This is a genomic window from Mycetocola sp. 2940 (assembly GCF_040548835.1).
Classification (GTDB): Bacteria; Actinomycetota; Actinomycetes; order Actinomycetales; family Microbacteriaceae; genus Mycetocola_A.
The window spans coordinates 1-56,560 of sequence record NZ_JBEPSK010000013.1; the positions used below are offsets into that span (position 1 = coordinate 1).

Here is a 56,560-nt window from a genome sequence, read left to right on the forward strand (position 1 = left end):
GCAAGCTGGAGTTCATCGTTCGACTTGCATGTGTTAAGCACGCCGCCAGCGTTCGTCCTGAGCCAGGATCAAACTCTCCGTAAATGTTTAATTGCCGGGCCACCGAAGCGGCCGGCACATTAGTTGCAGCACCCCACCGGAATAGGTGAAAGCACTGCGAGTTTGAAACTGACAGAACAAATCATTACTGACTTGCTTTGTTGTTTAAATGTTTTCCAAAGGAATCCAACAACCCAACCAGAAAAGGTTGAATCGCCGGGTTTTTGGCATTTGACATTGTGCACGCTGTTGAGTTCTCAAGGATCGGATGCTCCTGCTTTTCACCCTTCCGGGCTGCTCCGCAGGGCAACTTCTCTAGCCTAGCACCGATTTTCCCTCGTGTTGTACACGCTCCCGGACCGAAGTCCGAGTCTCGAGTACGAGAGAAATCCTGTGAAAGGATAACCCCACAAAAACCGGAATCCGAATAATTCGGGGGGCTTTTTTGTGTGGGGGTTGGTCCCGCATGAGGCCGGCTAGCTGTTCCGCTTGCCGCACCTTTGGGGTGACGAGTAGTTACTTTACGCACATCCCGGATGCCTCGCAAATTGCTCTTGCAGGCCGGGCGTGTCGCGCCGTTCTCAGCCGGTGAAGACGCCGGCGAGAGTCTTCTTGCCGCGGCGAAGGACCGCCACTCCCCCGGCCAGCATGCTCTCCAGCACGGCGGAATCATCGGCGACCTTGACGTTGTTGAGGTACACCCCGCCCTGGGCAATGGCGCGGCGTGCTTCGCCGAGGCTCGAGGTGAGCCCCGTCTCAACCAGCAGCTGGGTGATCAGGATGCCAGGAGCCGCGGTCGTGTTCGGAAGTTCGCGAAGTGCGGCAGCGAGGGTCTCGGCGTTGAGGCTCTCCAGTTCCCCCTGCCCGAACAGCGCGGCAGACGCGGCGATCGCGGCATCCGTCGCTTCGGCGCCGTGCACCAGGGCGGTGACTTCCCAGGCCAGGCGCTTCTGAGCTTCACGGCGGAATGGCTCGGTGGCGACTGCCTGTTCGAGCTGCTCGATTTCGGCGCGGGTGAGGAAGGTGAAGATCTTCAGCCGCGCGATGACGTCTGCGTCGTCGGAGTTGAGCCAGAACTGGTAGAACGCGTACGGGCTCGTCAGCGTGGGGTCGAGCCAGACGGCGTTGCCCTCGCTCTTGCCGAACTTGGACCCGTCGGAGTTGGTGATGAGCGGCGTGCCGATCGCGTGCGCACTGACCCCCTCCGCTTTGTGGATGAGGTCGGTTCCACTCGTGAGGTTGCCCCACTGGTCGCTTCCCCCGGTCTGGAGTACGCAGTCGTAGGTGCGGTACAGCTCGAGGAAGTCCATTCCCTGCAGGATCTGGTAGCTGAACTCGGTGTAGCTGATGCCGGCATCCGAATTGAGGCGTGCGCTGACGGCATCCTTCTTGAGCATCGTGCCGACACGGAAGTACTTGCCGACGTCGCGGAGAAAGTCGATGGCCGACAGCGGGGCCGTCCAGTCCAGGTTGTTGACGAGGCGGGCGGCGTTGTCGCCCTCGAAGTCGAGGAATCGCGAGACCTGGGCCTGCAGGTACCCCACCCACTCTTTCACCGTGTCGGGAGTGTTGAGGGTTCGCTCAGCGGTCGGGCGTGGGTCGCCGATGAGCCCGGTCGAGCCGCCGACGAGCCCGAGCGGCTTGTGGCCGGCCAGCTGGATGCGACGCAGGAGCAGGAGTTGCACAAGGTTTCCCAGGTGCAGACTCGGGGCGGTCGGGTCGAATCCGCAGTAGTAGGTGATGGGCGGCCCGGACAGCAGGGTCTTCAGCGCGGCTGCGTCTGTGGACACGTGGACGAGGCCGCGCCAGACGATTTCCTCCCAGACATCCTCGAACGACGGGTCATTGGACTGGGACTGGAGTGAGGGCTGCGACACGCAAGCTACAGTACCAGCGCGTTCCCGGTGGCCCGCGTGGAGGATGTGAGCCTGTGACCTCACCCTTGACCGTGTTTAGGTTATTACCTAATATCGAGTGAGTTAGGTCTCAAGCCTAAACATTGGAGGTCCCGTGTTTGTCATCACCGCTGACCAGGTCGATAGCCGAAACCAGCCCGACCGGGCGGCATCCGTTCTCGAGGACCTGAACGGCCCCAACGGTCCGACCCTGCTGCTTCCGGCGGATCGCACAGCCGGGGACGAAGTCCAGATCCTCCCCGCCAGCGCCGAGGACACCCTCGCCATCGTGCTTGAACTCACCCGGGAGGATGCATGGAGCGTTGGCGTCGGCATCGGTCCGGCGCGGCTCCCGCTCCCCCGGGCCACCCGCGAGGCGACGGGTGAAGCCTTTTTCGCCGCACGGGATGCCGTGACGCGGGCGAAGAAGTCGCAGACCCGTTTCGCACTCAGCCGGGCCGGTGACGACACCGGCGACGGCCTCCGCGGAGTCGACGTTGAAGCGCTGATCTCGCTGCTGCTCGTCCTGCGCGAACGACGCACCGACGGCGGCTGGGAGCTCTACGACCTGCTCACGACCGGACTGACCCAGTCGGAGTCGGCGGAGCGGCTCGGGATCACCGCCGGCGCGGCCAGTCTGCGGGCCAGGGCCGCGGGCATCCGTGTCGAACGGGCGTCGTCGGAGGCCCTTGTTAGGCTACTCGACACGGTCAATCGTTCCGCAGACCCGGCCGGATCCGGGAGCACCGGTGGCGCCCGGCCGAGCTGAGTCGGCCGTTCGTCGATGCGGCGCCGACGCAGCCCCGACTAGCCCCGACTACGCACTGAGGAGACGATAGTGAGCCCGATCACCGGTGCCCTCCCGATCACCCTGTACTGGGTGGCGGTGGTACTGCTCGCGGTCGGATGCCTCGCGACCATCGGCATCGCCCACTGGCGCAAGAAAAACCGGATCATTGCGATCGCGGCGGCGCTGCTCGCGGTCGACCTGGTGCTCGTCGGCATTCCCTCACCGGAGTCGCCCGTCGGCGTCAGCATCGCCCTCGCGGTTCTGGCGATGGCGATCGCCGTGCTCGGCGGCGGTATCGCCTCGAACTATGTGCTCAAGCTTTCGACCCGGGGTCTCGTCCGGCCCGGTCTGTTCGGCGGCATCATCGTGACCGAGCCGGACCGCGTCGGTGGCACACTGCGGGCGAACGCCGGCGAGCAGCACGAGGTACTGCGCGGCGGGCGAACGATCGGCTTCCTCGAACGGTTCGCTGTCGCCGGCACCCTCATCGCCGGGTTCCCCGAAGCCATCGCGGTGATCATCGCCATCAAGGGTGTCGGCCGGTTCACCGAGCTCGCTGCCGCTGAAGCCCGCGAACGCTTCATCATCGGCACCTTCACGAGCCTGACCTGGGCCGCGTCGAGTGCGGCGCTGTTCCACTTCGCGATGCTCTGAGGCGGGCCTCCCCCCGCGTCTCGGGTGGCGGCATCCAATCGTTTACGACTTCGAGGGACGCAAACTGCTGTTATTCAGGAGCGTTTTGCGTCCCTCGAATGGCTGGGAAGAGGCCGGTGCCGCAAAACCGTTGGTCTCACGCCCGATCTGCCACATTTTGTCGTTGCAGGGCTCGAATTGCCGAACTTTGCCGCCCGAACACTTCGGGAGCAACAATTCGTGGCGATTCACAGCCCGGGTGTGAGGCGCGACTGACCGAGATGGCAGTAATGGCTCCAAGGGCTCCTGCTTTTAGGGCCACTACTGCAATCTCGATTGGGTCAGTGGGCGCTCAGGCCTTCGGATGCTTCTTGTAGGGCGACACCGAGGGCTCGCCCGGGATCCAGAATCGCCAGGGCAGCTCCGCTCCCCCGAACAGCCCCGTCCGTGGGCCCGTTCGGTGGTCGACGGATGCCGCGCTCCGCTCCAGCGAGAACGGCGGGGCGAACAGGTCGCTCCCGTCGTCGGTGAGGGCGATCCCGAGCGCAACGGTCAGCCGGGCCGGACCCTGGGCGAGATCCTTGTCTGACCGCGAGGTCGTCCGGCGGGCGCGAGCAAGCTCGACTCCCTCCACGATCTCGCCCGCCCGGATCAGAACCCCGGATGCCACTCCGTCCGGCGAGCAGACCATGTTGGCGCAGACATGCATCCCGTAGGTGAAATAGCAGTAGAGGTGCCCGGCCTCACCGAACATGCTCGCGTTACGTTGCGTCTTGCCCCGGAACGCATGCGATCCGGGGTCGATGCCTTGCCCGACATACGCTTCGACTTCGGTGATGCGCACAGCGACCGTTCCGGCATCCGTCTCGTGACGGAAGATGGTGCCGAGCAATTCCGGGGCGACCTCGAGCGACGGTCGCTCGAAAAACGCACGGTCGAGCACGGCGAATCAGGCGCGCAGAGCCAGGGACAGCAGCCGCACGCGTTCGGTCAGCGCCAGGCGCTGCTCGGCGACCCGGTCGGGTGCCGTCCCGCCGGCGCCGGTGCGCGAGCTGATCGAGCCGGCGACCGTGAGAACGTCCCGAACGGCGGGGGTGAGGTGCGGCGACAGGCGCGCGAGGTCCTCATCCGACGGCTCGTGCAGCTCGAGGCCGCGATCCTCGCAGAACTGCACGAGTTCACCTGAAATCTCGTGGGCATCCCGGAAGGCGACGCCCTGCTTGACCAGCCACTCGGCCACGTCGGTGGCGAGCGAGAACCCCTGTGGCGCGAGTTGTGCCATCCGGTCGGTGTTGAAACGCAGGGTGGCGACCATCCCGGTGAACGCCGGCAGCAGCACTTCGAGCTGTTCGACGGTGTCGAAAACGGGCTCTTTGTCTTCCTGCAGGTCGCGGTTATACGCGAGCGGCAGTCCCTTGAGCGTCGCCAGGAGCCCGCTGAGGTTGCCGATCAGCCGGCCGGACTTGCCGCGGGCAAGCTCGGCGATGTCAGGGTTCTTCTTCTGCGGCATGATGCTCGACCCGGTCGAATAGCCGTCGTCGAGGGTGACGAAGTCGAATTCCCGCGTGTTCCAGATGATGATTTCCTCGGCGAAACGCGACAGGTTGATGCCGATCAGCGCCGTCACGAACGCGAACTCAGCGACGACGTCGCGACTGGCGGTCGCGTCGATCGAGTTCTCGGTCGGCCGGTCGAGTCCCAGTTCGGATGCCACGAGCTGCGGGTCGAGTCCCAGCGAGCTTCCGGCGAGCGCACCGGACCCATACGGGGATGTCGACGCGCGTTTCGTCCAGTCGGCGAGCCGCTCGAGGTCGCGGACGAGCGGCCACGCGTGCGCCATCAGGTGGTGGGCGAGCAGAACGGGCTGGGCGTGCTGCAGGTGGGTGCGGCCCGGCATCGGAGCGTCGCCGTGTGCTTCGGCCTGCGAGGCAATCGCGTCGATGAGCTGAACGACCATGTGCCCGATCAACCGGGAGTGGTCGAGCAGATAAAGCCGCACGAGCGTGGCGATCTGGTCGTTGCGGCTGCGCCCGGCGCGAAGCTTGCCGCCGAGCTCGGGGCCGGCACGCTCGATCAGCTCCCGCTCGAGCGCCGAGTGCACGTCTTCATCGGACTCGGCAGCGGTGATGACACCGGATGCCACGTCGTCGTGCAGACGGTGCAGCGCGTCGAGCATCGCCTCGAGTTCCGTCTCGGTGAGGTACCCGGCGGCCGCAAGCGCTTTGGCGTGGGCCCGGGAGCCGGCGATGTCGTATGCCGCCAGCTGCCAGTCGAAATGCGTCGACTTGCTCAGGCGGAGAAGTTCGGGTGACGGCCCGCTGGCGAAGCGGCCGCCCCAGAGAGCTCCAGCTTCGCCGGCTCGATTCTGCGAGTCGTCACCCGACATCGTCTACTCCTGGCCTGCGTCGCGGCGAGCCGAGATCTTGCTCGGCAGCGACCACAGCTCGATGAAGCCCTTCGCCAGCGACTGGTCGAACGTGTCGCCCGTGTCGTAGGTGGCGAGGTTGAAGTCGTACAGGCTCGAGTCGCTCCTGCGGCCGGTCACGACGGCGGTACCGGCGTGGAGCTTGAGGCGGATGTCACCGGACACGTGCTTCTGGGTCTCGTCGATGAACACGTCGAGAGCCTTCTTGAGTCCGGAGAACCAGAGGCCGTCGTAGACGAGCTCTGCCCACTTCGACTCGACGGTGCGCTTGTAGCGGGCGAGGTCGCGCTCGATGGTCATGTTCTCGAGCTCTTCGTGCGCGGTGATGAGCGCGATGCCCGCGGGCGACTCGTAGACCTCACGGCTCTTGATGCCGATGAGGCGGTCCTCGACGATGTCGATGCGGCCGACGCCCTGGTCACCGGCGATGCGGTTCATCAGCTCGACGGCTTCAAGCGGCGTGATCGCGTTGCCGTCATATGCGACCGGAATACCCTGGTCGAAGGTGATGACGACCTCGGTCGGAGCGCCGGCGTCGGCCGGGTTCTTCGAGTAGGTGTAGAGGTCTTCGATCGGCGCGTTCCACGGGTCCTCGAGGAACCCGGTCTCGACGGCGCGACCCCAGACGTTCTGGTCGATCGAGTACGGGCTCTTCTTCGACTGCGCGATGGGCAGGTTGTGCTGCTCCGCGTAGATGATGGCCTTGTCGCGGGTCAGCGCGAGGTCACGAACCGGAGCGATGCTCGTCAGCTCGGGAGCGAGTGCGGCGACCGCCGCCTCAAACCGAACCTGGTCGTTGCCCTTGCCCGTGCAACCGTGCGCGACGCTGTTCGCGCCGAGTTCGCGTGCGGTCGACGCGAGGTACTTCGCGATCAGCGGGCGGCTCAGCGCGGAGACGAGCGGGTACCGCTTCTGGTACAGCGCGTTGGCCTTGAGCGCAGGCATGAGGTAGTCGTTGGCGAACTCGTCACGGGCGTCGACAACGACCGATTCGACAGCGCCGCAGTCGAGCGCACGCTGCCGGATGACCTCCATGTCCTCGCCCTCCTGGCCGACGTCGATCGCGAGCGCGACGACCTCTTTGCCTGTGGCATCCTTCAGCCAGCCGATTCCCACCGAGGTATCGAGACCGCCCGAGTATGCGAGTACGACGCGTTCCGCCATGAAGTTCTTCTCCTTGATTGCTTGTTCTTAAGTGTAGTGAAAGGGGGATGTGCCGAATCGCGCTAGGCGCGTTCGAGCAGCCAGGTGAGCAGTGCCTTCTGGGCGTGGAGGCGGTTCTCCGCCTCGTCCCAGACGATCGACTGGGGTCCGTCGATGACGTCGGCCGTGACCTCGAAGCCACGGTCGGCCGGGAGGCAGTGCATGAACAGGGCATCGTCGTGCGCCAATTCCATCATCGCCGCGTCGACCCGGTACGGGCCCAGCACCGCGACGCGTGCCGCTTTCTCCTCTTCCTTGCCCATCGACACCCAGGTGTCGGTGACGAGGATGTCGCTGGCGATCGCCGCCTCGCGCGCGTCGGTGAACAGGGCCACCGACCCGCCGGTGGTCTCGGCGATGGCTGTGGCATCGGCGACCACGGCGGGGCTCGGGCTGAAGCCCCTGGGTGAGGCGATCCGCACGTTCATGCCGGCAATCGCCCCCGCGAGCAGGTACGACTGGGCCATGTTGCACGCACCGTCGCCGACGAACGTCAGGGTGAGCCCGGCCAGCGCGCCCTTGTGCTCACGAATGGTAAGCAGATCGGCGAGCAACTGGCACGGGTGGAAGTCGTCGGAGAGGGCGTTGACGACGGGAACGGTCGTACCCTGCGCCATCTCCTCGAGCCCCGCCTGGCCGTAGGTGCGCCAGACGATGGCGGCGACCTGGCGTTCGAGCACCCGGGCGGTGTCAGCCGCGGTCTCCTTGCCGCCGAGCTGGCTTGAGGCCGTGGAGATGATCAGCGGCACACCGCCGAGGTCGGCGATGCCGACCGCGAACGAGACCCGGGTCCGCGTCGAGGACTTGTCGAAGATGACGGCGACCGTCTGCGGGCCCTCCAGGGGGCGACGGCCGAAGCGGTCCTTCTTCATCTCGATCGCCAGGTCGAGGATCTCGGACTGCTCGGCCGGGCTGAGGTCGTCGTCGCGCAGGAAGTGTCTGGTCACGGTGTTCCTTCGTTCGGGATGCCTGCGGCGACGGTTCCGAGCGCAGCCCGGAACCGCTCGTCGAAGAGGCGCAGCTCGTCGTCGCCGACGATGAGCGGCGGGGCGAGGCGGATGGTGGTCGGGTTCGGGGCGTTGATGATCAGTCCCGCCGAGAGGGCGGCGCGGACGAGCTCGTTCGCCACCGGTTCGGCAAGCCCGATACCGAGAAGGAGCCCGCGGCCCCGCACTTCAGTGACAAGCGGCGAACCGATGCCGAGCACAAGGCTCCGGATTTGCTCGCCGCGCACCCTCGCGTTCTCGACCAGCCCGGCGTGCTCGATCTCGCCGAGGACGGCGTTGGCCGTTGCCGTGCCGAGAGGGTTGCCGCTGAAGGTACTTCCGTGCGCGCCCGGTGTGAACAGGTCGGATGCCGCGCCGAAGGTGACGAGGGCGCCGATCGGGAAACCGCCGCCCATCCCCTTCGCGAGGGTGAGCGCATCCGGGACGATTCCGTCGCGCTGGAACGCGAACCAGGTGCCGGTGCGCCCGGCGCCGGTCTGGACCTCGTCGAGGAGAAGCAGCGCGCCGTGCTGCTCAGTGAGTTCGCGCGCCCGGGCCAGGTAACCCTCGGGCAACTCGACGACACCCGATTCGCCCTGGATCGGTTCGACGATCAGGGCGGCAACGGTGTCGTCGATCTCTGCTTCAAGCGCATCGATCGTGGCGTCGATGTGGGTGACGCCGCCGGGGAGCGGGAAGAACGGGGTCTGGATCGCGGGTTTGCCGGTGAGCGCGAGCGCGCCCATCGTGCGGCCGTGGAACGATCCGTTCAACGCGAGAATCCGGGTGCGGGTGCCTCCGCTGTTGTTGAGGCGGGCCAGCTTGAACGCCGCCTCGTTCGCCTCAGCTCCCGAGTTGGAGAAGTAGACGCGCCCGTGCTCGCCCGCTCCGGTGAGGCGTTTGAGCCGCGCGGCCAGTTCGAGCTGCGGCGGGGTGACGAAGTAGTTCGACACGTGGATGAGCTCAGCAGCCTGGCTGCTGATCGCGTCGACCATGGCCGGGTGGGCGTGGCCGAGCGCGTTGACGGCGATGCCGCCGAGGAAGTCGAGGTATTCGGTGCCGTCGGCGTCCCAGACGAGACACCCTGAGCCGCGCACGAGGAGCGCCTGCGGCGCACCGAAGACCTGCATCATGTCGGCGTTCGCCGCATCGTTCCAGTCGGTCATGACTCGTCCTCTACTACCTGGGTGCCGACGCCCTGCTGGGTGAACACCTCGAGCAGGATGGAATGCTCCAGCCGCCCGTCGATGATGGCCGCGTTGAAGACGCCGCCATCGACAGCCTCGAGGCACGCGGTCATTTTGGGGATCATGCCCGACTCGAGCGAGGGCAGCAGTTCGCGCAGTTCGTTCGCGGTGATGACGGAGACGAGGGACTCGCGGTTCGGCCAGTCGCTGTACAGACCGGCCACGTCGGTGAGGATGAGGAATTTGTCGGCCTTCAGGGCGACGGCGAGGGCGGATGCCGCGGCGTCCGCGTTCACGTTGAGGACCTGCCCGGGCACATCGCCGTCCGGGGCGATCGACGAGATGACCGGGATGAGGCCGGCCTCGATCGCGGCGTGGACGGCATGCGGGTCGACCGCGACGACGTCGCCGACGAGGCCCAGGTCGAGGGTTACGCCGTCGACCTCGGCACCGCGCTTACGGCCCGTGAACAGAGACGAGTCCTCGCCGCTCAGCCCGATCGCGAAGTCGCCGTGCTGGTTGATGGCGTCGACCAGTTCGGCGTTCACTTCGCCGCGGAGCACGTCGCGGACGACGGTCATGGTCTCAGGCGTGGTGACGCGGTAGCCGCCGCGGAATTCGCTGGCGATGCCGAGTTCCTTGAGGCGGGCGGAGATCTGCGGGCCTCCGCCGTGTACGACGACGGGTTTCAGGCCTGCATGGCGGAGGAACACCATGTCTTCGGCGAAGGCGCGGGTGAGTTCCGGGCTGACCATGGCGTTGCCGCCGAACTTCACGACGGCGATGGCCCCGTGGTAGCGCTGCAGCCAGGGCAGCGCCTCGATGAGGACGGATGCCTTCGCGATCGCGTCGGCGGTGGATGCTGGGAGAACGGTAGCCATCGTCTAGCTCGAGTACGCGCTGTTCTCATGCACGTAATCGTGCGTGAGGTCGTTGGTGAGGATGGTGGCGAACTGCTGGCCCTCGTGGAGGTCGATGAGAACGTGCACAGCGCGTTCGGTCAGGTCGACCAGGTCGCGGGGCTGGTCGGGGGCGCCGGCGGAGCAGACCCGGATGCCGTTCATGCTCACGTCAACCGCGTACGGGTCGAACGGTGCCCTGGTGGTTCCGATTGCGGCGAGCACCCGTCCCCAGTTGGGGTCGTTGCCGAACACCGCCGCCTTGAACAGGTTGTTCCGGGCGACCGAGCGGCCCACTTCGACGGCGTCGTCTTCGGTGACCGCTCCGACGACCTCGATGGTGATGTCGTGGGCGGCGCCTTCGGCGTCCCCCTGGAGCTGGCGGGCCAAATCCAGGCAGATCTCGCGCAACCCGGCAGCGAATTCGTCGGCGTTCGGTTTGACGCCGGAGGCACCGGAGGCGAGCAGCGACACCTGGTCGTTCGTCGACATGCAGCCGTCGGAGTCGAGCCGGTCGAAGCTGATCCGCGTCGCGGCACGAAGGGCGCGGTCGAGCTGGTCGGAGGCGAGGCTGGCGTCGGTCGTGATCACGACGAGCATGGTCGCGAGTCCGGGTGCGAGCATCCCGGCACCCTTCGCCATGCCGCCGATGGTCCAGCCTTTACCCTCGAATACGGCCGTCTTGGGGTGGCTGTCTGTGGTGAGGATCGCTTCGGCGGCATCCGTTCCGCCGTCGGCGCTGAGGGCCGCGGCCGCTGCGGCGACGCCGGGGAGGAGCTTGCCGGTGTCGAGTTGTTCGCCGATCAGGCCGGTGGAGCAGACGAGCACATCCCCTGCTGAGACGTTCAGCGCGGTTGCAACCGCCTCGGCCGTGGCGTGGGTGGCCTGGAATCCCTGCGGCCCGGTGAAGCAGTTCGCGCCGCCCGAATTGAGCACGATGGCGCTGACCGTGCCGTCGTCGATGACCTGCTGCGACCAGAGAATCGGGTTCGCCTTCGACCGGTTGCTGGTGAAGACGGCGGCGGAGGAATGCCGGGGGCCGCGGTTCACGACGAGCGCGAGGTCCTTGCCGCCCGAGGCCTTCAGGCCGATCTCGATGCCCGCCGCTTCGAAACCCTGAGCTGATGTGACGGTCATGGTGCGACTCCGTTCACCGGAAGACCGGTCGATTCCTCGAGCCCGAGGGCGAGATTGGCTGATTGGATGGCGGCACCGGCGGTGCCCTTGGCGAGGTTGTCGACGGCGGTGACGATGACGACCCGGCCGGCGGCCTCATCGACGGCGAGCCCCATCAGCATCGAATTCGAGCCGAGCACATCGGCGGTGCGCGGGAACTCGCCTGCCGGCAGCAGCTGCACGAAGGTCTCGTCGCCGTACGCGTCCTGCCAGGCCGCGCGGACAGCATCCGCAGTCGTGCCCGGCACGATGCGGGCTGTTGAGGTGGCGAGGATGCCCCGTGACATCGGGACGATAACCGGGGTGAATGAGATGCTCACGTCTCCGGCGCCCGCACCCCGAAGCGCCTGGGCGATCTCAGGGATGTGCCGGTGGGTCCCGCCGACGGCGTAGGGGTTGGCCGAGCCGAGGATCTCGGAGGCGAGAAGGTTGGTTTTGAGCGCCTTGCCTGCCCCGGACGGGCCGACGGCGAGGACGCTGACGAGGTCTGTGGACTCGATCACGCCCGCAGCGATGCCAGGGGCGAGCGACAGGGCGACGGTGCTGGCATTGCATCCCGGCGCGGCGATGCGGGTCGCGCCGACGAGCCAGTCGCGCTGTTTGGCGCCCGCGACGATCAGTTCGGGCACGCCGTAGGCCCAGGCGCCGAAGTAGTCGCCTCCGTAGAACGACGCCCAGTCGGATTCGCTCGTCAGCCGGTGGTCGGCCCCGCAGTCGACGACGAGAGTGTTCTCGGCGAGCTGGGCGGTCACCTCGCCAGACTTGCCGTGCGGCAGAGCCAGGAAGACGACGTCGTGGCCGGCGAGGTTCTCGGGCGTGGTGTCGACGAGGGTGAGGTGGGTGAGGGAACGCAGGTGCGGCTGAACGGATGCCAGCGGCTGGCCCGCGTTGGAATGTGCGGTCACCGTGCGGATGTCGAAGTCGGGGTGCGCCGCAAGCAATCGCAGCAGCTCTCCCCCGGCGTAACCGGATGCACCAGCTACGGCTACAGAAAAGGACATGGCTCTACCTTATTGAGGAAACGATGGATGGGTTCTCGGCGGCGCCTGTCGGAATCGTGCATCGCACGGGTCGCCTGGCGTCGCCTATCGTCGCTCGGAGGTACGGCGTCGACGCAGGGCGCACGGGGTGAAACCCTGTGCGGAAACGCTGCTGTCGGAGATGGCCATAGTCCGACTGTAGCCGCTTGCCCGTGGCATCCGCGAATCGAGGCCGTTACAACCGATCCACACCGGTGACGGTGACGACCGCGAACCCCTGCTCGTCGGATTCGGCGAGGTCGATGGTTGCGCTGATACCCCAGTCGTGGTCGCCGGCCGGGTCGTCGAGGATCTGGCGTGCCGTCCACACCGGGCCGCTCTCGTCGAGAATCAGCAGCGCGGAGCTGCGCGCGTCGGGGCCGGTGAGGATCTGGTCGTACTCCTCGAAGTATCCGTCGAGGGAGTCGGCCCAGCGGTCGGCGTCGAACCCGGCCGCCGAATCGAGTTCGCCGAGGGCGTCGTAGTCCTCGAGCGCCGCGAGCTGCACCCGGCGGAACAGCTCGTTGCGGACGAGGATGCGGAACGCCCGGGGGTTCCCGGTGAGACGCTTCGGGGCAGGCGGCACGATCTCGTGGGCGTGCTCCGCGTGCTTCTGCGCGTCGGGGTGGCTGAGCTCCTCCCACTCGTCGAGCAGGCTCGAGTCGACCTGGCGCACGAGTTCGCCGAGCCATTCGATCAGGTCGAGGAGATCTTCGGTCTTCACATCGTCGGGGATGGTCTGGCGGGCGGCGCGGTAGGCGTCGGACAGGTAGCGGAGGACGACGCCTTCGGAGCGGGCGAGCTTGTAGAAGGCGATGAATTCGCCGAACGACATGGCGCGTTCGTACATGTCGCGCACGATCGACTTCGGGTTGAGTTCGAAGTCGCGGATCCAGGGCTGGGCGGCGCTGTAGGTCTCGAAGGTGACGGTGAGAAGCTCTTCGAGCGGTTTCGGGTGGGTGATCTGCTCGAGCAGTTCCATCCGCTCGTCGTACTCGATGCCGTCGGACTTCATTGCGGCGACAGCTTCGCCCCGGGCGAGGAACTGCTGCTGGCTGAGAACGGCGCGCGGGTTGTCGAGCGTGGCTTCGACGATGGAGATCATGTCGAGGGCGTAGCCGGGGTCTTCGGGGTCGAGGAGGTCGAAGGCGGCGAGCGCGAACGGCGACAGCGGCTGATTGAGCGCGAAGTTCGGCTGCAGGTCGACGGTGAGCCGGATGGTGCCGTCGGCGGACTGTTCGACGATGCCGGATTCGCGCAGGGTGCGGTAGATCCCGAGGGCGCGCCGGGCGAGTTCGAGTTGGCGGTTCCACGGTTCGTGGTTGTCGAAGACCAGGTCGTGCACGTGCCTGTAGACGTCTCCCCCGCGCCCGATCACGTTGATGAGCATTGCCGAGGTGATCTGCATGCTCGAGGTGAGTGTCTCCGGTTCCGCGGCGACGATGCGCTGGAACGACGGCTCACCCCACGAGACGAAGCCGTCCGGCGCCTTTTTGCGGATGATCTTGCGCTTCTTCTTCGGGTCGTCGCCGGCCTTCTTGATGGCGTTCAGGTTCTCGGTTTCATGCTCGGGCGCCTGCACGACTACTGTGCCGGCGGTGTCGAACCCGGCCCGGCCGGCGCGGCCGGCGATCTGGTGGAACTCACGCGCCTTGAGCTGGCGCATCTTCGTGCCGTCGTACTTGGTCAGGGCGGTGAACAGCACGGTGCGGATCGGCACGTTGATGCCGACGCCGAGGGTGTCGGTGCCGCAGATGACCCGGAGCATCCCGCGCTGGGCGAGCTGCTCGACCAGCCGGCGGTATTTCGGCAGCATGCCGGCGTGGTGCACGCCGATGCCGGCACGGATCAGTCGCGACAGGGTCTTACCGAAACTCGTCGTGAAGCGGAATTCCCCGATCAGCTCTGCGATGGCATCCCGTTGTTCCCGGGTCGCCACCTTCATGCTCGACATCGACTGGGCGCGCTCCATCGCGGCGGCCTGCGAGAAGTGCACGACGTAGACCGGCGCCTGCCCGGTGGTGAGGAGTTCGTCGACGCTCTCGTGGATCGGCGTCGTCTCGTAGTAGAAGTTCAGCGGGACGGGGCGTTCGACGCCGGTGACGAGCGCGGTGTCGCGGCCGGTGCGCCTGGACAGGTCTTCGGCGAGCGCCGTCACGTCGCCGAGGGTCGCCGACAGCAGGATGAACTGCACCCGGGGCAGGGTGAGCAGCGGAACCTGCCAGGCCCACCCGCGCTCGGGGTCGGCGTAGAAGTGGAACTCGTCCATGACGACCTGGTCGACCTCGGTGTCTTCTCCGTTGCGGAGCGCGAGGTTGGCGAGGATCTCCGCCGTGCAACAGATGATCGGCGCGTCGGCATTCACCGAGGAGTCGCCGGTCATCATGCCGACGTTCTCGGCGCCGAAGATGTCGACGAGGGCGAAGAACTTCTCGCTGACGAGGGCCTTGATCGGGGCGGTGTAGAAGCTGCGTTTGCCGGCGACGAGGGCGGCGTAGTGTGCCCCGACGGCGACAAGTGATTTGCCCGTGCCTGTCGGGGTGCTGAGGATCAGGTTCTGCCCCGACACGATTTCGATGATCGCCTCGTCCTGCGCCGGGTACATCCGCAAGCCGGTGGACGTGACCCACTCGGAGAACGCGTCGTAGACGGCATCCGGTTCGGGGGTCTCGCCGATTCGATCGCGGAGGGCATTCGGGTCGAGCTTCGGCTGGGCTGTCATGGTCCTTCGATCATGCCACCCCGTGGTGGCCTTGGCTTCACTCCGCTTCCGCCAGCGGGGTGCCTCACACCCCCGCTCGCTTGAAGGAGCGAAGCGACTGAAGCGAAGGGGCTCTCAGCAACCCTTGGCTTCGGTCCGTTCCAGCCAGCGGCCGTGGGTCAGCGCTTCACCGTCGGGTCCGGGAACGCCGTCTCGATTGTGAGCGCGTTCTTGCGGCGCACCCGCATCCAGATGAAGAACCCGACGAGGGTGAAGCCGCCGTAGAACAGGTACAGCACCGCGGAGGCGTAGTACCCGGCGCTGATCAGCAACGGCACGCCGACGATGTCGACGGCGATCCAGATCAGCCAGAACTCGACCCAGCCCTTTGCCATGCCGTAGGTGGCGAGGAGGGAGCCCATGAAGATCCAGGCATCCGCCCATACCGGTTCGAACGAGCCGAGGGCGCGGAAGATCGGGATGAGCACGAGGGTTCCCCCGAACAATGCGAGCAGAAGGAAAAGCCGCTCCTTGTTCGACGCCCAGTGCGGTGTGACCGCCGTGTGCGTTGCGGAGTTTCGGCTCTGCGACCACTGCACCCAGCCGTAGATCGACACAATGATGAACATCACCTGCCGACCCGCCTGCCCGAGCAGGTTCACCGGGTTCGGGGTGCCGAACACAGCGCCGAGGAACACCGTGAGCAAGAGCACGTTGCCGACGATGCCGACCGGCCACGCCCACACCTTACGGCGCATGCCGCCGACGGCGCTCGCCATGCCGAAGAGGTTGCCGATCACCTCACGCCAGAGGATCGTCTGGCCGGCGATCACCAGTTGCGCGTCAAACAGCCACTCGATCGGATTCATGCTGCCATCCTTCCACCTCAGCCACACAGGCTTCGGGCATACGACCTCCGGTAGAATCGCCCGAATGACCGCCGCCACATCCGAACCCGCTTTCCTCGGCGGCGGGATCGACCCCACCGAACTTGAGACCACCCTCCGCGTCCTCGCCTCGATGAACACGCTCGACGAGGAACACCCGGACTACATCACCGTCCGCCGTGCCACCGCCGCGATGTTCAAAGCCGTCAAGCGCACGCGCCGGCGTGAGTTGCGCGACGTCGTCGCCAACGCCGACAAGGCGGTCATCGCTGCCACCGCCACCGGGGCATCCGACCGGATCGACGACGAGACCCGCGGCATCCCGCTCGCGACGACGATTGAGGCGCCGACGGCTGGGGAGCTGCTGAAGCCGCGCAACTGCTACATCTGCAAGCAGCCGTACACACTCGTCGATGCGTTCTACCACCAGCTCTGCCCGGACTGCGCCCGGTTCAGCCACGGCAAGCGCGACGCCCGGACCGACCTCAGCGGCAAGCGCGCGCTGCTCACCGGCGGCCGCGCGAAGATCGGCATGTACATCGCCCTCCGACTGCTGCGCGACGGTGCGCACACCACGATCACGACGCGGTTCCCGCGGGATGCCGTGCGCCGTTTCGCGTCACTCCCCGACTCTGCGGACTGGCTGCACCGGCTGCGCGTCGTGGGCATCGACCTTCGTGACCCCGCCCAGGTGATCGGGCTGGCCGACTCGGTCGCCGCCCAGGGTCCGCTCGACATCCTCATCAACAACGCGGCCCAGACGGTGCGGCGCTCCCCCGGTTCGTATTCGCTGCTGGCGGATGCCGAACTGCAGCCGCTGCCGGACGGCCCACTCCCCGAGATGGAGACGTTCGGCCACACCGCCGACCAGCACCCGGAGGCGTTGTCGGCATCGGTGGCGGCGCATCCGCTGCTCTCTGTTGCGTCGCTGGCCGGAACGGTCGCCGAGGCAGGTGCTCCGGCGCTGACCGCGGCGGACCTGGCAAACCTGGCCATGGCACCGGGCTCATCGTCGCTCGAGAAGCACGCCGACGGCACGGCCATCGACGCCGGCGGGCTCGTGCCCGACCTGCAGATGTCGAACAGCTGGGTGCAGAACGTCGAGCACGTCGACCCGCTCGAGATGCTCGAAGTTCAACTCTGCAACACGACGGCGCCGTTTCTGCTGATCAGCCGGCTGCGGCCGTCGATGGCGGCATCGGCCGCTCACCGCAAGTATGTGGTGAACGTGTCGGCGATGGAGGGCCAGTTCTCGCGCCGGTACAAGGGGCCCGGGCACCCGCACACGAACATGGCGAAGGCCGCGCTCAACATGCTCACCCGCACGAGCGCGGGCGAGATGCTCGAGAAGGACGGCATCCTGATGACCGCCGTCGACACCGGCTGGATCACCGACGAGCGCCCGCACCCGACCAAGGTGCGGCTGGCGGAGGAGGGCTTCCACGCCCCGCTCGACCTCGTCGACGGCGCTGCCCGGGTGTACGACCCGATCGTGCGCGGCGAGGCCGGCGAAGACCTGTACGGCTGCTTCCTCAAGGACTATCAGCCCGGCGCCTGGTGACCCACGTCCTGCGCCGGTGCGCGCATAACTCCACCTGGACACCACCGAACCGGTCCTGAACCCTTCTGCAAGGGCTCAACCCGGTGGGTCTGGCGGAGTTACGCCCAGAGCACGCACCTCAACCGTTGTGTAAAGCTCGCAGGTGAACTCCTGCGTACTCGGCGCCGGAGCTCGCAGCTGAACTCCTGCGCACTCGGCGCCGCCGAGTGCGCACAACTCCGCCAGAACGCGACCGGATCGGCCCGGAAATCCCCTGCAGGGGCTCCCGGCCGTCGGTTTGGCGGAGTTATGCGCCGATCGGTCGCGGATGCCCCCGCGCACTTCAGGAGACCCTGCACGCCCCATCCCGCGCACAGCTCCGCCTGAACAGGACCGAAACGGCCCGGAACCCCTCTGCAGGGGGGCCGGGCCGTCGGTGTGGCGGAGTTGTGCGCGGCTCAGTCGCGGATGTGCGCCCCGAAGCGCTCCGCCGCCAGCGCGGAGCCGGCGAGCTTGGCCTCTGAGGCCTCCGCCGCCGTGAGCGTGCGGTCCGGCGCCCGGAAGCGCAGCGCGAAGGTCAGGCTCTTGGTGCCGTCTCCGAGCCCGCGGTAGTCATCGACCAGGCGGATGTCCTCGAGCAGCGACCCGGCACCCTCACGGACCGCCGCGCCCACGGCAGCGGCAGGCGCGTCCACCGAGACGACGAGTGAGAGGTCCTGGGTGGCGGCGGGAAGCGTGCCGATCACCCCGGCAGTGAACGACGGGTCGGTCGACTCGAGCAGCGCATCAAGGTCGAGTTCGACGACAGCGACGACGCGCGGCAGGTCGGAGTCGAGCGCGAGCTGCGGCAGCAGTTCGCCGGCGTACCCGATCGACCGGTCGCCCACCCGCAGCTCGGCCGTGCGGCCGGGGTGCATGGCCTTGTGGCTGCCCTGCACGACGTCGATCGTGGCGCCGGTCGCGAGGCCGATCTGGGCGACGGCGGCGAGAGCATCCGCAATGCCGGACGGAACAGCACTCTGGCCCGGCTGTTTCGGCACGGCGTTGCCGAGAATGAGCACGCCGACGTGACGCGGCTGCGGCGGAATGCCCGCGTTGAGCTCCGCGAGTTGCTCGTCGCTCGGCAGGGCGACGCCGGAGGGCAGCGAAGCCTGACCGTAACTGCGGCCTGCCTCCGGGGTGAAGACAAGCCCGACCTCGAACAGCGACAGGTCGGTCAGCCCGCGGGACAGGTTGTGCTTCGCGGCCGCGATGAGCCCGGGAAGCAGCGTCGTGCGCAGGTACGGAACGGTCGCGTCGAGGGCGTTGGCGACCTTGATCGCCGGCACCTTACCCTCGACCGGAGACCCGTACAGGTTGTTGTCTGCCGCGCCGAGGAACGGGAACGCGAGGATCTCGGTCGACCCGGCTGCGGCGAGCGTGTCAGCGACGGTGCGGCGGATGCGCTGCGAGCGGGTCAGCCCGCGCCCGGCCGGTGCGACCGGGAGGACGGACGGGATCCGGTCGTAGCCCACAATGCGAGCGACCTCTTCGGCGAGGTCAGATTTGTCGGTCAGATCGGGGCGCCAGCTCGGCGGGCTGACGAGCAAGCCGCCGTCAGCGTCGGCGACGGTCGCGCCGATCTCCTCCAGCGAGTCGCGGATCTCGGCGTCGGTGTAGTCGACGCCGATCAACCCGGAGACGTACCCGCTGGGGAGCCGGATCGCGTCGGGCTCCGCGGGTTCCCCGACGACGCCGGCGACGGCATCCGCGGTTCCACCTGCGAGCGAGACCATGAGCTCGGCGACGCGCGAGGCCGAGGCGACGGCGATGCGCGGGTCGACGCCGCGCTCGAACCGGCGCGATGCCTCGCTCGGCAGCTTGTGCCTGCGGGCGGTGCGGGCGATCGACACGGGGTCGAAGTTCGCGGCCTCGATGAGAACGTTGGTGGTCGTTGCGCCCATCTCGGTGCGCGCACCGCCCATGACGCCGGCGAGGCCGATGGCCCCTGACCCGTCGGTGATGAGCAGGTCTTCGAGGTCGAGGGTGCGTTTCTGCCCGTCGAGCGTCTCGAGCGTTTCGGTCGCAACGGCACGGCGCACGACGATGCCGCCGGTGAGGGCGTCGAGGTCGTAGCCGTGGATCGGCTGGCCCAGTTCGAGCATCACGTAGTTGGTGATGTCGACCAGCAGCGAGATCGACCGGATGCCGGCGAGCTTGAGTCGCGACACCATCCACGGTGGTGTCGGACGGGTGGCGTCGACTCCCCTCACGATGCGGGTCGCGAAGACGCTGGCGCCCTGGCGGCCGCGGATCGGTGCAACGTCGTCGATAGCGACGGGATAGCCGTCGCCCACGGGCGTCTCGAGCTCGGGTCGGGTGGCGGGGTCCCGGAACGCAGCGCCGGTCGCGTGCGAGTACTCGCGGGCGACACCACGGATGGAGAAGGCGTAGCCGCGGTCGGGAGTGACGTTGATCTCGACGGCCGCGTCGTCCAGGCCGAGCAGCGCGATGGCATCCGTCCCGACTTCAGCATCGACGCCGAGCGTCGACAGGCGCAGGATGCCGTCGTGCTCGTCGCCGAGGCCGAGCTCGCGCGTGGAGGCGATCATGCCGTCGGAGACGTGGCCGTAGGTCTTGCGCGCCGCGATCGGGAACGGGCCGGGCAGCACGGCGCCGGGCAGGGTCACGACGACTTTGTCGCCGACGAAGAAGTTGTCGGCACCGCAGACGACCCCGTGGATGGCCGGGCCGCCGTCGGCGGCGAGTTCACCGTCGGGCGCGACGCGGACCTGGCACCAGCGGATGGTCTTGCCGTTCGACTGCGGTTCCTCGACGAACTCGAGCACCTCGCCGACGACGACGGGGCCGGTCACGTCGAAGGTGTGCACGTCTTCTTCTTCGAGCCCGACCTTCACCAGGGCGGCGTGGACGTCCTCGGTCGTGGATCCCGGTGCGAGATCAACGTATTCGGCGAGCCAACTCAGGGGCACCCGCATGCTAAACCACCATTCCAAACTGCTGTGAGAAGCGCACGTCGCCCTCAACCATCTCCCGCATGTCCTGGACGTCGTTGCGCAGCATCAGGCCGCGCTCGATTCCCATGCCGAAGGCGAAACCTGAATACTCGTCCGGGTCGATCCCGGCGGCGCGGAGCACGTTCGGGTTGATCATGCCGCAGCCGCCCCACTCGATCCAGCGCGGCCCGTGCTTGAACGTCGGGTGCCAGAAGTCGAGCTCGGCGCTCGGCTCCGTGAACGGGAAGTAGCTGGGGCGCAGGCGGATCTTCGCCTCGTCGCCGAAGATCGACTTCACGAAGTGGTCGAGCGTGCCCTTGAGGTGCGCCATGGTCAGGCCCTTGTCGACCGCGAGGCCTTCGAACTGCATGAACACGGGCAGGTGCGTCGCGTCGAACTCGTCGGTGCGGTACACCCGACCCGGTGCGAGAACGTAGACAGGGAGTTCCCGGTCGAGCAGCGACCTGACCTGCACCGGCGAGGTGTGCGTCCGTAGCACGAGGTGCGACTCGGGCGGGTCGATGAAGAACGTGTCCTGCATGGCCCGCGCCGGGTGGTCGGCGTCGAAGTTGAGGGCATCGAAGTTGAACCATTCACTCTCGACCTCGGGGCCTTCGGCGATCTCCCAGCCCATGCCGACGAAGATCTCGCTGACCCGGTCCTGGAGCAGGGTGAGCGGATGCCGCGCGCCGGCCCGGTAGCGACTGGCGATCGCGGTCACGTCGACCGTCTCAGCGGCGAGCTGCGCGGCGTTCTCCACCTCGACGATCTCTTGCTCGCGGGCGGCGAAGGCGGCGTTGACACGACCGCGGGCCTGGCCGACGAGCTTGCCGAGCGGAGCTTTCAGTTCTGGTGCGACAGAGCGCAGAGCACCGTTGAGCTTCGCGAGGGGCGACGACTCTCCGGTGTGCTCGGTCCGCACCTGCTTGAGGGCGGAGGAGTCGGCAGCCGCGGCTATTGCCTTGAGCGCCGCGTCGACCGCGGCGGTAACGGTGGATTCGGAAATTTCGGGAGAGTCGGACACGGGTCACAAGTCTACCGAGTGACGCAGGTGCCTTCTGCAGCGCTACTGGATGGGCGCTGCGCCCTGGTCCATCTGCTGCCCGACGAACGGCGCGGTCGATGTTTCCACCGGCTTCCCTCCACCGCCCTTGGTCGGCTTGGCGATCTTCGGGCTGCGCCGCGTGCGGATTTCGACCCATTTGGCGATACCGGCGAGGATGAGGCAGAGGAGGATGTAGATCGTTCCGAAGAGGATCGTCGCCGGGATGATCGGCGACCCGTAGGTCACCTGTGCCCCGTAGAACTTCGCGAGGTAGAGCAGTTCCTGGAAGGTGACGATGAAGCCGAGCGCGGTGTCCTTCAGGACGACCACCAGCTGCGAGATGATGACCGGCATCATGGCCCGGATCGCCTGCGGGAAGAGGATGAGCGACATGACACCGCTCTTGCGGAGCCCCAGGGCGTAGCCTGCCTCTTTCTGACCGCTGGGGAGCGACTCGACACCGGCGCGGAAGATCTCGGCGAGCACGGAGCCGTTGTAGAGCGTGAGCCCGGTGACCACGGCGACGAGTGGGGTGACGAAGGTGACACCGAGCGGCGGAAGGCCGTAATACATGATCATCATGAGGATCAGGACCGGGATGGCGCGGAACAGTTCGATGAACCAGGTCACCGGGACGCGGATCCACGCATGCTGTGACAGGCGTCCGATCGCGAGGATGAAACCGAGCACAAGGCTGAGGACGGCGGCCAGGCCGAACGCGGTGAGCGTCGCGGCCAGAGCTTCGAGCACCTTCTGCTGCACGAGCGGGAAGCCGAAGAGCCGCCACTTCTCGGCGGAGAATTGCCCGGTCTGCGCGAGCTGGTAGATGACGAAACCCAGTGCGGCGGCGATGACGAGGACGGTGAGGACACCGAGGATCAGGTGGCGGCGAATGGCGCGCGGGCCGGGGGCGTCGTACAGAACGCTGCTCATCGGAGGACCCTCCATCGACGTTCAAGATAGCGCTGGAGCCAGGACAGGAGCCCAACGAGGAGGACGAAAATCAGGGCGACCCAGAGCAGCACAACGATGGCCGGCTCGCCGCGCTCGGACAGGTTTGCCCGGATGGTTCCCGCTTCAGCGACGGAGAACCCGGCGGCGACGGTGGTGTTTTTGAGCAGCGCGATGAAGACGCTCATCATCGGCGGGATGACCGCGCGGAACGCCTGGGGCATGATCACGAGGGACATGGTGGGGCCGAATGGGAGGCCGATGGCACGGGCGGCTTCCGCCTGGCCGACGGGAACCGTGTTGAACCCGGACCGCAGCACTTCGGCGACATAGGTCGCGGTGTAGATGCTCAGGGCGATGATCGCCAGGACCGTGTAGCCAGGGTTCGGCAGGTTGAGTTTGGGGTAGCCGAACGCGAAGAAGAACATCAGCAGCGTCAGCGGGGTATTGCGGATGAGGTTGACGTAGACGGTGCCGACGCCCCGCATGATCGGCACGGGGGCGACGCGCATGGCGCCGACCACCGTGCCGATCACGAGAGCGAAGATCGCCGAGAAGAAGAACAGGATCAGCGTGTTGCGGAATCCCGAGATGAAAAGGTCGAGATTGTTGATCAGGGTATCCACCTGGGTCCCACCTTCTTCCCTGTGTCAGTTGATTGTCGAAAAATGCGGTCCCGGGGGCGGCTCTCCCGCCCCCGGATCGCGGGTTTAGTAGGCGTCGACCTCGGGCTGTTCGACGTCGGTGCCGGACAGGCCCAGGGTCTCGTCGTAGATGCCCTGCCAGACGTCGCCACCTTCGGTGAACATGTCGTTGATGAAGGCGCGGAGAGCGTCGTCACCCTTCGGCAGGCCAACACCGTAACGCTCCTCGGTGAACGGCTCACCGACGACCTTGAGGTTGTCGGGGTCCTGCGCCGCGTAACCGATGAGGATGGCCTCGTCCGTCGTGACAGCATCCACCGAGCCGTCGTTGAGGGCCTCGACGCACTGTGAGTACGTCTCGAATTCCTCAGTGTTGGTGTCGGGGTAGTTGGTCTTGATGTTCTGGATCGGGGTCGAGCCGGTCGCAGAGCAGACGGTGGTGCCTGCGAGGTCGGCTTCGCTCTTGATCTCGTCGTTGTCAGCAGCGACCAGGATGCCCTGGCCGGTGATGAAGTACGGACCGGCGAAGTCGATCTGCTCTTTGCGCTTGTCGGTGATCGAGTACGTGCCGACGTAATAGTCGATGTCGCCGTTCACGATCGCCGCTTCACGGTTGGCGCTCGGGATGGCGACGAACTCGATGTCGTCTTCGGCGAAGCCGAGGGATGCCGCGATCCACGTGGCGATCTCGATGTCGAAGCCGGTGCGCTCACCGGTTGCGGCGTCGAGGTAGCCCAGGCCGGGCTGGTCTTCCTTCACACCGACTTTGACGGTGCCACGTTCGGTCATCGCGTCGAAGGTCGGGCTGCCTTCGAGGTCAACGTCCGACGCCACCTCGAAGAGTTCGCCGCTGGTCTCCTCTTCGGCAGGCGCTTCGGCTCCGGTGTCGCCACCGCCGCCGGCACATCCGGTCAGAACGAGTGCAGCTGCAGCTGTGGCTGCGAGAAGCGTCAGTCTCTTCTTCATGTTCTTCCTTTCTCGGTGAGGGCCGGCGGGCCGGACCCTCGGTCTGCTGGTGCAGGTCTTAGTGCGAAAGCAACTTCGACAGGAAGTCCTTTGCGCGGCTACTCTTCGGCGCTGAGAAGAACTCCTCAGGCGTCGCCTCTTCAACGATTTCGCCGTCGGCCATGAAGACGACCCGGTCGGCGGCTTTGCGTGCGAAGCCCATTTCGTGGGTGACGACGACCATGGTCATGCCCTCGGACGCGAGCTGGATCATGACGTCGAGGACTTCGTTGATCATCTCGGGGTCGAGCGCGCTGGTCGGCTCGTCGAAGAGCATGACCTTGGGCTTCATCGCCAGTGCGCGCGCGATGGCGACGCGCTGCTGCTGCCCGCCGGAAAGCTGCGCGGGCATCTTGTTCGCCTGCGCTTCGACGCCCACACGTTCGAGCAGGACCATCGCGGCCTTTTCGGCCTCCGCCTTGCTCGTTCCGCGGACTTTGATCGGTCCGAGTGTGACATTCTGCAGGATGGTCTTGTGCGCGAACAGGTTGAACGACTGGAAGACCATGCCGACGTCCGCGCGAAGGGCGGCAAGCTCCTTGCCCTCTTCGGGAAGCTTCTTGCCGTCGATTCGGATCTCGCCTGAGCTGATCGTCTCCAGCCGGTTGATCGTGCGGCACAGCGTCGACTTGCCGGAACCTGACGGGCCGATGACGACGACGACCTCACCCTTCGTGACCGTGAGGTTGATGTTCTTCAGGGCCTGGAAGTCGCCGAAGTATTTCTCCACACCTTCCACGACCACGAGGGGCTCCCCCACGCCCGCGACGATCGGGTTGCTGGTCGTCTCATACCTGGCGCGCTTGCGCTGCGCGGCCGACGGTGCTTCGTGCTCGTTCGACTCCATGGAATACAACGTAGGGGACGACGTGTTTCGCGCGCATATCGCCGGAGTTGCCGTTACTGACTTGTAACCAAAAAGAGGGACGAACGTCAGGATGCGACGGAACGCTGCGCAAACGCCGATTCGTAGAGGCAGACGGATGCCGCCGTGGCGAGGTTCATGGACTCCGCGTGACCGTAGATGGGCACCGTGATCGCGGCATCCGCCAGCGGAAGCTGCTCGTCGGTCAGGCCGTGGGCTTCGTTGCCGAAGAGCCAGGCGGTCGGGCCGGAGAGGGTACCGTCGGCGCGGGCGTCGAGCAGGCTGGTGCCCTTGACGTCAGCGGCGAGGACTGTGAGCCCGGCGGCACGCGCACGGGAAAGAACGTTCGGCAGTTCGGCGCCGACCGCGATCGGCAAGTGGAACAGCGACCCGGTGGTCGAGCGGACGACCTTCGGGTTGTACAGGTCGACGGTGCGGCCGGTGAGGATGACGGCATCCGCTCCTGCGGAGTCGGCTGCACGGATGATCGTTCCGAGGTTGCCGGGGTCGCGAACCTCTTCGAGGATGGCGATGAGTTTGGGGCCGGCAGCGAAGATGTCTTTCATCGAGGTGGGGAACTGGTGGGCGACCGCGATGAACCCCTGCGGGGTCACGGTGTCGCTCATCACATTGAGCACCTCTTCGGAGACGAACTCGATCTCGACGTTGGCGGCGGCAGCCTTCTCGGCGATGTCGGTGTACCGCTCGAGCGCTGTGGGAGTGGCGAACAGCTCGACGAACAGTTGCGGCCGGAAGGCGAGGGCCTCGGCCACCGCCTGCGGGCCCTCGAGGAGGAACAGCCCCGTCTCGGCGCGTCCTGGTCGTTTGGCAAGTTTGGCAACCGCTCTGACGCGCGGGGAACGTGGGTTATCAAGCACCAGCCCAGTCTACGAGCGGGAGCGGCGAGAGCGGAGAGGCTCGCGCACGAACGCAACAACGGGCATCCCGCAAAAAGCGGAATGCCCGTTGGATGAAGCAGGAGACTACGCCGCGGCGTCAGCCTTCGGAGCCGAGGTGTCGGCCGGAAGGGCCTTCTTCGCGCTCTCGACGAGGGCGGCGAACGTGGCGGGCTCGTGAACGGCGAGTTCAGCGAGGATGCGACGGTCGACCTCGATGCCGGCAAGGCCGAGACCCTGGATGAGGCGGTTGTACGTGAGGCCGTTGGCGCGCGATGCCGCGTTGATCCGCTGGATCCAGAGGCGACGGAAGTCACCCTTCTTCTGGCGGCGGTCACGGTACGCGTAAACCATGGAGTGGGTGACCTGCTCCTTGGCCTTGCGGTACAGGCGCGAACGCTGACCGCGGTAACCCTCAGCCCGCTCAAGGATCTTCCGACGCTTCTTGTGAGCGTTTACCGCCCTTTTAACTCTTGCCATTGTCTATATTCCTAACGGGTCTGGTCTAGCGACCGAGAAGCTTCTTGATGTTCTTGGTGTCAGCCTTCGACACAAGCTGGTCGGAGTTCAGGCGACGCTTGCGCTGGCCGGACTTCACCTCGAGGTTGTGGCGCATGCCCGACTGCTGCTTCTTGATCTTGCCGGAGCCGGTGAGCTTGAATCGCTTCTTGGCGCCGGAGTGGGTCTTCTGCTTAGGCATTGTTTTCCTCCTGCTTAGCTGCCTTATCGGCAGCACGATGTGCGTTGGCCTCGGCCTTGGCCTCTGACTTGTTCTTCAGAGGGCCGATGACCATGACCATGTTTCGACCGTCAATGGTGGGAGAGGACTCAACAGTGCCCAACTCCGCCACATCTTCGGCAAATTTTTGGAGCAAGCGCACACCCTGGTCGGGGCGGGACTGCTCACGGCCGCGGAACAGGATCATTGCTTTGACCTTGTCGCCACCCTTGAGGAAGCCCTCAGCGCGCTTGACTTTGGTTTCGTAGTCGTGCTTGTCGATCTTGAGACGGAAACGGACCTCTTTGAGGATCGTGTTCGCCTGGTTGCGCCGGGCCTCCTTGGCCTTCTGCGCAGCCTCGTACTTGAACTTGCCGTAATCCATGATCTTTGCGACCGGTGGCTTGGAGTTCGGGGCAACCTCGACGAGGTCGAGGTCGGCATCCTGCGCCAAACGCAGTGCCACCTCGATTTTGACGACGCCGACCTGTTCTCCGGCGGGACCCACGAGGCGGACCTCGGGGACGCGGATACGGTCGTTTGTACGGGGATCGCTAATGCGTAACTCCTATAACTCAAATCTCGTGACCACCAACCCAGACGGATGCCTGAACCGGGCGAGAGAGGAGAAATCACACACCGCAACCGCGATGGTTAAACACCATCACAGCGGCTCGTACCCTGACTACCTCAGCATGGGAACCATGCGTCTGGCGGAGCACAACAACCCGGTAACCTTAGTGAAGCGGTCAAGCGCGGGTGGGAAATTTCCTCTTTCGTACCAGGACATAGTCCCGGAGCCGTCTTAGAGTCTAGCAGAGGTTGGCATTGAGCACTAACGAATCCCCCTACGACAACGTTGAAGACGCGGCAGCGGATGCCACACGCGACATCGCAGACGTCGGCGCCGTCGAGGTCATCACCACGACCGCGGTCCACCTGATGAGCGCAGCAGCAGTGAAGTGCGGCCTCGCCGACGACCCGTCGACGCAGCAGGACCTCGATGAGGCCCGGAAGCTCATCAACGCCCTCGCCGGCCTCATCACCGCGGGTGCTCCCGAGATCAGCGACATGCACGCCAGGAGCCTCCGCGACGGGCTGCGGTCCCTGCAGCTGGCGTTCCGCGAGGCATCCGTCATTCCGGACCCTATTGGTAAGGGGCCGGGGGAAAAATGGACGGGGCCGGTTAACTAATCCTTCTGCGCTCCGCGGCGTGCGCCGCGTCCCCGCCCGTGGACGCCCGTCCACGCCCTGGACGCGGCACACGCCGCTTCGCCTTGCTCGATGGTTCACAGCGGCTGGGAGGGCTGGGCGCCCGACCACACCCTCGGCACAATTCGCCGTCGCCCGCCTTGCTCTAAAGTCACAGCGGCTGGGAGGCTGGACGCCCGAGCCGTCGGCACGGACTTATCTGGCGCAGATGCCGGTTTTCGCGGCGGGTTTTCGACGTTCGAGTCATATCAACCGGTGTGGCGCCGCCGGGCCCGGGCTTATCTGACGCAACCGACGGTTTTCGCGGCGGGTTTTCCGCGTTCGAGTCATATCAACCGGTGTGGCGCCGCCGGGCCCGGCTTATCTGACGCAACCGACCGTTTTCCTGGCGGGTTTTCGGCGTTCGGGTCACATCAACGGGTGTGGCGCCGCCGGGCGCGGCTTATCTGACGCAACCGACCGTTTTCGCGGCGGGTTTTCGACATTCGCGTCACATGAACCGTGGTTGCGGGCGAAAACATCGCCTGTTCCGGGGCGGCCATTCAGAGTGCGGAGTCAGGCTCAGTCGGCGAGCGGGATGACGTCGAGCCGGGACCCCGGACCCACCAGGACGAGCACCCGCCGACCGGTGACTCCGTCCAGGGCACGGGCGAGGTGCTCCGCATCCGGCGCCGGGGTCGCTGCCGGTGCCACACCGACCGCTGCCGGAGCATACGAAGCGGGAGCGACCGGGAGGTTCTCGATCGGCGGAGGCACCGGAAGCGCTCCCTGGGCACGGACCCCTGGGATCCCCTCCTCGACGCCGGGCAGCGCTCCGGGGGCGACGGATGCCGCACGCCAGACGGTCACGGAAGCTCCCGTCACCGACTCGATCACCTGGATCAGAGGCGCGGGGTCATCGCCCGTGACGAGGATGACCTCACCGACGGTGCGCTGGCGGGGCGGTGGAGTGGCCGCCGCGGCATCCGCCCGGTCGCGCTGCCAGACGCTGAAGTGGTACGCGGCCACCAGGGCAGTCGCGGTGAGCAGTCCCAACGGTGCCCGGATCTGGTCGATGAGCCCGGAACCGCCCTGCAGGACGGCCTGGAACAGCTGATACCCGATGACAAGGAGGGTGATCAGGGCGACGACGGCACTGACGCCGAAGACCGCGATGAGGTAGATGCGGCGTGCGGGGGTCAGCGCTGAGGCATCCCCCGCCGACAGCGGCCGCCAGGCCAGCGTCCACGCGACACCGCCGACGATCAGGGCGCTGAGGCCACCCAGCAGCAGTGAGCGGAGCCCCTCCCCTGCCAGCGGCGTGGCCAGGATGCCGAGCGCCGAATTGACGACGACGCCGAGACCCGACGCTGCGCCCACGAGGGCGACACCGCTCGTCGCCAGCATGCTCGCCTGCCGGGTCGACGGCGACCGGCTGACCGCGACGCTCCGAGAGTACGTCCACACCACGGTTCCGACGGCGGCCGCCGCCAGACCGATGCCGAGGGGCGACAGCAGCTCGCGCAGTGGATCTGTGTTGTCGAGGAGCAGCCGTAGCACGACGTAGAGCACGATGCCGATCCCACCGAGGGTGGCGATGCTGGCCAGAAGAATGCCGAGGAGGATGAGCGCGACATTGGCCAGCCCGGTCGTGATCGAGCGCGCACCCTCGCGGTACCAGTGCCAGGCCCAGACGGATCCCCCGCCGATGGCCCATACGAGAGCCTGCAGGGTCGGGGTCCACCAGGGGCCGCCGATCGAGGGAGTCGACGTGATGTCGCGGATTGCGGCACTGAAGATGCCGTTCAACAGGGTGATCGCATTCACCGCCCCGAGCAGCAGGCCGAACGCGGCCCCGAGTACCGCCGGAACGGAAGCCAGGCGAAGCGGGCCCCTGGCGGCGGAACGCCACATCCAGCGGTGCCAGACCCACACGACGGCCCAGACCAGCCCGGTCGCGAGAGCAGACCCGTTCCAGTCGCCGGCTACCAGTTCGACGAGGAAGGCGAGGAGCCCCGTTGCCAGCGAGATCAACGCCACGATCGACATCGCCGCCACGTAGATACCCCACGCGAGCGCGCCGCGCTCGGCGGGTTCGCTCAACCGGCGCCAGAGGAACCACCAGAGCAGGGCAGCGAGCGGACCGCCGATGAGCGTGAACGCCAGTCCTTGTGCGACGAGCGAGGTGTCCGGGCCGGCCAGAAGGGGATCCATCTCGAGGATCTGGCTGAGCAGGATCTGCACGCCGGTGGCCGTGATGGCGACCAGGGCGAAAAGCAGCGTGTAGACGATGAGCCGGCGGACCGATTGCCCTGCCGAGGGGGCGGGTGCCGGAGCATACGGGGCCGAGACCGCACTCACTTGAACTCACCGTCCCGCAGGCACACGGTCAGCGACCACGGAGCCGACTCGATGACCCAGTCGCCGCCTTCACGGACAAGCCTGAAATCTTCTTCGTAGCTGTACTCGGAGCCGAACGCGCCGCCCTCGTGCGTGCTGATCTGCACCGTGACATCCGCTGACTCGTCGCGGAGATCCGAGGCGATCAAGGTGACGCGCATGTCGTCGGAAACGGTGTTGTCGACGGTTTCGCACTGTTCCTGCACGACACTGGCCAGGTAGTCAACGGCCGCGTCGTCGCCGTCGAGAACCGCCATCGAGTACCGCTGGACGACACCCTCCGGAGTCGACTCGTCCAGCAGCTCTGCCTCGCCGCGCGTGAAGACCACGAGAAGTGACACGAGAACGAGCGCCGCGATGACCGACACGAGGATGATCAGGTTCCGGCGGGCCGGGCGGCCAGAGGCAGAATCTTGCGTCATGTGGTCAGTATGGCGCACGGGTCCCCGCCCAGGCACCCCGTGATCGGGACGTCAGGAGGCTGTGGCGCGTCGGACCTGCTCGGAGTAGTACTCGAGCTGGGCGGGGAAGTAATCGTCCCACTCGGGACGCGGGACGCCGGCGCGGGACGCAACGAGCATGTCGAGGTAGTACTCCCAGCCGGGTCCGCTTGTCTCGGCGACGGCCGGGTCGGACAGGAAGTGGACGAACGTGAGCTCGGTTTGCCCGTCGTTCTCTGCCAGGCGGGCCTCGAGCAGCCATTCCTCGCCCAGGCCTGCTCCCGATACGGTGACCCGGATGACACGCGAAGGGTCGCACGCGTCGATGCGCACAGCGCTCCAGTCAGCGCCTTCTTCGAACGACATCCGCAGTTCCACGGTCTTGCCGACTCCGGCGTCACCCCGCCACGGCCCCAGCCATTCGGCGGTTCGCGTCGAATCCGTGAGACTCGCCCACACATCCGATGCGGGGGCGTCGAAGGTGCGTGTCAGTGTGAGCTCAAAGGCTCCATCGGTCCCACGAGTCACCTGTCCTGTTGGCTGCGGCATCGGCGAGTCCTTCCCTCGGGTGTCAATCGCACCACCCTACCGGGGCGAGGTCAACCGGCCAGAAGCGGCGGATTCGGCCGCCCGCCGGTTTCAGGCCGAGGCTTCGAGCTTCACGCGAAGCGAATCGACCCGCGTGGCGATCACGTCGTTCGCTGCCCAGCGCTGCGCGAGCCGGTTCAGTGTCGTGTCCAGTTCCGCGCGCGTCAGACCGTCGATGAGTTCCAGATGCACGACGACCTCGGGCCCACCGAGGCGCGCAGACGGGTCGCCGGCAGCCAGCCGCACGTTCAGCACGGCGAGTTCTGACCGCACGCTGGTCAGGAAGGCGTCGAGCACGTCGGGGTTCGCGTAGCCGGGTTGCCAGGGTTCGGACTGGGCGATCGCCCACAGCGCTGGGCGACGGATCGCGAACTCGGTCGCGCTCGTCGGGTCGAGGACGACCAAGTCGGTGTTCTCGCTTGCGGCCGCAAGCGCCACCCGGATGCCGTCGGCGGGCACCGGACGCGCCGTCGGGTTCCACGCGGACATCGCGGCGACCGACGAAAACACGGGCAGGACGTTACGCCCGTCAGGCCCTTGCACCGTGACGATCGAGAGTTCCTGCGTCTTGTCGACCTTCTGGCCGTTCGGCCCGATTCCGACGTCGCCGGCGTGCGCGACCAACGGAATCAGGAGACGTGCCGTGCGGAACGCGTCGACGACATCCGCTTCGCCGGATTCGCCGGCCGAGAAGCGCGCGAGCGCGTCGATCAGGTGCTCGGGTGCGGAGCCGTCATCGGTCGACGGGACGTGGTCTCCGAACGAGCGGCCCTCCCAGGCCTGTCCGGCGGAGTCCGCGGGGTTAGTCGGATGCGACATCCAGCGCCTCAGCCAGCGTGAACGCTCCTGCGTAGAGGGCCTTGCCGACGATTGCCCCTTCGAGGCCGAGCGGCACGAGCGAGCGCAGCGCGACGAGGTCGTCGAGGCTCGAGACACCGCCGGACGCGACCACGGGTCGGTTCGTGCGCGCCAGCACCTGACGGAGGAGGTCGAGGTTCGGTCCCTGGAGGGTGCCGTCTTTGGTGACGTCGGTGACGACGTACCGTGCGCAACCCGCCTGCTCGAGCCGGTCGATGACGGTCCACAGGTCCCCGCCCTCGCGGGTCCAGCCGCGCGCGGCGAGTGTCGTGCCCCGGACGTCGAGACCCACGGCGACAGCCTCGCCGTACTGGCCGATGACGTTGGCAGCCCACTCGGGGTTCTCCAGCGCCGCCGTGCCGAGGTTGATGCGCTTGGCGCCGGTCGCGAGGGCCGCCTCCAGCGACGCGTCATCGCGGATGCCGCCGGAAAGTTCGACCTTCACGCCACGGACCTGCTTGATCACCTTGCGAATCACGCCGGCGTTGTTCCCTCGGTCGAACGCGGCATCCAGGTCGACGAGGTGGATCCACTCGGCTCCCTGCGCTGCCCAGTCGGCGGCCGCATCGACCGGGTCACCGTAGTTGGTCTCGGTGCCGGCTTCGCCCTGGGTCAGCCGCACGGCCTTGCCGTCGGCGACGTCGACCGCAGGAAGCAGGACGAGCTTCGGGGTCGTGTTGAACTCACTCATGATTGATCCTTGATTTCGGGCGCGGCACAAGCGTGCCGCAGGGACGTACGTCAGTCTGTGGAAAGGGTGCCGACCCAGTTGCGCAGCAGCCGGATGCCGGCTTCGCCCGATTTCTCGGGGTGGAACTGGGTGGCGGACAGGGGTCCGTTCTCGACGGCGGCGACGAAGCGGGCGCCGTGCTCAGACCAGGTCACGCGGGGCGCCGGGAACGGGTGCGTCGCCTCGAGCGTCCACTGCTGCGCCGCGTAGGAGTGCACGAAGTAGAAGCGTTCCTCCCGGAGCCCGGCGAACAGAACCGAATCCTCAGGTGCGTCAACGGTGTTCCAACCCATGTGCGGGAGAACCGGGGCATCGAGTTCGGTGACAGCACCCGGCCACTCGCCGAGGCCTTCGGTGTCGATGCCGCGTTCGACGCCGTGTTCGAACAACACCTGCATGCCGACGCAGATACCGAGCACCTTGCGACCGCCGGCCAGACGCCGATCGATCACCTCCGCGCTGCGGGAGGCGTTGAGCTGCTCCATCACGGCGCTGAACGCGCCGACTCCGGGCACGACGAGTCCGTCGGCCTCCAACGCCCGGGCGCGGTCGCCGGTGAGTTCGACAGTGGCACCGGCCGCTTCGAGGGCTTTGACCGCGGAATGCACATTTCCGCTGCCGTAGTCGAGCACGACGACAGTCGGGGAGAGTCCTTTGGTCACAGCAAGCCCTTCGTCGACGGGATCCCCGTCACCTCGGGGTCGAGTGCCTTGGCCTGGCGGAACGCGCGGGCGAACGCCTTGAATTCTGCTTCGGCGATGTGGTGCGGGTCACGGCCGCCGAGCACACGGACGTGGACGGTCAGTGCCGCGTTGTAGGAGATCGCCTCGAACACGTGGCGAACCATCGACCCGGTGAAGTGGCCGCCGATGAGGTGGAATTCGAAACCAGCAGGCTCGCCGGAGTGTACGAGGTACGGCCGGCCCGAGATGTCGACGACAGCCTGGACGAGTGCCTCGTCCAGGGGAACGAGGGCGTCACCGTACCGGGAGATGCCGGACTTCGTGCCGAGGGCCTCGCGGATCGCCTGGCCGAGCGCGATGCCGATGTCTTCCACCGTGTGGTGGACATCGATGTCGGTGTCTCCCTTGGCGTGCACCGTGAGGTCGGTCAGCGAGTGCTTCGCGAATGCCGTCAGCAGGTGGTCGTAGAACGGCACCGTCGTGTGGATGTCGCTCGTGCCTGTGCCGTCGAGGTTGATCGACAGGTCGATGCTGGACTCGCTCGTTTCGCGCTGGATGCGGGCGGTCCGCTGGTCGGTGCTCATGCTTTCGAGCCTATCGCGGCCATCGCGTCGAGGAATGCGGTGGTCTCTGCTTCGGTCCCGGCGGTGACGCGCAACTGGCCGGGCAACCCGATGTCACGGATCAGGATGCCGCGCTCCAGCAGCGCCTCGAACAGTGCGTGCGGGTCGTCAACTCCCCCGAACAGCACGAAGTTGCTGTGGCTGCGATAGGTGTGGAACCCCATCTCGGTCAGGCCGGCGGTGATCCGGTCGCGCTGGATCCGGATCTCGTCGACCATGGCGAGCATTGCCGTGCTGTGCGAGAGCGCGGCGGTCGCGGCGGCCTGGGTGAGGGCGGAGAGGTGGTAGGGCAGTCGGACGAGACGGAGGGCATCCGTCACGGCGGGATCGGCGGCCAGGTAGCCGACGCGGATGCCGGCGAAGGCGAATGCCTTGCTCATGGTGCGTGAGACGAGAAGACGATCCCGCCCGGGCAGGAGCGTCAGCGCACTCGGGATGTCATGTGGCGCGAACTCGACGTACGCCTCGTCGACGACGACGATCCCGTCGGTTGCGTCGTAGACCGCTTTGATGGTGTCGAGCGCGAGCGGGGTTCCGGTCGGGTTGTTCGGCGAGCAGAGGAAGACGATGTCGGGCTTCGCCTCCGACACGGCCGCAGCGGCGGTGGCCGGCGACAACTCGTACTCGGCATCACGTTCGGCGGCGATCCAAGTCGTTCCGGTTCCCGAAGCGAGGAGGGAGTACATCGAATAGGTGGGGGCGAAGCCGAGGAGAGTGCGCCCGGGGCCGCCGAAAGCCTGCAGCACCTGCTGGAGAACCTCGTTCGAGCCGTTGGCCGCCCAGAGGTTGTCGCGGGTGAGCCCGTGCCCGAGGTAGCCGGCGAGACTGTCGCGGAGATCGCTGAACTCGCGGTCCGGGTAACGGTTGGCTCCGAGGACGGCGGAGGCAAGGGCGGTGACGATGTCACGAGCCACGACCTCGGGAATGGGGTGCGTGTTTTCGTTGACGTTGAGTGCCACGGGGACGCTCTTCTGGGGAGCCCCATAGGGCGTCTTGCCGCGAAGGTCGTCGCGGATGGGCAGGGACTCAAGGGAACTCACCCGCCAAGTTTACCGGCGGGCGACTCCCCCCGGTGCCGGGCGGTCGATGCCGGGCGGCGGTGCCGGGCGGCGGTGCCGGGCGGACGGTGCCGGGTGGGCGACGCGAAAGACGCGGCGCCGTCGGCTCAGTTGCTGGAGTACTGCTCCGGAATGGCGATTCGCTGCCCGGGTGAGACGGTCGAGCTGTCGAGTTGGTTCAGGCGCATGACGTCGGCGATGACATCACGGGGATCGGCCTCGGGCGCGATGCTCGACGCCAACTGCCAGAGCGACTGGCCGGACTCGATCGTCGCGTATTCGAACACGACAGAACTCGGGCTTGACGTCGCAACGGCGGGAAGGGCGTTCACCCCGAGCCAGGCGGCGACCGCGATCAGCGGAGCGGCGGCGAGCGACGTGAAAACGACGCGGCCACGGCGGGTGAGGCGGATGCGGCCGGTGCCCTCCGGGGCTTCTGCTGCGGCGCGCGACGCAACCACGGGCGACGGTCGCATCGCTGCCTGACGGGACGAGAGTGCCGGGCGGATCGGTGTGATGACTGCTGTGCTCATGGTGTGCCTCCTGCGTTGCTGACGGTGCTCAAGCGGTGGTTCGGAGTGTTCGTATCCGACTCCCGGCCGGGGGAGCCGGATACGAAGCTGTGTTCCGAATATATATTCGATTGTTCGAACATTCAAGTGCGTATTCGTACTTTCATGAATTCTTTTCTCGACACACTCGAACAGATGTTTGCTGCGCGGGGGTGCCGGGTCTAGAGTTCTGCTGATGGTTGATACCCAACCAGCGACCACTGACATTGGCCGGCAACGCCCGCCAGACGGGAGTGACATGACGCTCAATAAGAGAGATGCCGCTGGTACGGCTGGGTCTCCCGGCACAAAGGCCAAGCGGGTTCTCGCCGACAAGCCGACCACCCGGCGGCGCAAAAGTCTCAGCGAGAAGCAGCTGGCCATCCTCGACGTCATCCAGCGCTCCGTGAGCTCCCGCGGTTATCCGCCGAGCATGCGCGAGATCGGCGATGCCGTCGGCCTGGCATCCCTGTCGAGCGTCACCCACCAGCTCAACCAACTCGAACTGAGTGGCTACCTTCGCCGCGATCCCAACCGCCCGAGGGCCCTCGAGATCCTCATCGACCTGCCCTCGCCCTCCGCGGAGGTCGACTTCGAGAACACGACGCCGGTCGGTGACGCCGCGATGGTTCCGCTCGTCGGCCGGATCGCCGCCGGTGTGCCCATCACGGCAGACCAGCAGGTCGAGGAAGTCTTCCCTCTCCCCCGGCAGCTCGTCGGCAAGGGAGAGCTCTTCATGCTCAAGGTGTCAGGCGAGTCGATGATCGACGCCGCAATCTGCGACGGCGACTGGGTCGTCGTCCGCCAACAGCAGACGGCCGAGAACGGCGACATCGTCGCAGCGATGCTCGACGGCGAGGCCACCGTGAAGGTATTCCGCCAGCGCGACGGCCACACCTGGCTGCTCCCCCGCAACTCCAGCTTCGAGCCCATCCTCGGCGATGAAGCCGACGTGCTCGGCAAGATCGTGGCGGTCCTGCGCTCCGTCTGACGCCAGCATCAACACCGTGCTCCGGCGAAAACGGTCAAAGATCGACGCGATCCTTGACCGTTTTTGACCGAGCAACGCCGCATACAGCCGATCGCGACCGAACAGCAGCCCGGTCAGGACGTCCGGGCGAACTCCGAAACCTGGGCGGCGAGCTCCTCGGATGCCATCGCGCGCACGTGGGTGCCCTCCTCGAGGTAGTCGAGGTGGTCGACCCGTCCGCGCCGGTGCAGCATCGAGATCACATCGCCGCGGTCGTACGGCACGAGGAGGTCCAGTTCGACCGAAGGGCTCGGCAGAAGGTCGCTGAGTGCTGCCAGGATCTCCGGGATGCCCTCACCCGTGCGTGCAGAGGCGAAGATGGCGCTCGGCTCGAGGCCGCGCAGGAGCAGCCGGTCGTCTTCGTTCACGAGGTCGCTCTTGTTGAAGACGACGAGCTCGGGGATGTCGCGGGCGCCGACGTCACCGATGACGTCGCGGACGGTCATCAACTGGGCCGCGGGGTCGGGGTGCGATCCGTCGACGACGTGCACGATGACATCCGCTTCGGCGACCTCTTCGAGGGTTGACCGGAACGCTTCGACCAGCTGGTGCGGCAGGTTGCGGACGAAGCCGACCGTGTCGGAGATCGTGTACAGCCGGCCGTCGTCGGTCTGGGTGCGCCGGACCGTGGCGTCGAGCGTGGCGAACAGGGAGTTCTCGACGAGCACGCCGGCCTTGGTGATCCGGTTGAGGAGGCTCGACTTGCCGGCGTTGGTGTAGCCGGCGATGGCGACGGACGGGACCTCGAAGCGGTGGCGGTTCGCCCGTTTCGCTTCGCGTGCGGGACCGAAGCCCTTGATCTGCTTGCGGAGTTTCGACATCCGGGTGTGAATACGGCGGCGGTCGAGCTCGATCTTCGTCTCACCAGGTCCGCGCGAACCCATTCCGGCCCCGGCGCCACCGACCTGTCCACCGGCCTGGCGCGACATCGAATCACCCCAGCCGCGCAGACGCGGGAGGAGGTATTCGAGCTGCGCGAGTTCGACCTGCGCCTTGCCCTCACGGCTCTTGGCGTGCTGGCTGAAGATGTCGAGGATGACGGCGGTGCGGTCGATGACCTTCACCTTGACGACATCCTCGAGCGCGCGTCGCTGGCTTGGCGCGAGTTCGGTGTCGGCGATGACCGTGTCGGCGCCGAGCGCGGCGACGATGTCGCGGAGCTCATCGGCCTTGCCCTTGCCGAGGAACGTGCTCGGGTCTGGGTTCGGCCGCCGCTGCAGCATGCCATCGAGCACGACGGCTCCGGCCGTCTCTGCCAGGGCGGCGAGCTCGCGGATCGAGTTCTCGGCATCCTGCAGGGATCCCTGCGAGTAGATGCCGATGAGCACGACGTTCTCAATGCGCAGCTGCCGGTACTCGACCTCGGTGACGTCTTCGAGCTCGGTCGACAGGCCCGCGACGCGGCGGAGCGCCTGCCGGTCCTCGCGGTCGAGCTGCTCACCGTCGTGGCCGGCATCAGCGGTCGCGCCGAAGCCGGAATCGGTGTCGAGCGCTTCGGCCTTGCCTGAACCGAACAGGGAGTAGCCGGATGCGCGTGTCTCCGCGTTCCGAAGCACGCGCGTCACGGCGTCGTCGCCGTCGGGAAGATCTGTGGTGTCGCTTGGGGTGGTCATCAGAGTTAACCCTAACGCGTGCGGTCGAGTAACGTTCGGGTATGTCCAGCGATCACTATTTCACCGGGGTGCCCGCCACCGAACTCAAACTGCGGACCGTCACGGTGCATCTCGCCGGCGCCGACCGCGAACTGACGACGGCCAACGGCATTTTCAGCCCGGGCCGCATCGACCAGGGCACCCAGGTGCTCCTCAGCGAGACACCCCGCCCTCCCGCGACGGGGAACATCCTCGACCTCGGCTGCGGCTGGGGGCCGATCGCCTTCACGATCGCTTTCGCGTCGCCGGATGCCACGGTGTGGGCCGTCGACGTCAACGAACGGTCGCTGGAACTGGTGCGGATGAACGCTGAGAAGCTGGGGCTCACGAATGTGCGCGCTGTGCTGCCCGACCAGGTGCCAGCGGACCTCGTCTTCGATTCGATCTGGTCGAACCCGCCGATCCGGATCGGCAAGCAGGCCCTGCACGAGATGCTCGAGCACTGGCTCCCCCGGCTCTCGCCCGGCTCCGACGCCTGGCTCGTGGTGCAGAAGAACCTCGGCGCCGACAGCCTGCACCGCTGGCTGCAGGAGCAGCTCGCAGAGACCTTCGACGTGACGCGCGAGGCGATCAGCAAGGGCTACCGCGTGCTGCGCGCGAGCCGGCACAGCGACTGAGCTCAGCCCAGCTGGAGTGTTCCGGTGTAGACGAGTTCTGCGGCGCCGCTCAAGCCGACGTGCTCGCCGTCCTGGGTTGCGAACATCCGCACACCGAGGGTTCCGCCGGGCACATCGACGCGCCACTGGTTCGGCGCTGTCGGACCAGCCCAGTGCCGGGTCGCCAGCGCTGCCGCAGCGACCCCGGTTCCACAGGACAGCGTTTCCCCGCTGCCGCGTTCGTGCACCCGCATGGTGATCCGGCCGACGCCGTCGGTGACCAGCGGGTCGTGCGGCACCACGAACTCGACGTTCGCGCCGTCGATGGGCTCCGGTTCGATCCGCGGCACGTAGCTGAGGTCTGCTGATGCGAGTTCGGACTCGTCGGCGAGGGCGACGACAACGTGCGGATTGCCGACGTTGATGCCGAGCCCGGGCCGCGCCACCTTGAGTTCCTTGGCACGCACGAGAGGCTCGCCGCCGTCGAGCGCCCAGCGGCCGAGGTCGACCTGGAACCCGTTGGTGGACTTCTGCACGTCGCGCACCCCGGCGCGCGTGCCGATGGGGAGGGTATCCCCCGACTCCAGCGTCGCGAGGCCCTGGTCGAGCAGGTACCGCACGAACACCCGGATGCCGTTGCCGCACATCTCCGCGATCGATCCGTCGGCGTTGTGGTAATCCATGAACCACTCGGCGTTCTCGTCTTCAGCGAGTGACGCGGCGCCCGCGTCGAGGTTCGCTGAGCGAACAGCGCGGATGACGCCGTCTGCGCCGACTCCGAAGTGCCGATCGCAGATCGCGGTGATCTGCTCGGCGGTCAGCGGCTGGGCTCCCTCGGGGTCAGCGTAGAGGACGAAGTCGTTGCCGGTGCCTTGACCCTTGGTGAACGGGAGCGTGAATGCCATGGGCCAAGTCTACGGTTCGTCCCGGGGCACCCCCGGCACGGCGTTCGCCATCGGTGTCGGACATGCGCCACGCGGCGTAGCGCCCCAAACGCACCGAGATGCCGCACTTTGTCGCTCCGGAGCGACGTGGGCAGCACACCGTGGCGAATCGAGCCACCCGTCGAGGCCCCAGCGTCGGCGAATCGTCGATCGGGCCACCTGGGCCATGCAGCACGACGGTGAGCAACATCCCGGGCCAATCCCGTGAACGAGCATGTGGGCCCGGTCGATCGAGAAGAACGCCCGTGAACGCCCGACTCACCACACTCTGTCGTTCGCGGAGGACGTGAACGACATCCCACGGCGAATCGACACGCTGGGCCCGTTCGTCAGTTCGTGACGGATGCGACGGCAGCGTCGACGAGGTCGGGCGCGTCGTAGTCCAACCAGACGATGTCGGCGTAGCGGCGGAACCAGCTCACCTGCCTGCGCGCGTACCTCCGCGTCAACTGCTGCGTCTGCTCGATCGCCTGGGCCTCGGTCGCGGTGCCGGCGAGCTGCTGCAGTGCCTGGGCGTAACCGATCGCCCGCGATGCGGTGACTCCGTGTTCGAGCCCCTGCGGTATGAGTTCACGGACCTCGTCCAGCAGCCCGCCCCGCCACATCCCGCGGACGCGTTCGTCGAGCCGCGCGACGAGTTCCTCGCGTGGCGCTCGGAGGCCGACGATGCGGGTCCGCCGCCAGTAGACGGGTTCCTCCGGAAGCATGCCCGCGACCGGTGACCCGGTGAGCTCGGCCACCTCAAGCGCGCGCACGAGCCGGCGGGTGTTCTGCGACCCGATCCGCGACGCGATCGCGGAATCCAGGGCGGCAAGCCGGCGGTAGAGGGCACCGGCGCCCTCCGTCTCGAGTTCCGCCTCGAGCCGGGCCCGAATGGCCTTGTCGGATGCGGGGAACTGGAAGTCGTAGATCACGCTCGCGACGTAGAGGCCAGACCCTCCGACGAGGACCGGCGTGGCCCCGCGCGCGACGATGTCGTCGACGGCCGCGCGGGCATCCGCCTGATACTGGGCGACGGTGGATTCCGTCGTGACGTCGAGCACGTCGAGCAGGTGATGCGGGACGCCGCGCCGCTCGCCGGGCGGAAGTTTCGCTGTGCCGATGTCCATGCCGCGGTACAGCTGCATCGCGTCGGCGTTGATGATCTCGGCCGGGCGACCGGCTGCTGCGAGACGTTCGGCCAGATTGAGCGACAGCTCTGACTTACCGGTGCCGGTGGGGCCGATGATGCAGATCACGTCGGCCTCTGCAGGACTCAGCGCTGACCGTCCAACTGGTCGTAGATCGGAGTGGTGGCGCCCGCGACGGATGCCGGGGGGCCGACCCGCAGGGACGGAAGCCCCAGCGAGACCCGGCCGGGTGTCGCTGCAGCCGGCGCGGGGACCCCGCACGACTCAGCCTGGGCACGATCCCAGGCGTCTCCCGCGGCGGTGCGGCGGACCCGGAGCGGCTGCCCGTCGGCGGTGTCAGCGATCAGATAGAACGGCGCGGCCTGGCTGACCCGCACCGTGACGACATCGCCGGGCCGTGGGATCTCGGAGCCCTCGGGCACGTCGAAGTGCACGAGCCGTGAGTCCTCGGCGCGGCCGGACATCCGGTGTGTCGCTGCGTCTTTCTTGCCCTCGCCGACGGCGACGAGCAGCTGGACTTCGCGTCCGACGACGGCCTGGTTCTCTTCGAGGCTGATCCGGTCCTGAAGGGCGGTGAGCCGCTCATAGCGCTCCTGCACGATCGCCTTCGGGATCTGGTCGGGCATGGTCGCCGCGGGTGTGCCGGGCCGGATGGAGTACTGGAACGTGAACGCGGTCGCGAAGCGGGCGGCTTCGACGACACGCAGGGTCTCCTGGAAGTCTTCCTCGGTCTCGCCGGGGAACCCGACGATGATGTCCGTGGAGATCGCGGCGTGCGGCATCTGCGCACGCACCCGGTCGAGAATACCGAGGAACTTCTCGCTGCGGTACGACCGGCGCATGGCCTTGAGGATCCGGTCGGAACCGGACTGCAGCGGCATGTGCAGTTGCGGCATCACGTTGCCGGTCTCGGCCATGGCGTCGATCACGTCGTCGGTGAAAGCGGCCGGGTGCGGGCTGGTGAATCGGATGCGCTCGAGTCCCTGGATCTCGCCCGCGGCGCGGAGGAGTTTGCCGAAGGCCTGCCGGTCGCCGAACTCGACGCCGTAGGAGTTGACGTTCTGGCCCAGCAGGGTGACTTCGATCGCCCCGTCGTCGACGAGCGCCTGGATCTCGGCGAGGATCTCGCCTGGGCGGCGGTCCTTCTCCTTGCCGCGAAGAGCGGGGACGATGCAGAAGGTGCAGGTGTTGTTACAGCCGACCGAGATCGAGACCCAGCCACTGTAGGTGGACTCGCGCTTGGTGGGCAGGGTCGACGGGAAGGTCTCGAGCGAGTCGAGGATCTCAATCTGGGCTTCGTCGTTGTGACGGGCCCGTTCCAGCAGGCTCGGAAGCGACCCCATGTTGTGCGTGCCGAACACGACGTCGACCCAGGGCGCCTTCTCGAGGATGACGTTCTTGTCTTTCTGGGCAAGGCATCCGCCGACGGCGATCTGCATTCCCTTGTGACGCTTCTTCACGGATGCCAGATAGCCGAGGTTGCCGTAGAGCTTGTTGTCGGCGTTCTCGCGGACAGCGCAGGTGTTGATGACCACGACATCCGGCTCGACACCCACCGCTTTGACGTACCCGGCCGCGTCGAGGGACCCGCCCAGACGTTCGGAATCGTGCACGTTCATCTGGCAGCCGTAGGTGCGGACTTCGTAGGTTCGTGCTCGCCCGGACCCGTCGAGAGCCGCGGCTGACGGCGTGATGACGGTGGGCGTTTCCTGCAGCGTGCTCATGATCGTCCCAGTCTACGTTCGACCGCCCGATCCGGGCGACGGATGCTCCGGCGTGCGTCCTCCGGACGGCGGGTGCCGTCCGCTCCCAACCGACAGCAGCAGCATCCGTCGCCGGCCGCCCCCGCCACGAAGTCACCCGTTCCGGTCGAAGTCATCCGGCGCACCGGGTGCTCTTGACCGGAACGGATGACCACGCCCGTATCCAGCACACGCCGCCAGGCACACCGGACAGCACAGCATCCCGCCTGTCCCCGCAACGAAGTCACCCGTTCCGGCCGAAGTCATCCGGCGCACCGGGTGCTCTTGACCGGAACGGGTGACCACGCGCGTGTCCAAACGCGTACGCCGTCACGCACACCCGACGGCGCGGTGCGCAGCCGAAACAGAACCGGCTTGTGCCCACCACCAGAGGATGGCGGGCACAAGCCGGGTCGGGTCTCAGGTACGTTCGTGTCAGCGGAACCGCACGGTCGACGATGCCGAACTCGAACGCCCGGCAAGAAGAGGCGCGATCGCTTCGCGGACGATGTTGCCCGGGTAGCCGCGCCGGGCGAGGTAGCCGACAAGCCGACGCTCGAGCGTCTGCTTGTCGAGCCCAGTCAGCTGCGACGCACGTTTCGCCGCGATTTCGGTCGCTGCACTGAGCTCGTCACCGGAGTCGATGTCGTCGAGGACCTCGTCGATGATCTCGCGTTCGATCGACCGCCCAGACATCGCCCGGGCGACGACAGCCCTGCTCTGACCCTTGCGCTCGTACAACGCGTGTTTGAGCTGCTCGGCGAGAACGCGGTCGTCGACGTAGCCCAGATCGCGCAGGTGGTCGAGGACCGAGTTCGCCTGATGAGCGGTCAGCCCTTCGTCCATACCGAACGACAGGACCTCGGACTCGCTGAGCGCCCGCCGGGCGAGTTTCTTCACGAGTGCTGCCTCAACCGACTCGGGGTCGGGTTCAGCCACCGCCTCTACGACATCTTCCTGTGGTGTCGCCCCGGGAAGATAGGTGACCGTTGCGAGCTTGTCGCTCGGCTCGCCCTCGGGCTCGTTGGGATCGATGAATCGGACCATGCGCGACCCCTACGCTCCGCGCCGGGCGGCGAGGTCGTCGGCGGCTGCTTTGCTTGCCGCGTTCGGCTTGCCGGTCGGTGCTTTCACGTCTGCGGCTTTCTCGGGTGCGGCGACCGCTCCGCCGATGCCGAGTTTGGCCTTGATCTTGTTCTCGATCTCGTTCGCGATATCAGGGTTCGTCAGCAGGAAGTTACGGGAGTTCTCTTTGCCCTGGCCGAGCTGTTCACCGTCGTAGGTGTACCAGGAGCCCGACTTCTTCACGATGAGGTGCTCGACACCGAAGTCGATGAGGCTGCCTTCGCGGGAGATACCGATGCCGTAGAGGATGTCGAACTCGGCCTGCTTGAACGGAGGAGCCATCTTGTTCTTCACGACCTTGACGCGCGTGCGGTTTCCGACAGCATCCGTTCCGTCTTTCAGCGTCTCGATCCGGCGGATGTCGAGCCGGACCGACGCGTAGAACTTCAGCGCTTTTCCGCCGGCCGTGGTCTCGGGGCTGCCGAAGAACACACCGATCTTCTCGCGGAGCTGGTTGATGAAGATCATGGTGGTGTTGGTCTGGCTGAGCCCACCGGTGAGCTTGCGCAGCGCCTGCGACATGAGCCGCGCCTGGAGACCGACGTGGGAGTCACCCATCTCACCCTCGATCTCGGCGCGGGGCACGAGCGCGGCGACCGAGTCGATCACGATGAGGTCGATGGAACCGGAGCGGACGAGCATGTCAGCGATCTCGAGTGCCTGCTCACCGGTGTCGGGCTGGGAGACCAGCAGGGCATCGATGTCGACGCCGAGCTTCTGCGCGTAATCGGGGTCGAGGGCGTGTTCCGCGTCGATGAAGGCGGCAATACCGCCGGCCTTCTGCGCGTTGGCGATGGCGTGAAGGGTGAGCGTGGTCTTACCGGACGACTCAGGGCCATAGATCTCGACGATGCGGCCACGCGGAAGCCCTCCGACGCCGAGAGCGACGTCGAGCGCGATCGAGCCGGTGGGGATGACGGCGACAGGGGCACGCTCATCGCTGCCGAGGCGCATGACGGACCCTTTGCCGAACTGGCGATCGATCTGTGCGAGTGCGGTTTCAAGCGACTTCTCGCGGTCTGCTGGTGATGGCATGTCATGCCTCTTTCTCTGTCGATATCGGTGCGCCTGTAGGCTGTCACGCCCGGGAGTTTCCGCGCTGCGACAAGGCTGGGAGCGTCTTTCAGGAACGATGTCGACTGTATTGTGCACCCCTGACATTGGTGTCTGGGGGAGGAAATCAGTGGGCAGTTCGCACATGAAAGGCTCTTGTGAAGGAGCCTAACCCAGACCGAACAGGTGTTCGAGTAAATATCGGCGGCGTGTCGGAAACCTTCGTCCGACGCAGGAGGCCTGCTACAGCCGGGGAGGCGGCACGCCCGCCCCGTGACGCCGCTCGACGGGCACATCCGTCTCACGGCAGATGGCGAGCCAGACGGTCCGCGGGGACTCGCCGGCGGCCAGGGCCTCGTTGGGCGTGCGACCCCCCAGTTCGCGCAAGACGAGGTCGCTGGCGAGCACGCGGCCGTATGCGCCACCGAACTCGGTGGTCATGGCTGTCCTGAACTCGCTGAGTTTCACGGATCAAGCGTAACGGGCGCTGAGAACGAAAATACCCCGAAGCACTGGCGCGCTCCGGGGTATTTCGGATGGACCTTCTCGTCAGCGACTGACGAGGTTGGCGTCCAGTTCTGCGACGAATTCGTCGGGGACGGTGTCGGGGATCGGCTCGATACCTTCGAGAACCGCGAGACGGTCTCCGACTTCGCGCATGATCACGGAGATCGGCGTCTCCAACGCATCGGCGACCGAGGCGAGGATCTCACTCGATGCCTCTTTCTGCCCGCGCTCGACTTCGCTGAGGTAGCCGAGGGCCACACTCGCTTTGCTTGCAACCTGGCGAAGAGTCCGCCCTTTTTGCAGCCGGAAGTCACGAAGCACGTCGCCGATTTCTTGACGAACAAGTATCATTTGACCCCTCCTTCTCTGCCGGTCAGTCTCACCGCCGGTAAGCCTGTGGATGGCTACTTTACTACACCGATCCATGCACAAACCCTAGTGTTTCTGACTGATCTTTTCTTGTGAGTCTGTTCGGTGCAACGACGGACAGATTCCTCTTATTCCGGCGGGGTGGGAACACTTTCAACACTCAGTTCTCGCTCGTGTCAGTGCCCGTGATCGCGATGAGATAGTCGATCGCTGCCGTGACCGTGTCGCGCCGGATCGCATCCCGGCCGCCGGTCAGGTGGAGACCGAGAGAGCGGGTTCCCCCGGCGAGCGACAGCCCGAGAAAGACCGTGCCGGGCTGCGTGCCGTCCTGCGGGTCCGGGCCGGCGACGCCGGTGGTCGAGATGCCGATGTCGGCCTCCCGTCCGTCGGCCTCGAACACCCGGCGCACTCCCGCCGCCATCTGCTCCGCGACGAGCGGATGCACGGCGCCGTGTTCGGCGAGGAGACCGGCGTCGACACCGAGAACCGAGCCCTTCGCTGAGGTCGCGTAGGCGACGACTCCCCCACGGACGACAGCGGATGCCCCGGCCGGCCGGATGAGTTCGGCTGCCAGCAGTCCCCCGGTCAGCGACTCGGCCACGGCGACGGTCAGCCCACGCGCCGTGAGGTGGCGGATCAACGCGGCTGTCCGATCCGCCTCGCGCCCACCCCCGCCGCTCATGGCCGTCGAGCTGCCTTCAGTGCGGTGAGGACGTAGTCGATGCCGCTGGCGACGGTGAGGAGCACGGCGATGGTCATCAGGGCTCCGTTGACCCAGAAGATCCATTCGCCGACCAGGAGGTAGAGCGGCGCCAGGGCGAGAGAGATCGCGACGGCCTGGGCGACGGTTTTGAGTTTGCCCATCCAGGCCGCCGCAACGACGTGGTCCGTTGCGACGATCATCCGGTGCACGGTGATACCGATCTCCCGAACGAGGACGACGATCGTCACCCACCAGGGCAGTTCGCCGAGGATGGAGAGGGCGACGAGGGCGCCGCCGGTGAGGATCTTGTCGGCGATCGGGTCGAGCAGCTTGCCCAGTTCGGTGACAAGCCCGTGTTTGCGGGCGATGGCGCCGTCGATCCCGTCGGTCGCGATGGCGACGACGAACAGTCCGGCAGCCGCCCAGCGGAGCGCGCCGTCCGCGCCGTCGTCGGCCAGCAACATCCAGATGAAGACAGGAGCGAGAAGGATGCGGACGACGGTGATCGCGTTCGGCAGGTTCAGGTTCGTCGAGCGGGGAGCGGCGGCGCTGGGAAGGGCCATGATCTAATCCTTGCCGGTGAGGTGCCAGGCGTCCTCGTCGGATTCGCCCTCCACCTCATCGTATCCGGCGAACTGTTCTTCGACCTGGTCTCCTGCGTAGCGTTCATCGGATTCCGGGGCGGCCGCGAAGGCCGGGCCGTCTTCACCTTTGAGCTTCGCGAGGAGCCCGGGCAGCTGCTCCGCCGTGACGAGCACGTCGCGCGCCTTCGATCCTTCTGATGGGCCGACGATCTCACGTGACTCCATCAGGTCCATGAGGCGACCCGCCTTCGCGAAACCGACCCGGAGCTTGCGCTGCAGCATCGATGTCGAACCGAACTGGGTGCCGACGACGAGTTCTGTGGCCGCCAGCAGCAGCTCGAGGTCGTCTCCGATATCGGCATCGACCTCTTTCTTCTCCGTGATCGCGGCGACGTCCTTGCGGTATTCGGGTCGCGCCTGCTGGGTGACGTGCTTGACGACCTTTTCGATCTCGGCTTCGGAGACCCAGGCGCCCTGCACCCGGATCGCCTTGTTCGTGCCCATCGGCAGGAACAGTCCGTCACCCTGGCCGATGAGTTTGTCGGCGCCCGGCTGGTCGAGGATGACCCGGGAGTCGGTGACGCTCGTCACGGCGAACGCGAGCCGCGACGGCACGTTCGCCTTGATCAGGCCGGTGACGACATCGACCGACGGCCGCTGCGTCGCGAGGACGAGGTGGATGCCGGATGCGCGCGCGAGCTGCGTGATGCGCACGATCGAATCTTCGACGTCGCGGGGGGCGACCATCATCAGGTCGGCGAGCTCGTCGACGACGACGAGGAGGTACGGGTACGGCTTGAGCACGCGTTCGCTACCCGCCGGGAGCACGATCTCATTGGCGACGACGGCCTTGTTGAAGTCGTCGATGTGCCGGAAACCGAAGCTGGCGAGGTCGTCGTACCTCATGTCCATCTCCTTCACCACCCACTGCAGCGCTTCGGCCGCCTTCTTGGGGTTGGTGATGATGGGCGTGATGAGGTGCGGCACACCTGCGTACGAGGTCAATTCGACGCGCTTCGGGTCGATCAGGACCATTCGCACGTCGCTCGGCTTGGCACGCATGAGCAGGCTCGTGATCATCGAGTTGATGAAGCTCGATTTTCCGGAGCCGGTCGAACCGGCGACGAGGAGGTGGGGCATCTTCGCGAGGTTCGCGACGACGAACCCGCCGCCGACGTCCTTGCCGACACCGATGGTCATCGGGTGGACGCTCTTGGTGGCGTTCGCCGAGCGGAGGACGTCGCCGAGCGTGACGATCTCCCGGTCGGTATTCGGGATCTCGACGCCGATGGCGCTCTTGCCCGGGATCGGGGCGAGGATGCGAACCTCGTTGGATGCGACGGCGTAGGCGATGTTGTTGGTGAGCGCGGTGATCCGCTCGACCTTGACACCCGGGCCGACCTCGATCTCGTACTGGGTGACGGTCGGGCCGCGGGAGAACCCGGTGACCTTCGCGTCGACCTTGAACTGTTCGAGCACACTCGTGACTGCTGCGACCACGACATCGTTCGCCGCCGACCGGGTCTTCGCCGGGTCGCCCGCACCGAGCGTTGCGGCGGACGGCAGGCGGTACGGTGCGGCCGGAGCCGCGGGGCGCGCCATCCGCTGCGGGCTGGTGTCGTCCATCAGGCCGAGGCCTTCCAGCCCGGGCAGAGCTTCGGTCTGGCCGTCCGGGCCGTCGTCGTGCAGCCCTGAGGTGGGCACGCCTGATCCCTCGAAAGTACCGAGCGCAGCTTCCGCCGCGGACAGGTCGCCGATGATCTCGGTCATCGCCTCATCGTCGTCGTCGATCGGGTTGCCGAACATGTCGAGGTCCTGGCCTTCGAGCGCGGAGTCGAATTCGCCGTTCCCCCGGCTCGGACCGCCGAGAAGTTCGGAGACGTCATCGGTTTCGAGCGGGGAATCGAATGCCGGGTCGATCTCACGCTGGCTCTTGTTCCGCCGCCACCAGGGCAGCGAATCGTCGGCTTCGTCGTCGTCGCCGTCGATCCCGTCCAACTCGACCTGCTTCGTCCGTTCGAGTTTCGCTGCCTCCCGTTCTTCCTCGGTGGGGAGCTCGGTGCCGAAGGTCCAGGCGTAGAGCTGGCGAAGGCGCGCGCCGATCTTGTTCGGCGGCGTCTTGGTGATGATGAAGAGGCTGAGCAGGAGCAGGAGGGAGAGCACGATCGCGGCGCCGACCTGGGTGGTCAGGGCCACCAGCGGTGCTCCGACGATCCAGCCCACGAGTCCGCCGGCGACGGCGAGAGCGGGCATGCCCTCGCTCGGGCTGGGCTGCCCGCCGAAAGCGTGGCACAGTCCGGCGGCCGGAACGAGCGCGAGGATGAGCCCGATGCCGATCCTGCCGTTGTCGTTGACGGAGCTGGGGTGCCGGAACAGCCAGACCGCCAGCAGCAGCATGACGACGGGGAGCGCGAAGGCGAGACGCCCGAAGATGCCGCCGAAGGTGAACGCGTTGAGGGTCTGGGCGACCGCGTTGTTGACACCGAACCACTGCACGACCATGCCGACGATGGCGAGCAGGAGGATGAGGAAGGGGATGCCGTCGCGGCGTTCTTCCTTCGCGAACCGTTCGGGTCCGAAGGCGCGGGCGGTGCCGCCGGCGAGGTGGGCGAGCCCCATCCACATCCGCACGAACACGTTCTCGGTCGATTCGGCCGGGTACGCCACCGTCTTCGCCGTCGGCAGCTTCGTCGTCTTCGCCGTCGTGTTCTTCGCCGGTGCGGCCTTCTCCGGCGTCTTGCGGGCGGTCGATGAACCTCCGCGCGCCGGCGTGCTCCGACCGCGGCTGGACGATTTGCTGGTCGTAGCCATGGTTCCACGGTACTTCGCACGGCGGACTTTGCCCGGCATTGACGCGGCCAGTTCGCCGTCCGGTCTGCGCTCAGCGGAGGATGCGCACCATGGTGTCCGAGCCCGTGCTCTTTTCGATCGTGTGGAAACCCTCGCTGACGTAGAGCCGTTGCGCGTAGTTGGCGCGATCGACGCTCAGGCTGATCCGGGTGTACCCGGCAGCCCTGGCTTGCACGACGACCGCCTCCAGAAGTGCACGGCCGATCCCCTGGGCCCGCCACACCGGGACCACACCGAGCGTCAGCTCGGGCACGCCCGGTGCGACGAAGCCGTGACCGGGGTCGTGGGCGGGCAGCAGCCGGTACCAGCAGGCGCCGATCGGCGTGCCCGCTGAGTCCATCGCGACCGAGCCGCCGTCGCCCGGTCGTTTCCAGCCCGCGATGTACTTCGCGGTCGTCGGCCCCGCAAGCACGTCGACCCGCGTGCGGGTCCGCGTCGGCATCCATTCGGATGCCTCGAAGAGCATGTCGCCGAGAAAGCGGGCGTCCGTTCCCGTCGCCTCACGCAGGGTGAACCGGTCCATGACACGGATGCTACGTCATGCGTGTTTCCGGCGGATGACGCCGGCGCTAGTAACGGATGGCGTCGATCACCTTCACCCGGACGGCGATGACCGCGGGGATGAGGCCGGCGAGGGCGCCGACGACCGTGGCCACGATCAGGCCGAAGACAGCCGCGGACGCGGGGAACGGCGGCATGTCGCTGACGAGTCCGCCGCTCACCAGATCGGAGACCATCGGACTGTTGACGATGAGGACGGCGAGGATGACCCCGACGACGCCCGCGACGACGGTGGCCACAACGCTCTCCATCATCACGGCGAAGAACACCCGGTTGCTCGTCGCGCCGAAGCTGCGGCGGATGCCGATCTCGCGGATGCGCTGACGCACGGTGACGAGCGCGATGTTCACCAGGCCCAATGCCCCGAGGAGCAGGATGATCCCCCCGATGACGAGGGTCACGATCCTGAGGATCGCGGTGGGGTCGTCCATGTATGCACCCCAGTCGGTGCGGTCGACGCTGACGAAACCGGAGTTGCCGAGGCCGGCCGTCATCTCGGCCTGGATCCGGACCGACAGCTCCCGCACCAGTGGTTCCGGCACCCACATCTCATACTGCGGCGCCGATGAGATGAGCCGCGTGGGGTCGACGATGCTCGCGAAGTTCGCGGTGAGCATGTACATGGACGGCCAGGTGTCCCAGGTGCTCGTGCGGTAGACGCCGATCACGACGGCTTCGATCCCGCCGAGGCCCGCGACCGTCACCTGCGGGTGGGTCGCCAGGTCCGGCGAGCCCAGCGAGTGCCACATCGCCGTGTTGACGACCACAGCGGGAGCCAGCCGGTCGCTGTCGTCAACCCCGAACCAGCTTCCGTGGTCGATCAGTGTCCGGTGCATCTCGCCGTACGGCTGGTCGACCACCTGGAGGGAGACATCCTGGATTCCCTCCGGGAACTGCACGCTGGTCTGGTCCCACCGCACCCGGGTGGCGTACGCGATCTGGTACCGGTCGAGGACGTCGAACCAGGCCTGGTCGGCCTGTTGCCAGCCGGCGGTGCTGGTGTCGGCGGGTGACATTCCCATGGTGAGGGTGGCCGCCCGGCCGCTCGAGCGTTCGGCCTGTTCGATGGTTCCCTGCTGCGCGATGTCCGACATCGCCACCGACCCGCTCAGGGCGCAGACGGCGACGGCCACTCCGACGAGCGAGAGCAGCACGCGGCCCTTGTGGATCCGTACCTCCTGCCAGGCCTCGGCGAGAGAGCCCACGAACGTGGCGAGTACACCCATCAGGCGACGACCTCGGAGGCGACAGCGAGGTGCCCGGCGTCGAGCCGGAAGTGGCGGTTGCTTCGCGCGGCGATGGCCGGGTCGTGGGTGATGGTGACCAGAGCGGCGTTCTCTTCGCGGACGATATCGTCGAGAAGCTCCATCACGCTCTGGCCGGTTTCGACGTCGAGTGCTCCTGTGGGTTCGTCGGCGAGGATGAGCCTCGGCCCGCGCACGAGGGCGCGCGCGATGGCGACGCGTTGCTGCTCACCGCCGGAGAGGCTGCCGGGAAGAGCGGCCAGCCGGTGGCTGAGCCCGACCCGGTCGAGCATCTCAGCGGCGATCCGCTCCCTGCCCCAGAAGGTCGGACCGGTGGCGTACAGGAGCGGCATCGTCACGTTCTCCAGGGCCGTCCGGCCGTCGAGCAGGTTGAACTGCTGGAACACGAAGCCGACATTCGAGCCCCGGATGCGGTCCCGGCGCCCTGACCGCATGGCCGGCACCGATTCGCCGTCGAAGGTCACGTCACCCGTCGTCGGCAGGTCGAGCAGCCCGAGGATGTTAAGAAGGGTCGACTTGCCGGAACCGGAGCGGCCGACGACGCTCAGCCTCTCCCCCGGGTCGACCGCCAGGCTGACACCGGACAGGATGGTGAGCGGGTCGGCGTCAGGGATCTGCACGGTGCGGCTCACGTCAGTGAGCTCGATGAGACTCAACCGACGTACCCTTCGTCGTTGCAGAACACGGTGCCGTCGGGCTGTTCGATACAGCCGTCTCCGCCCGCCGGGTCGGTGGAGTCGTCGACGGGCACGAACTGCAGCACATCATCGCCCTCCGCGACGCCGTCGACGATCTGCACGAGGGCGCCGTCGTTGAGGCCGAGCGTCACCGCCCGCTCCTCGGGAGCACCGTCTGCCGCCAGGACCCAGACGGTCCCGGCCGTGGAGTTGCCCTTCACCGCCGTGACCGGCAGGGTCAGGATGTTGTCGGCGCTGCCCCCGGCGATGGTGAGTTTCGCGGTGAGCCCGGCGAAGACCCGCACGTCGGCGGGTACCGCACAGCGCACGACGGCACCGGTCGCGGGAGCAGTGCCGTCGGGAGCGGATGCCTCGGCACCGGCCAGCGGACGGCTGATCGTCAGCGCGGAACAACTGAACGTGCCCGGCCCGCCCAGGGCTTCGACCTGCGCCTCGTTGGGTTGCTCGACGAGCCTGTACTGGTCTTCGGGTTTGATCGGCCCGGACACGCTGAAGGTCGTCGGCGCCACCTTTGCCACCGAGTCCCCGACGGCGACGACCTGCCCGACGAGCGAAGACACGGTACTGACGGTGCCCGTGATGGGCGCCTTCACCAAGGCCGTTTTCATGGTGGGCCTCGGCTGGGTGATGGTGACGTTGCCGGCGGCATCCGTCCGCGTCACCGGTTCCTGCACGACCTCCTGCCGGATCTTCGCCAGGGTGTCGCCTGCCGTGACGGCCTGGCCGGCCACCGCCGTGATCTCGTAGATCTCACCGGCGAGTGTCGCCCGGCCGTCGACGGCCGGGTCGGCTTCGACAGCGGCGTCGATGACCACGGCGGTCACGATCGAACCAACGGCGACCTGGGTGACCGGATCAGAGACGATTCCGGTCGGCTGGCTCGCGTTGACGCTCGTCGACAGGTCGGGGAAGAACGCCACCTTCACGAGGGCGATGGCGATCACCGAGAAGATCACCAGACGGAGGATCGGAAAGACCCATTTGCGCCAAACACCCATCCGTTTTCCCCCGTCATCAGGCCAATGGCCGTCAGGCCGATGGTCGTCAGTCTAGGGATGCGCCGAGTGCGCTGGCGTCCGTCGTGAGGATGATATTCAAACGTTACGCAGCGCTCTCACACGAACTGCCCGGCTGCCGAGCCCTGGCGAGGCAGGACCGGAAACCGGGCACGTCGGTGGAGGCACCGGAGGTGCGGCTCGGGCTTAGGCCTCGATGACGAGCGGAACGATCATCGGCCGGCGACGGTACGAGGTGTTGACCCAGCGGCCGACGGTGCGCCGCACGATCTGCGACAGGGCGTGCGGGTCGCGCACACCGTTCCGCGCGGCTTCGGCGAGGGCCTGCTCGATCTTCGGCTTGACGCCGTCGAACACCCGATCGTCTTCGGCGAATCCCTTGGCGTGGATCTCCGGGCCGACGATGACCTTGCCGGTCTGCGCCTCGACCACGACGATGATCGAGATGAAGCCCTCTTCGCCGAGGATGCGGCGGTCCTTGAGATCGGCGTCGGTGATCTCTCCGACGCTGGAACCGTCGACGTAGACGAAGCCGATGTCGAGCTGGCCGACGATGCGGGCCACCCCGTCTTTGAGGTCGATGACGGTGCCGTCTTCGGCGAGGATCGTGTTCTCCTCCGGGACGCCGGTGTCGATGGCGAGTTTCGCGTTGGCGACCAGGTGGCGGTATTCGCCGTGCACAGGCAGCACGTTCTTCGGCTTGATGATGTTGTAGCAGTAGAGCAGTTCGCCCGCCGCGGCGTGACCGGAGACGTGGACCTTTGCGTTGCCCTTGTGCACGACGTTCGCGCCGAGCTTGGTGAGGCCGTCGATCACGCGGTAGATGGCGTTCTCGTTGCCGGGGATCTGGCTGGAGGCCAGGATGACGGTGTCGCCGTCACCGACCTCGATGGCGTGGTCCATGTTCGCCATGCGGCTGAGGACGGCCATCGGCTCGCCCTGCGACCCGGTGGACATGTAGACGATCTTGTCGTCAGGGATGTCCTTGGCCTTCTTGTAGTCGATGAGCACGTTCTCGGGCACCTTGAGGTAGCCGAGGTCGGCGGCGATGGTCATGTTGCGCACCATGGAACGGCCGAGGAGTGCGACCCGCCTGCCGTTGGCGTGGGCGGCGTCGAGGACCTGCTGCACGCGGTGGACGTGGCTGGAGAAGCTGGCGACGATCACCCGGCGTGGGGCGCGGGCGATGACCTGGTCGAGGACGGGTCCGATGGACCGCTCGAGCGGGGTGAAGCCCGGGACGTCGGCGTTGGTGGAGTCGACGAGGAACAGGTCGACGCCCTCCTTGCCGAGGCGGGCGAACTCACGGAGGTCGGTGAGGCGGCCGTCGAGCGGCAGCTGGTCCATCTTGAAGTCACCGGTGGCGAGGACCGTGCCGGCCGTCGTCTTGATCGCGACGGCGAGCGCATCCGGGATCGAGTGGTTGACGGCGACGAACTCGAGAGCGAACGGGCCGAGCTGTTCCTTCTGCCCTTCGGCGACGGTGAGGCTGTACGGCTTGATCCTGTGCTCTTTGAGCTTCGCCTCGACGAGCGCGAGGGTGAGGCCCGAGCCGATCAGCGGGATGTCGTTCCGCAGTCGCAGCAGATACGGGACAGCGCCGATGTGGTCTTCGTGCCCATGGGTGAGGACCACGCCAACGACGTCGTCGAGACGGTCCTTGATCGGAGTGAAGTCGGGCAGGATGAGGTCGACGCCGGGCTGGTGCTCTTCAGGGAACAGCACGCCGCAGTCGACGATGAGGATCTTGCCGTCGATCTCGAAACTTGTCATGTTCCGGCCGACTTCGCCGAGACCACCGATCGGGATGACGCGGAGCGTCCCGTTCTTCAGGGCAGGCGGGTTGTAAACGGATGTGGGCATATGCCCTCCTTGGATGTGTGCGTCAGCGAGTGGTGCCGTGCACCTTGGGCAGTGCACCGCCCGCTGCCGCGTTGCGGTCGGGACGGAAGTTGGAGAAATCCACTCCCGGGATGTCCTTGACGAGGGCGATCTCGTCTTCGATCTGGGCCGCTTCCGATTCCTCGGGTCCGACGAGGGGAAGGCGGACGCGCGGGCTGCCGATACGGCCGAGCCCGTGCAGGATGTACTTCGCGGCGACGGTTCCAGGCACGTGCGTCATCACGGCGCGGACGAGCGGTTCGAGCTGCTTGTGCGCGGCGGTCGCGGCGGTGAGGTCACCGGCGTTGACCGCGTCGACGATCTGGCGGTACGGCGTCGCCGCGATGTTCGCGGTCACGCCGATCAGTCCGGCGGCGCCGATGGACAGGTGCGGAAGCGCGTTGGCGTCGTCGCCGGAGAAGTAGAGCAGGTCGGTCTGGTTGAGCACGCGGCTGACCTCGGAGAAGTCGCCCTTGGCGTCCTTCACCGCGAGAATGTTCGGGTGCTTGGCGGCGCGCAGGATGGTCTCGTACTTGATCTCGACGCCGGTGCGGCCGGGGATGTCGTAGAGGATGACGGGAAGGTCCGTGGCATCCGCGATCATCCGGAAGTGGGTGAGGATGCCGGCCTGGGTGGGCTTGTTGTAGTACGGCGTGACGATCATGACGCCGTCGGCGCCGGCTTTCTCGCTCTGCCGGTAGAGGTCGATGGCGTGCGCGGTCTCGTTCGATCCGCCGCCGGTGATGATCTTCGCCCGGCCGGCCGACACGGACTTGCCGACCTCGACGAGGCGCAGTTTCTCGGGGTCGGTGAGGGTGGACGTCTCACCCGTCGTGCCGGTGACGACGATGCCGTCTGCTCCGGCGTTGATGACGTCGTCGATGTGCTTCTCGACGCCGGGCCAGTCGACTTCACCGTCGGGGGTGAAAGGCGTGACGAGAGCTACGAGAACCTGACCGAAGGGATTTGCGACGTTAGACACAGGTATCAGGGTACCGGGTGCCGAGCCGGTCCCGCCCCACCTGGTGGAGGATCGCGCGCGGCTCAGCGAGTTTCGTAGCGCAGGAAGCGGTAGTCGATCCCGGCATCCGAGGTGTGCCAGCCCTCCTCGGGGTCCGACGCGACGAGGCGCCAGCGTTCCGTGATGGCGGGGGCGACGGCATCCCCGTCGATGTTCACCCGCAGGGCGGTGACCTCGAGCCGGTCGGCGACGTCGATCACGGCGGAGAACA

General features: G+C 66.8%; 54 protein-coding genes and 1 rRNA gene (1 of these 55 cut by a window edge). 6 read left to right on the top strand and 49 right to left on the bottom strand.

Annotated elements, in window-relative coordinates; genetic code table 11:
• Both ABIE24_RS14270 and tyrS read right to left on the bottom strand, forming a co-directional pair.
• A 16S ribosomal RNA gene (locus tag ABIE24_RS14270) occupies window positions 1-84 on the bottom strand; the annotation flags it as partial.
• A 536-nt stretch (window positions 85-620) separates the two neighbouring features.
• Window positions 621-1,916 carry a tyrosine--tRNA ligase gene (gene tyrS, locus ABIE24_RS14275; RefSeq protein ID WP_354500798.1) on the bottom strand — a complete coding sequence of 432 codons (1,296 nt, stop codon included), beginning with the start codon at window positions 1,914-1,916 and terminating at the stop codon, window positions 621-623.
• A 133-nt stretch (window positions 1,917-2,049) separates the two neighbouring features.
• Here tyrS and ABIE24_RS14280 point away from each other — a divergent pair, with 133 nt between their 5' ends.
• Complete coding sequence (locus ABIE24_RS14280) at window positions 2,050-2,703, top strand: DNA-binding protein (RefSeq protein ID WP_354500800.1); 654 nt, start codon at window positions 2,050-2,052, stop codon at window positions 2,701-2,703.
• Window positions 2,704-2,772: 69 nt separating this feature from the next.
• Window positions 2,773-3,378 (top strand): hypothetical protein, encoded by a 606-nt coding sequence (locus tag ABIE24_RS14285; RefSeq protein ID WP_354500802.1) that lies wholly within the window; start codon window positions 2,773-2,775, stop codon window positions 3,376-3,378.
• 331 nt (window positions 3,379-3,709) lie between these two features.
• On the opposite strand, the gene ABIE24_RS14290 is transcribed toward ABIE24_RS14285, so the two are convergent.
• The 10 genes from ABIE24_RS14290 to pnuC all read right to left on the bottom strand — a co-directional run bounded on the left by ABIE24_RS14290 (window position 3,710) and on the right by pnuC (window position 15,822).
• The gene (locus ABIE24_RS14290) at window positions 3,710-4,300 is read right to left on the bottom strand and encodes a DNA-3-methyladenine glycosylase (RefSeq protein WP_354500804.1); all 591 of its coding nucleotides are present in this window, start codon (window positions 4,298-4,300) and stop codon (window positions 3,710-3,712) included.
• 6 nt (window positions 4,301-4,306) lie between these two features.
• On the bottom strand, window positions 4,307-5,743 hold the full coding sequence (argH, locus tag ABIE24_RS14295; protein WP_354500806.1) for an argininosuccinate lyase: 1,437 nt from the start codon (window positions 5,741-5,743) through the stop codon (window positions 4,307-4,309).
• Between the two features lie 3 nt (window positions 5,744-5,746).
• On the bottom strand, window positions 5,747-6,946 hold the full coding sequence (locus tag ABIE24_RS14300; RefSeq protein WP_354500808.1) for an argininosuccinate synthase: 1,200 nt from the start codon (window positions 6,944-6,946) through the stop codon (window positions 5,747-5,749).
• A gap of 62 nt (window positions 6,947-7,008) precedes the next feature.
• Window positions 7,009-7,932 (bottom strand): ornithine carbamoyltransferase, encoded by a 924-nt coding sequence (gene argF, locus ABIE24_RS14305; RefSeq protein WP_354500810.1) that lies wholly within the window; start codon window positions 7,930-7,932, stop codon window positions 7,009-7,011.
• The gene (locus ABIE24_RS14310; protein ID WP_354500812.1) at window positions 7,929-9,137 is read right to left on the bottom strand and encodes an acetylornithine transaminase; all 1,209 of its coding nucleotides are present in this window, start codon (window positions 9,135-9,137) and stop codon (window positions 7,929-7,931) included. Before ABIE24_RS14310 ends, argF begins: the two co-directional genes overlap by 4 nt.
• Window positions 9,134-10,039 (bottom strand): acetylglutamate kinase, encoded by a 906-nt coding sequence (argB, locus tag ABIE24_RS14315; RefSeq protein ID WP_354500814.1) that lies wholly within the window; start codon window positions 10,037-10,039, stop codon window positions 9,134-9,136. Before argB ends, ABIE24_RS14310 begins: the two co-directional genes overlap by 4 nt.
• Window positions 10,040-10,042: 3 nt before the next feature.
• Window positions 10,043-11,194 (bottom strand): bifunctional glutamate N-acetyltransferase/amino-acid acetyltransferase ArgJ, encoded by a 1,152-nt coding sequence (gene argJ / locus ABIE24_RS14320; RefSeq protein WP_354500816.1) that lies wholly within the window; start codon window positions 11,192-11,194, stop codon window positions 10,043-10,045.
• The gene (argC, locus tag ABIE24_RS14325; protein ID WP_354500818.1) at window positions 11,191-12,234 is read right to left on the bottom strand and encodes an N-acetyl-gamma-glutamyl-phosphate reductase; all 1,044 of its coding nucleotides are present in this window, start codon (window positions 12,232-12,234) and stop codon (window positions 11,191-11,193) included. The genes argJ and argC overlap by 4 nt, the downstream gene beginning before the upstream one ends.
• 214 nt (window positions 12,235-12,448) lie before the next feature.
• Window positions 12,449-14,974 carry a DEAD/DEAH box helicase gene (locus ABIE24_RS14330; RefSeq protein ID WP_354500820.1) on the bottom strand — a complete coding sequence of 842 codons (2,526 nt, stop codon included), beginning with the start codon at window positions 14,972-14,974 and terminating at the stop codon, window positions 12,449-12,451.
• Between the two features lie 158 nt (window positions 14,975-15,132).
• Entirely contained in the window at window positions 15,133-15,822 is a 690-nt protein-coding gene (gene pnuC / locus ABIE24_RS14335) for a nicotinamide riboside transporter PnuC (protein WP_354500821.1), read from the bottom strand.
• 64 nt (window positions 15,823-15,886) lie between these two features.
• Between pnuC and ABIE24_RS14340 the strand changes: the two genes are divergently transcribed.
• On the top strand, window positions 15,887-17,401 hold the full coding sequence (locus ABIE24_RS14340; protein ID WP_354500823.1) for an SDR family NAD(P)-dependent oxidoreductase: 1,515 nt from the start codon (window positions 15,887-15,889) through the stop codon (window positions 17,399-17,401).
• 437 nt (window positions 17,402-17,838) lie between these two features.
• On the opposite strand, the gene pheT is transcribed toward ABIE24_RS14340, so the two are convergent.
• From pheT to infC, 10 genes are all read right to left on the bottom strand, one after another.
• Window positions 17,839-20,358: a phenylalanine--tRNA ligase subunit beta gene (gene pheT, locus ABIE24_RS14345; protein WP_354500825.1), complete on the bottom strand. Its 2,520-nt coding sequence runs from the start codon at window positions 20,356-20,358 to the stop codon at window positions 17,839-17,841.
• 1 nt (window position 20,359) lies between these two features.
• Window positions 20,360-21,400 carry a phenylalanine--tRNA ligase subunit alpha gene (pheS, locus tag ABIE24_RS14350; protein WP_354500827.1) on the bottom strand — a complete coding sequence of 347 codons (1,041 nt, stop codon included), beginning with the start codon at window positions 21,398-21,400 and terminating at the stop codon, window positions 20,360-20,362.
• Between the two features lie 42 nt (window positions 21,401-21,442).
• Window positions 21,443-22,354, bottom strand: coding sequence for an amino acid ABC transporter permease (locus ABIE24_RS14355; protein WP_354500829.1), 912 nt, complete (start codon window positions 22,352-22,354; stop codon window positions 21,443-21,445).
• On the bottom strand, window positions 22,351-22,998 hold the full coding sequence (locus ABIE24_RS14360; protein WP_354500831.1) for an amino acid ABC transporter permease: 648 nt from the start codon (window positions 22,996-22,998) through the stop codon (window positions 22,351-22,353). The genes ABIE24_RS14355 and ABIE24_RS14360 overlap by 4 nt, the downstream gene beginning before the upstream one ends.
• Window positions 22,999-23,082: 84 nt before the next feature.
• Complete coding sequence (locus ABIE24_RS14365) at window positions 23,083-23,982, bottom strand: glutamate ABC transporter substrate-binding protein (protein ID WP_354500833.1); 900 nt, start codon at window positions 23,980-23,982, stop codon at window positions 23,083-23,085.
• Between the two features lie 58 nt (window positions 23,983-24,040).
• Window positions 24,041-24,868: an amino acid ABC transporter ATP-binding protein gene (locus tag ABIE24_RS14370; protein ID WP_354500835.1), complete on the bottom strand. Its 828-nt coding sequence runs from the start codon at window positions 24,866-24,868 to the stop codon at window positions 24,041-24,043.
• An 86-nt stretch (window positions 24,869-24,954) separates the two neighbouring features.
• Window positions 24,955-25,764 (bottom strand): TrmH family RNA methyltransferase, encoded by an 810-nt coding sequence (locus ABIE24_RS14375; RefSeq protein WP_354500837.1) that lies wholly within the window; start codon window positions 25,762-25,764, stop codon window positions 24,955-24,957.
• A 105-nt stretch (window positions 25,765-25,869) separates the two neighbouring features.
• On the bottom strand, window positions 25,870-26,262 hold the full coding sequence (rplT, locus tag ABIE24_RS14380; protein WP_121673378.1) for a 50S ribosomal protein L20: 393 nt from the start codon (window positions 26,260-26,262) through the stop codon (window positions 25,870-25,872).
• 25 nt (window positions 26,263-26,287) lie between these two features.
• Window positions 26,288-26,482 (bottom strand): 50S ribosomal protein L35, encoded by a 195-nt coding sequence (gene rpmI, locus ABIE24_RS14385; protein WP_354500839.1) that lies wholly within the window; start codon window positions 26,480-26,482, stop codon window positions 26,288-26,290.
• A complete protein-coding gene (infC, locus tag ABIE24_RS14390; RefSeq protein WP_502916285.1) occupies window positions 26,475-27,008 on the bottom strand; it encodes a translation initiation factor IF-3 in 534 nt (177 codons plus the stop codon). The genes rpmI and infC overlap by 8 nt, the downstream gene beginning before the upstream one ends.
• Window positions 27,009-27,328: 320 nt before the next feature.
• On the opposite strand from infC, the gene ABIE24_RS14395 reads away from it, so the two are divergent.
• Window positions 27,329-27,694, top strand: coding sequence for a DUF1844 domain-containing protein (locus tag ABIE24_RS14395; protein WP_354500841.1), 366 nt, complete (start codon window positions 27,329-27,331; stop codon window positions 27,692-27,694).
• A 579-nt stretch (window positions 27,695-28,273) separates the two neighbouring features.
• Here the strand turns inward: ABIE24_RS14395 and ABIE24_RS14400 are convergent.
• The 9 genes from ABIE24_RS14400 to ABIE24_RS14440 form a co-directional block, all read right to left on the bottom strand.
• The gene (locus tag ABIE24_RS14400; protein ID WP_354500843.1) at window positions 28,274-30,052 is read right to left on the bottom strand and encodes a DUF5671 domain-containing protein; all 1,779 of its coding nucleotides are present in this window, start codon (window positions 30,050-30,052) and stop codon (window positions 28,274-28,276) included.
• Complete coding sequence (locus ABIE24_RS14405) at window positions 30,049-30,513, bottom strand: LpqB family beta-propeller domain-containing protein (RefSeq protein WP_354500845.1); 465 nt, start codon at window positions 30,511-30,513, stop codon at window positions 30,049-30,051. The genes ABIE24_RS14400 and ABIE24_RS14405 overlap by 4 nt, the downstream gene beginning before the upstream one ends.
• Window positions 30,514-30,564: 51 nt before the next feature.
• Window positions 30,565-31,080, bottom strand: coding sequence for an SRPBCC family protein (locus tag ABIE24_RS14410; protein ID WP_354500847.1), 516 nt, complete (start codon window positions 31,078-31,080; stop codon window positions 30,565-30,567).
• A 90-nt stretch (window positions 31,081-31,170) separates the two neighbouring features.
• Entirely contained in the window at window positions 31,171-31,938 is a 768-nt protein-coding gene (locus ABIE24_RS14415; RefSeq protein WP_354500849.1) for an SseB family protein, read from the bottom strand.
• Window positions 31,922-32,668: a bifunctional 1-(5-phosphoribosyl)-5-((5-phosphoribosylamino)methylideneamino)imidazole-4-carboxamide isomerase/phosphoribosylanthranilate isomerase PriA gene (gene priA, locus ABIE24_RS14420; RefSeq protein ID WP_354500851.1), complete on the bottom strand. Its 747-nt coding sequence runs from the start codon at window positions 32,666-32,668 to the stop codon at window positions 31,922-31,924. Before priA ends, ABIE24_RS14415 begins: the two co-directional genes overlap by 17 nt.
• A gap of 50 nt (window positions 32,669-32,718) precedes the next feature.
• On the bottom strand, window positions 32,719-33,369 hold the full coding sequence (gene hisH, locus ABIE24_RS14425; protein WP_354500854.1) for an imidazole glycerol phosphate synthase subunit HisH: 651 nt from the start codon (window positions 33,367-33,369) through the stop codon (window positions 32,719-32,721).
• Complete coding sequence (hisB, locus tag ABIE24_RS14430) at window positions 33,366-33,974, bottom strand: imidazoleglycerol-phosphate dehydratase HisB (protein WP_354500856.1); 609 nt, start codon at window positions 33,972-33,974, stop codon at window positions 33,366-33,368. The genes hisH and hisB overlap by 4 nt, the downstream gene beginning before the upstream one ends.
• Window positions 33,971-35,053 (bottom strand): histidinol-phosphate transaminase, encoded by a 1,083-nt coding sequence (locus tag ABIE24_RS14435; protein ID WP_354500858.1) that lies wholly within the window; start codon window positions 35,051-35,053, stop codon window positions 33,971-33,973. Before ABIE24_RS14435 ends, hisB begins: the two co-directional genes overlap by 4 nt.
• Window positions 35,054-35,178: 125 nt before the next feature.
• Window positions 35,179-35,604: a LysM peptidoglycan-binding domain-containing protein gene (locus ABIE24_RS14440; protein WP_354500860.1), complete on the bottom strand. Its 426-nt coding sequence runs from the start codon at window positions 35,602-35,604 to the stop codon at window positions 35,179-35,181.
• A 277-nt stretch (window positions 35,605-35,881) separates the two neighbouring features.
• On the opposite strand from ABIE24_RS14440, the gene lexA reads away from it, so the two are divergent.
• Entirely contained in the window at window positions 35,882-36,613 is a 732-nt protein-coding gene (gene lexA / locus ABIE24_RS14445) for a transcriptional repressor LexA (RefSeq protein ID WP_354500862.1), read from the top strand.
• Between the two features lie 113 nt (window positions 36,614-36,726).
• On the opposite strand, the gene hflX is transcribed toward lexA, so the two are convergent.
• A complete protein-coding gene (gene hflX / locus ABIE24_RS14450) occupies window positions 36,727-38,265 on the bottom strand; it encodes a GTPase HflX (RefSeq protein ID WP_354500864.1) in 1,539 nt (512 codons plus the stop codon).
• A gap of 41 nt (window positions 38,266-38,306) precedes the next feature.
• On the opposite strand from hflX, the gene ABIE24_RS14455 reads away from it, so the two are divergent.
• Window positions 38,307-38,921, top strand: coding sequence for a class I SAM-dependent methyltransferase (locus tag ABIE24_RS14455; protein ID WP_354500866.1), 615 nt, complete (start codon window positions 38,307-38,309; stop codon window positions 38,919-38,921).
• 2 nt (window positions 38,922-38,923) lie between these two features.
• On the opposite strand, the gene dapF is transcribed toward ABIE24_RS14455, so the two are convergent.
• From dapF to ABIE24_RS14540, 17 genes are all read right to left on the bottom strand, one after another.
• Entirely contained in the window at window positions 38,924-39,805 is an 882-nt protein-coding gene (dapF, locus tag ABIE24_RS14460) for a diaminopimelate epimerase (protein ID WP_354500868.1), read from the bottom strand.
• A 368-nt stretch (window positions 39,806-40,173) separates the two neighbouring features.
• Window positions 40,174-41,082 carry a tRNA (adenosine(37)-N6)-dimethylallyltransferase MiaA gene (gene miaA, locus ABIE24_RS14465; protein ID WP_354500870.1) on the bottom strand — a complete coding sequence of 303 codons (909 nt, stop codon included), beginning with the start codon at window positions 41,080-41,082 and terminating at the stop codon, window positions 40,174-40,176.
• Window positions 41,083-41,099: 17 nt separating this feature from the next.
• The gene (miaB, locus tag ABIE24_RS14470; protein WP_354500872.1) at window positions 41,100-42,698 is read right to left on the bottom strand and encodes a tRNA (N6-isopentenyl adenosine(37)-C2)-methylthiotransferase MiaB; all 1,599 of its coding nucleotides are present in this window, start codon (window positions 42,696-42,698) and stop codon (window positions 41,100-41,102) included.
• Window positions 42,699-43,151: 453 nt separating this feature from the next.
• Window positions 43,152-43,763 (bottom strand): regulatory protein RecX, encoded by a 612-nt coding sequence (locus tag ABIE24_RS14475; RefSeq protein WP_354500874.1) that lies wholly within the window; start codon window positions 43,761-43,763, stop codon window positions 43,152-43,154.
• Between the two features lie 9 nt (window positions 43,764-43,772).
• Window positions 43,773-44,876 carry a recombinase RecA gene (recA, locus tag ABIE24_RS14480; protein ID WP_354500876.1) on the bottom strand — a complete coding sequence of 368 codons (1,104 nt, stop codon included), beginning with the start codon at window positions 44,874-44,876 and terminating at the stop codon, window positions 43,773-43,775.
• Between the two features lie 261 nt (window positions 44,877-45,137).
• Window positions 45,138-45,362 (bottom strand): DUF3046 domain-containing protein, encoded by a 225-nt coding sequence (locus ABIE24_RS14485; protein ID WP_354500878.1) that lies wholly within the window; start codon window positions 45,360-45,362, stop codon window positions 45,138-45,140.
• A gap of 81 nt (window positions 45,363-45,443) precedes the next feature.
• Window positions 45,444-45,752, bottom strand: a complete 309-nt coding sequence (locus ABIE24_RS14490) for a helix-turn-helix domain-containing protein (protein ID WP_354500880.1) — start codon at window positions 45,750-45,752, stop codon at window positions 45,444-45,446.
• Window positions 45,753-45,930: 178 nt separating this feature from the next.
• On the bottom strand, window positions 45,931-46,452 hold the full coding sequence (locus ABIE24_RS14495; protein ID WP_354500882.1) for a CinA family protein: 522 nt from the start codon (window positions 46,450-46,452) through the stop codon (window positions 45,931-45,933).
• Window positions 46,449-47,036, bottom strand: coding sequence for a CDP-diacylglycerol--glycerol-3-phosphate 3-phosphatidyltransferase (pgsA, locus tag ABIE24_RS14500; protein ID WP_354500883.1), 588 nt, complete (start codon window positions 47,034-47,036; stop codon window positions 46,449-46,451). The genes ABIE24_RS14495 and pgsA overlap by 4 nt, the downstream gene beginning before the upstream one ends.
• Window positions 47,037-47,039: 3 nt before the next feature.
• A complete protein-coding gene (locus ABIE24_RS14505; RefSeq protein ID WP_354500885.1) occupies window positions 47,040-49,868 on the bottom strand; it encodes an FtsK/SpoIIIE family DNA translocase in 2,829 nt (942 codons plus the stop codon).
• 70 nt (window positions 49,869-49,938) lie between these two features.
• Complete coding sequence (locus ABIE24_RS14510; RefSeq protein WP_354500887.1) at window positions 49,939-50,430, bottom strand: GNAT family N-acetyltransferase; 492 nt, start codon at window positions 50,428-50,430, stop codon at window positions 49,939-49,941.
• 46 nt (window positions 50,431-50,476) lie between these two features.
• Window positions 50,477-51,694 (bottom strand): ABC transporter permease, encoded by a 1,218-nt coding sequence (locus ABIE24_RS14515; RefSeq protein ID WP_354500889.1) that lies wholly within the window; start codon window positions 51,692-51,694, stop codon window positions 50,477-50,479.
• Entirely contained in the window at window positions 51,694-52,389 is a 696-nt protein-coding gene (locus ABIE24_RS14520; protein WP_354500891.1) for an ABC transporter ATP-binding protein, read from the bottom strand. Before ABIE24_RS14520 ends, ABIE24_RS14515 begins: the two co-directional genes overlap by 1 nt.
• Window positions 52,386-53,429 (bottom strand): efflux RND transporter periplasmic adaptor subunit, encoded by a 1,044-nt coding sequence (locus tag ABIE24_RS14525; protein WP_354500893.1) that lies wholly within the window; start codon window positions 53,427-53,429, stop codon window positions 52,386-52,388. Before ABIE24_RS14525 ends, ABIE24_RS14520 begins: the two co-directional genes overlap by 4 nt.
• 204 nt (window positions 53,430-53,633) lie before the next feature.
• Window positions 53,634-55,310, bottom strand: a complete 1,677-nt coding sequence (locus tag ABIE24_RS14530) for a ribonuclease J (protein ID WP_354500895.1) — start codon at window positions 55,308-55,310, stop codon at window positions 53,634-53,636.
• A gap of 22 nt (window positions 55,311-55,332) precedes the next feature.
• The gene (dapA, locus tag ABIE24_RS14535; RefSeq protein WP_354500897.1) at window positions 55,333-56,310 is read right to left on the bottom strand and encodes a 4-hydroxy-tetrahydrodipicolinate synthase; all 978 of its coding nucleotides are present in this window, start codon (window positions 56,308-56,310) and stop codon (window positions 55,333-55,335) included.
• A gap of 62 nt (window positions 56,311-56,372) precedes the next feature.
• Window positions 56,373-56,560, bottom strand: partial view of a dihydrofolate reductase gene (locus ABIE24_RS14540; RefSeq protein WP_354500899.1) — the 3' portion only. Its footprint extends 331 nt past the window's final position; the window shows 188 of its 519 coding nt (coding positions 332-519); its start codon lies beyond the right edge, outside the window — the gene reads right to left on this strand; its stop codon occupies window positions 56,373-56,375.

What these genes read in the sequence shown, in the direction of transcription:
- argH (WP_354500806.1), bottom strand. Translation starts at nt 5,743, where the DNA reads ATGTCGGGTGACGACTCGCAGAATCGAGCCGGCGAAGCTGGAGCTCTC.
- ABIE24_RS14300 (WP_354500808.1), bottom strand. Translation starts at nt 6,946, where the DNA reads ATGGCGGAACGCGTCGTACTCGCATACTCGGGCGGTCTCGATACCTCG.
- ABIE24_RS14310 (WP_354500812.1), bottom strand. Translation starts at nt 9,137, where the DNA reads ATGACCGACTGGAACGATGCGGCGAACGCCGACATGATGCAGGTCTTC.
- argB (WP_354500814.1), bottom strand. Translation starts at nt 10,039, where the DNA reads ATGGCTACCGTTCTCCCAGCATCCACCGCCGACGCGATCGCGAAGGCA.
- argJ (WP_354500816.1), bottom strand. Translation starts at nt 11,194, where the DNA reads ATGACCGTCACATCAGCTCAGGGTTTCGAAGCGGCGGGCATCGAGATC.
- argC (WP_354500818.1), bottom strand. Translation starts at nt 12,234, where the DNA reads ATGTCCTTTTCTGTAGCCGTAGCTGGTGCATCCGGTTACGCCGGGGGA.
- ABIE24_RS14330 (WP_354500820.1), bottom strand. Translation starts at nt 14,974, where the DNA reads ATGACAGCCCAGCCGAAGCTCGACCCGAATGCCCTCCGCGATCGAATC.
- pnuC (WP_354500821.1), bottom strand. Translation starts at nt 15,822, where the DNA reads ATGAATCCGATCGAGTGGCTGTTTGACGCGCAACTGGTGATCGCCGGC.
- ABIE24_RS14340 (WP_354500823.1), top strand. Translation starts at nt 15,887, where the DNA reads ATGACCGCCGCCACATCCGAACCCGCTTTCCTCGGCGGCGGGATCGAC.
- pheT (WP_354500825.1), bottom strand. Translation starts at nt 20,358, where the DNA reads ATGCGGGTGCCCCTGAGTTGGCTCGCCGAATACGTTGATCTCGCACCG.
- ABIE24_RS14355 (WP_354500829.1), bottom strand. Translation starts at nt 22,354, where the DNA reads ATGAGCAGCGTTCTGTACGACGCCCCCGGCCCGCGCGCCATTCGCCGC.
- ABIE24_RS14365 (WP_354500833.1), bottom strand. Translation starts at nt 23,982, where the DNA reads ATGAAGAAGAGACTGACGCTTCTCGCAGCCACAGCTGCAGCTGCACTC.
- ABIE24_RS14370 (WP_354500835.1), bottom strand. Translation starts at nt 24,868, where the DNA reads ATGGAGTCGAACGAGCACGAAGCACCGTCGGCCGCGCAGCGCAAGCGC.
- rplT (WP_121673378.1), bottom strand. Translation starts at nt 26,262, where the DNA reads ATGGCAAGAGTTAAAAGGGCGGTAAACGCTCACAAGAAGCGTCGGAAG.
- rpmI (WP_354500839.1), bottom strand. Translation starts at nt 26,482, where the DNA reads ATGCCTAAGCAGAAGACCCACTCCGGCGCCAAGAAGCGATTCAAGCTC.
- ABIE24_RS14405 (WP_354500845.1), bottom strand. Translation starts at nt 30,513, where the DNA reads ATGACGCAAGATTCTGCCTCTGGCCGCCCGGCCCGCCGGAACCTGATC.
- ABIE24_RS14410 (WP_354500847.1), bottom strand. Translation starts at nt 31,080, where the DNA reads ATGCCGCAGCCAACAGGACAGGTGACTCGTGGGACCGATGGAGCCTTT.
- ABIE24_RS14415 (WP_354500849.1), bottom strand. Translation starts at nt 31,938, where the DNA reads ATGTCGCATCCGACTAACCCCGCGGACTCCGCCGGACAGGCCTGGGAG.
- priA (WP_354500851.1), bottom strand. Translation starts at nt 32,668, where the DNA reads ATGAGTGAGTTCAACACGACCCCGAAGCTCGTCCTGCTTCCTGCGGTC.
- hisB (WP_354500856.1), bottom strand. Translation starts at nt 33,974, where the DNA reads ATGAGCACCGACCAGCGGACCGCCCGCATCCAGCGCGAAACGAGCGAG.
- ABIE24_RS14440 (WP_354500860.1), bottom strand. Translation starts at nt 35,604, where the DNA reads ATGAGCACAGCAGTCATCACACCGATCCGCCCGGCACTCTCGTCCCGT.
- lexA (WP_354500862.1), top strand. Translation starts at nt 35,882, where the DNA reads ATGACGCTCAATAAGAGAGATGCCGCTGGTACGGCTGGGTCTCCCGGC.
- hflX (WP_354500864.1), bottom strand. Translation starts at nt 38,265, where the DNA reads ATGACCACCCCAAGCGACACCACAGATCTTCCCGACGGCGACGACGCC.
- ABIE24_RS14455 (WP_354500866.1), top strand. Translation starts at nt 38,307, where the DNA reads ATGTCCAGCGATCACTATTTCACCGGGGTGCCCGCCACCGAACTCAAA.
- dapF (WP_354500868.1), bottom strand. Translation starts at nt 39,805, where the DNA reads ATGGCATTCACGCTCCCGTTCACCAAGGGTCAAGGCACCGGCAACGAC.
- miaB (WP_354500872.1), bottom strand. Translation starts at nt 42,698, where the DNA reads ATGAGCACGCTGCAGGAAACGCCCACCGTCATCACGCCGTCAGCCGCG.
- ABIE24_RS14475 (WP_354500874.1), bottom strand. Translation starts at nt 43,763, where the DNA reads ATGGTCCGATTCATCGATCCCAACGAGCCCGAGGGCGAGCCGAGCGAC.
- recA (WP_354500876.1), bottom strand. Translation starts at nt 44,876, where the DNA reads ATGCCATCACCAGCAGACCGCGAGAAGTCGCTTGAAACCGCACTCGCA.
- ABIE24_RS14490 (WP_354500880.1), bottom strand. Translation starts at nt 45,752, where the DNA reads ATGATACTTGTTCGTCAAGAAATCGGCGACGTGCTTCGTGACTTCCGG.
- ABIE24_RS14495 (WP_354500882.1), bottom strand. Translation starts at nt 46,452, where the DNA reads ATGAGCGGCGGGGGTGGGCGCGAGGCGGATCGGACAGCCGCGTTGATC.
- pgsA (WP_354500883.1), bottom strand. Translation starts at nt 47,036, where the DNA reads ATGGCCCTTCCCAGCGCCGCCGCTCCCCGCTCGACGAACCTGAACCTG.
- ABIE24_RS14505 (WP_354500885.1), bottom strand. Translation starts at nt 49,868, where the DNA reads ATGGCTACGACCAGCAAATCGTCCAGCCGCGGTCGGAGCACGCCGGCG.
- ABIE24_RS14510 (WP_354500887.1), bottom strand. Translation starts at nt 50,430, where the DNA reads ATGGACCGGTTCACCCTGCGTGAGGCGACGGGAACGGACGCCCGCTTT.
- ABIE24_RS14515 (WP_354500889.1), bottom strand. Translation starts at nt 51,694, where the DNA reads ATGGGTGTACTCGCCACGTTCGTGGGCTCTCTCGCCGAGGCCTGGCAG.
- ABIE24_RS14525 (WP_354500893.1), bottom strand. Translation starts at nt 53,429, where the DNA reads ATGGGTGTTTGGCGCAAATGGGTCTTTCCGATCCTCCGTCTGGTGATC.
- ABIE24_RS14530 (WP_354500895.1), bottom strand. Translation starts at nt 55,310, where the DNA reads ATGCCCACATCCGTTTACAACCCGCCTGCCCTGAAGAACGGGACGCTC.